General features: G+C 59.5%; 52 protein-coding genes (1 of these 52 running past the window's edge). 27 read left to right on the plus strand and 25 right to left on the minus strand.

Going from position 1 to position 57671, the window contains the following annotated elements:
* Positions 1–360: 360 nt before the first annotated feature.
* Positions 361–1560 carry a tyrosine--tRNA ligase gene (gene tyrS, locus AC3IT9_RS26330; RefSeq protein ID WP_110662979.1) on the minus strand — a complete coding sequence of 400 codons (1200 nt, stop codon included), beginning with the start codon at positions 1558–1560 and terminating at the stop codon, positions 361–363.
* 213 nt (positions 1561–1773) lie between these two features.
* Between tyrS and AC3IT9_RS26335 the strand changes: the two genes are divergently transcribed.
* Positions 1774–3210: a peptidoglycan DD-metalloendopeptidase family protein gene (locus AC3IT9_RS26335; protein WP_150725224.1), complete on the plus strand. Its 1437-nt coding sequence runs from the start codon at positions 1774–1776 to the stop codon at positions 3208–3210.
* A gap of 3 nt (positions 3211–3213) precedes the next feature.
* The gene (locus AC3IT9_RS26340; protein WP_489271344.1) at positions 3214–4305 is read left to right on the plus strand and encodes an anhydro-N-acetylmuramic acid kinase; all 1092 of its coding nucleotides are present in this window, start codon (positions 3214–3216) and stop codon (positions 4303–4305) included.
* Positions 4306–4373: 68 nt separating this feature from the next.
* Here the strand turns inward: AC3IT9_RS26340 and erpA are convergent, their stop codons facing one another.
* Both erpA and argC read right to left on the minus strand, forming a co-directional pair.
* A complete protein-coding gene (erpA, locus tag AC3IT9_RS26345; RefSeq protein ID WP_007906865.1) occupies positions 4374–4724 on the minus strand; it encodes an iron-sulfur cluster insertion protein ErpA in 351 nt (116 codons plus the stop codon).
* A 166-nt stretch (positions 4725–4890) separates the two neighbouring features.
* Positions 4891–5925 carry an N-acetyl-gamma-glutamyl-phosphate reductase gene (gene argC / locus AC3IT9_RS26350; protein WP_007980174.1) on the minus strand — a complete coding sequence of 345 codons (1035 nt, stop codon included), beginning with the start codon at positions 5923–5925 and terminating at the stop codon, positions 4891–4893.
* 294 nt (positions 5926–6219) lie between these two features.
* Here argC and hemJ point away from each other — a divergent pair, with 294 nt between their 5' ends.
* The 6 genes from hemJ to coq7 all read left to right on the plus strand — a co-directional run bounded on the left by hemJ (position 6220) and on the right by coq7 (position 10774).
* A complete protein-coding gene (gene hemJ, locus AC3IT9_RS26355; RefSeq protein WP_046039521.1) occupies positions 6220–6648 on the plus strand; it encodes a protoporphyrinogen oxidase HemJ in 429 nt (142 codons plus the stop codon).
* A 33-nt stretch (positions 6649–6681) separates the two neighbouring features.
* Positions 6682–7650 carry an NAD(P)H-dependent flavin oxidoreductase gene (locus AC3IT9_RS26360; protein WP_150725222.1) on the plus strand — a complete coding sequence of 323 codons (969 nt, stop codon included), beginning with the start codon at positions 6682–6684 and terminating at the stop codon, positions 7648–7650.
* Between the two features lie 93 nt (positions 7651–7743).
* The gene (locus AC3IT9_RS26365; protein ID WP_150725221.1) at positions 7744–8709 is read left to right on the plus strand and encodes a DUF805 domain-containing protein; all 966 of its coding nucleotides are present in this window, start codon (positions 7744–7746) and stop codon (positions 8707–8709) included.
* Between the two features lie 61 nt (positions 8710–8770).
* Positions 8771–9559, plus strand: coding sequence for an SDR family NAD(P)-dependent oxidoreductase (locus tag AC3IT9_RS26370; RefSeq protein WP_056726664.1), 789 nt, complete (start codon positions 8771–8773; stop codon positions 9557–9559).
* An 80-nt stretch (positions 9560–9639) separates the two neighbouring features.
* Entirely contained in the window at positions 9640–9978 is a 339-nt protein-coding gene (locus tag AC3IT9_RS26375) for a histidine triad nucleotide-binding protein (RefSeq protein ID WP_007986008.1), read from the plus strand.
* A gap of 148 nt (positions 9979–10126) precedes the next feature.
* Positions 10127–10774 (plus strand): 2-polyprenyl-3-methyl-6-methoxy-1,4-benzoquinone monooxygenase, encoded by a 648-nt coding sequence (gene coq7, locus AC3IT9_RS26380; RefSeq protein ID WP_150725220.1) that lies wholly within the window; start codon positions 10127–10129, stop codon positions 10772–10774.
* A 129-nt stretch (positions 10775–10903) separates the two neighbouring features.
* Here coq7 and speD read toward each other — a convergent pair whose 3' ends face one another.
* Positions 10904–11695 carry an adenosylmethionine decarboxylase gene (gene speD, locus AC3IT9_RS26385; RefSeq protein WP_007986012.1) on the minus strand — a complete coding sequence of 264 codons (792 nt, stop codon included), beginning with the start codon at positions 11693–11695 and terminating at the stop codon, positions 10904–10906.
* A 239-nt stretch (positions 11696–11934) separates the two neighbouring features.
* The gene (locus AC3IT9_RS26390) at positions 11935–12357 is read right to left on the minus strand and encodes an OsmC family protein (protein WP_150725219.1); all 423 of its coding nucleotides are present in this window, start codon (positions 12355–12357) and stop codon (positions 11935–11937) included.
* Between the two features lie 228 nt (positions 12358–12585).
* Between AC3IT9_RS26390 and crp the strand changes: the two genes are divergently transcribed.
* The gene (gene crp / locus AC3IT9_RS26395; RefSeq protein WP_150725218.1) at positions 12586–13230 is read left to right on the plus strand and encodes a cAMP-activated global transcriptional regulator CRP; all 645 of its coding nucleotides are present in this window, start codon (positions 12586–12588) and stop codon (positions 13228–13230) included.
* 10 nt (positions 13231–13240) lie between these two features.
* Here crp and AC3IT9_RS26400 read toward each other — a convergent pair whose 3' ends face one another.
* The 4 genes from AC3IT9_RS26400 to AC3IT9_RS26415 all read right to left on the minus strand — a co-directional run bounded on the left by AC3IT9_RS26400 (position 13241) and on the right by AC3IT9_RS26415 (position 16527).
* Complete coding sequence (locus tag AC3IT9_RS26400) at positions 13241–13942, minus strand: lipoate--protein ligase family protein (RefSeq protein WP_489271345.1); 702 nt, start codon at positions 13940–13942, stop codon at positions 13241–13243.
* A 99-nt stretch (positions 13943–14041) separates the two neighbouring features.
* Positions 14042–14878, minus strand: coding sequence for an indole-3-glycerol phosphate synthase TrpC (trpC, locus tag AC3IT9_RS26405; RefSeq protein ID WP_489271346.1), 837 nt, complete (start codon positions 14876–14878; stop codon positions 14042–14044).
* Positions 14875–15924, minus strand: a complete 1050-nt coding sequence (trpD, locus tag AC3IT9_RS26410; RefSeq protein WP_150725215.1) for an anthranilate phosphoribosyltransferase — start codon at positions 15922–15924, stop codon at positions 14875–14877. Before trpD ends, trpC begins: the two co-directional genes overlap by 4 nt.
* 9 nt (positions 15925–15933) lie before the next feature.
* Positions 15934–16527: an aminodeoxychorismate/anthranilate synthase component II gene (locus AC3IT9_RS26415; RefSeq protein ID WP_007906885.1), complete on the minus strand. Its 594-nt coding sequence runs from the start codon at positions 16525–16527 to the stop codon at positions 15934–15936.
* Between the two features lie 408 nt (positions 16528–16935).
* Here AC3IT9_RS26415 and estP point away from each other — a divergent pair, with 408 nt between their 5' ends.
* A complete protein-coding gene (gene estP, locus AC3IT9_RS26420; protein WP_489271347.1) occupies positions 16936–18846 on the plus strand; it encodes an esterase EstP in 1911 nt (636 codons plus the stop codon).
* 168 nt (positions 18847–19014) lie between these two features.
* Here the strand turns inward: estP and trpE are convergent, their stop codons facing one another.
* From trpE to AC3IT9_RS26470, 10 genes are all read right to left on the minus strand, one after another.
* Positions 19015–20496, minus strand: a complete 1482-nt coding sequence (gene trpE, locus AC3IT9_RS26425) for an anthranilate synthase component I (RefSeq protein WP_151214072.1) — start codon at positions 20494–20496, stop codon at positions 19015–19017.
* A gap of 70 nt (positions 20497–20566) precedes the next feature.
* A complete protein-coding gene (locus tag AC3IT9_RS26430) occupies positions 20567–21385 on the minus strand; it encodes a phosphoglycolate phosphatase (RefSeq protein ID WP_150725212.1) in 819 nt (272 codons plus the stop codon).
* Positions 21382–22056: a ribulose-phosphate 3-epimerase gene (gene rpe, locus AC3IT9_RS26435; protein WP_150725211.1), complete on the minus strand. Its 675-nt coding sequence runs from the start codon at positions 22054–22056 to the stop codon at positions 21382–21384. The genes AC3IT9_RS26430 and rpe overlap by 4 nt, the downstream gene beginning before the upstream one ends.
* Positions 22057–22171: 115 nt before the next feature.
* Complete coding sequence (locus AC3IT9_RS26440) at positions 22172–23320, minus strand: iron-containing alcohol dehydrogenase (RefSeq protein WP_489271348.1); 1149 nt, start codon at positions 23318–23320, stop codon at positions 22172–22174.
* Positions 23321–23534: 214 nt separating this feature from the next.
* Entirely contained in the window at positions 23535–24359 is an 825-nt protein-coding gene (locus AC3IT9_RS26445) for an ABC transporter permease (RefSeq protein ID WP_007980200.1), read from the minus strand.
* 12 nt (positions 24360–24371) lie between these two features.
* On the minus strand, positions 24372–25619 hold the full coding sequence (locus AC3IT9_RS26450) for an ABC transporter permease (protein WP_489271349.1): 1248 nt from the start codon (positions 25617–25619) through the stop codon (positions 24372–24374).
* Positions 25620–25801: 182 nt separating this feature from the next.
* Positions 25802–26845, minus strand: a complete 1044-nt coding sequence (locus AC3IT9_RS26455; protein ID WP_150725209.1) for an ABC transporter substrate-binding protein — start codon at positions 26843–26845, stop codon at positions 25802–25804.
* A gap of 48 nt (positions 26846–26893) precedes the next feature.
* Positions 26894–28018: an ABC transporter ATP-binding protein gene (locus tag AC3IT9_RS26460; protein ID WP_056726651.1), complete on the minus strand. Its 1125-nt coding sequence runs from the start codon at positions 28016–28018 to the stop codon at positions 26894–26896.
* 254 nt (positions 28019–28272) lie between these two features.
* On the minus strand, positions 28273–28902 hold the full coding sequence (locus AC3IT9_RS26465; protein WP_008051638.1) for a response regulator: 630 nt from the start codon (positions 28900–28902) through the stop codon (positions 28273–28275).
* A 70-nt stretch (positions 28903–28972) separates the two neighbouring features.
* Positions 28973–31369: a PAS domain-containing sensor histidine kinase gene (locus AC3IT9_RS26470; protein WP_489271350.1), complete on the minus strand. Its 2397-nt coding sequence runs from the start codon at positions 31367–31369 to the stop codon at positions 28973–28975.
* Positions 31370–31442: 73 nt separating this feature from the next.
* On the opposite strand from AC3IT9_RS26470, the gene AC3IT9_RS26475 reads away from it, so the two are divergent.
* Positions 31443–32432 carry an alpha/beta hydrolase family protein gene (locus AC3IT9_RS26475; RefSeq protein WP_489271351.1) on the plus strand — a complete coding sequence of 330 codons (990 nt, stop codon included), beginning with the start codon at positions 31443–31445 and terminating at the stop codon, positions 32430–32432.
* 142 nt (positions 32433–32574) lie between these two features.
* On the opposite strand, the gene AC3IT9_RS26480 is transcribed toward AC3IT9_RS26475, so the two are convergent.
* The 3 genes from AC3IT9_RS26480 to AC3IT9_RS26490 are packed head-to-tail and all read right to left on the minus strand — an operon-like array spanning position 32575 to position 35031.
* Positions 32575–33342: a TerB family tellurite resistance protein gene (locus AC3IT9_RS26480; protein WP_150725206.1), complete on the minus strand. Its 768-nt coding sequence runs from the start codon at positions 33340–33342 to the stop codon at positions 32575–32577.
* A gap of 1 nt (position 33343) precedes the next feature.
* Positions 33344–34015, minus strand: coding sequence for an N-acetylmuramate alpha-1-phosphate uridylyltransferase MurU (murU, locus tag AC3IT9_RS26485; RefSeq protein ID WP_489271352.1), 672 nt, complete (start codon positions 34013–34015; stop codon positions 33344–33346).
* Positions 34012–35031 carry an aminoglycoside phosphotransferase family protein gene (locus AC3IT9_RS26490; protein WP_489271353.1) on the minus strand — a complete coding sequence of 340 codons (1020 nt, stop codon included), beginning with the start codon at positions 35029–35031 and terminating at the stop codon, positions 34012–34014. The genes murU and AC3IT9_RS26490 overlap by 4 nt, the downstream gene beginning before the upstream one ends.
* Before the next feature lie 130 nt (positions 35032–35161).
* Here AC3IT9_RS26490 and AC3IT9_RS26495 point away from each other — a divergent pair, with 130 nt between their 5' ends.
* From AC3IT9_RS26495 to AC3IT9_RS26545, 11 genes are all read left to right on the plus strand, one after another.
* The gene (locus AC3IT9_RS26495; protein ID WP_489271354.1) at positions 35162–37972 is read left to right on the plus strand and encodes an LPS-assembly protein LptD; all 2811 of its coding nucleotides are present in this window, start codon (positions 35162–35164) and stop codon (positions 37970–37972) included.
* Positions 37953–39269 (plus strand): peptidylprolyl isomerase SurA, encoded by a 1317-nt coding sequence (surA, locus tag AC3IT9_RS26500; RefSeq protein WP_150725202.1) that lies wholly within the window; start codon positions 37953–37955, stop codon positions 39267–39269. The genes AC3IT9_RS26495 and surA overlap by 20 nt, the downstream gene beginning before the upstream one ends.
* Positions 39266–40255 carry a 4-hydroxythreonine-4-phosphate dehydrogenase PdxA gene (pdxA, locus tag AC3IT9_RS26505; protein WP_489271355.1) on the plus strand — a complete coding sequence of 330 codons (990 nt, stop codon included), beginning with the start codon at positions 39266–39268 and terminating at the stop codon, positions 40253–40255. Before surA ends, pdxA begins: the two co-directional genes overlap by 4 nt.
* Positions 40252–41061, plus strand: a complete 810-nt coding sequence (rsmA, locus tag AC3IT9_RS26510) for a 16S rRNA (adenine(1518)-N(6)/adenine(1519)-N(6))-dimethyltransferase RsmA (RefSeq protein ID WP_046039480.1) — start codon at positions 40252–40254, stop codon at positions 41059–41061. Before pdxA ends, rsmA begins: the two co-directional genes overlap by 4 nt.
* 115 nt (positions 41062–41176) lie before the next feature.
* A complete protein-coding gene (gene apaG / locus AC3IT9_RS26515; RefSeq protein WP_489271356.1) occupies positions 41177–41557 on the plus strand; it encodes a Co2+/Mg2+ efflux protein ApaG in 381 nt (126 codons plus the stop codon).
* Positions 41557–42438 (plus strand): symmetrical bis(5'-nucleosyl)-tetraphosphatase, encoded by an 882-nt coding sequence (locus AC3IT9_RS26520; RefSeq protein WP_150725198.1) that lies wholly within the window; start codon positions 41557–41559, stop codon positions 42436–42438. Before apaG ends, AC3IT9_RS26520 begins: the two co-directional genes overlap by 1 nt.
* A 33-nt stretch (positions 42439–42471) precedes the next feature.
* The gene (gene glpE / locus AC3IT9_RS26525; protein ID WP_008051614.1) at positions 42472–42801 is read left to right on the plus strand and encodes a thiosulfate sulfurtransferase GlpE; all 330 of its coding nucleotides are present in this window, start codon (positions 42472–42474) and stop codon (positions 42799–42801) included.
* Between the two features lie 297 nt (positions 42802–43098).
* On the plus strand, positions 43099–45021 hold the full coding sequence (locus tag AC3IT9_RS26530; protein WP_007982655.1) for a PrkA family serine protein kinase: 1923 nt from the start codon (positions 43099–43101) through the stop codon (positions 45019–45021).
* A 204-nt stretch (positions 45022–45225) separates the two neighbouring features.
* Entirely contained in the window at positions 45226–46497 is a 1272-nt protein-coding gene (locus tag AC3IT9_RS26535) for a YeaH/YhbH family protein (RefSeq protein WP_007993202.1), read from the plus strand.
* Entirely contained in the window at positions 46494–48056 is a 1563-nt protein-coding gene (locus AC3IT9_RS26540) for a SpoVR family protein (protein ID WP_150725197.1), read from the plus strand. Before AC3IT9_RS26535 ends, AC3IT9_RS26540 begins: the two co-directional genes overlap by 4 nt.
* 63 nt (positions 48057–48119) lie before the next feature.
* Complete coding sequence (locus AC3IT9_RS26545) at positions 48120–49349, plus strand: multifunctional CCA addition/repair protein (RefSeq protein ID WP_489271357.1); 1230 nt, start codon at positions 48120–48122, stop codon at positions 49347–49349.
* 38 nt (positions 49350–49387) lie between these two features.
* Here AC3IT9_RS26545 and folK read toward each other — a convergent pair whose 3' ends face one another.
* Positions 49388–49906, minus strand: coding sequence for a 2-amino-4-hydroxy-6-hydroxymethyldihydropteridine diphosphokinase (gene folK, locus AC3IT9_RS26550; RefSeq protein WP_489271358.1), 519 nt, complete (start codon positions 49904–49906; stop codon positions 49388–49390).
* Positions 49897–50253, minus strand: a complete 357-nt coding sequence (gene folB, locus AC3IT9_RS26555) for a dihydroneopterin aldolase (protein ID WP_008017405.1) — start codon at positions 50251–50253, stop codon at positions 49897–49899. The genes folK and folB overlap by 10 nt, the downstream gene beginning before the upstream one ends.
* 74 nt (positions 50254–50327) lie before the next feature.
* Here folB and plsY point away from each other — a divergent pair, with 74 nt between their 5' ends.
* Positions 50328–50897, plus strand: coding sequence for a glycerol-3-phosphate 1-O-acyltransferase PlsY (gene plsY / locus AC3IT9_RS26560; RefSeq protein WP_008051600.1), 570 nt, complete (start codon positions 50328–50330; stop codon positions 50895–50897).
* A gap of 23 nt (positions 50898–50920) precedes the next feature.
* Here plsY and tsaD read toward each other — a convergent pair whose 3' ends face one another.
* Positions 50921–51946 (minus strand): tRNA (adenosine(37)-N6)-threonylcarbamoyltransferase complex transferase subunit TsaD, encoded by a 1026-nt coding sequence (tsaD, locus tag AC3IT9_RS26565; RefSeq protein ID WP_150725194.1) that lies wholly within the window; start codon positions 51944–51946, stop codon positions 50921–50923.
* 199 nt (positions 51947–52145) lie between these two features.
* On the opposite strand from tsaD, the gene rpsU reads away from it, so the two are divergent.
* From rpsU to AC3IT9_RS26585, 4 genes are all read left to right on the plus strand, one after another.
* The gene (gene rpsU, locus AC3IT9_RS26570) at positions 52146–52361 is read left to right on the plus strand and encodes a 30S ribosomal protein S21 (protein ID WP_002551877.1); all 216 of its coding nucleotides are present in this window, start codon (positions 52146–52148) and stop codon (positions 52359–52361) included.
* A gap of 481 nt (positions 52362–52842) precedes the next feature.
* Positions 52843–54810 carry a DNA primase gene (gene dnaG / locus AC3IT9_RS26575; RefSeq protein WP_150725193.1) on the plus strand — a complete coding sequence of 656 codons (1968 nt, stop codon included), beginning with the start codon at positions 52843–52845 and terminating at the stop codon, positions 54808–54810.
* Positions 54811–54877: 67 nt separating this feature from the next.
* On the plus strand, positions 54878–56725 hold the full coding sequence (gene rpoD, locus AC3IT9_RS26580; RefSeq protein ID WP_150725191.1) for an RNA polymerase sigma factor RpoD: 1848 nt from the start codon (positions 54878–54880) through the stop codon (positions 56723–56725).
* Between the two features lie 122 nt (positions 56726–56847).
* Positions 56848–57671: the beginning of a bifunctional diguanylate cyclase/phosphodiesterase gene (locus AC3IT9_RS26585; protein WP_489271359.1), read on the plus strand. The gene runs 2923 nt beyond the window's last position; 824 of the gene's 3747 nt are visible here — the first part of the coding sequence; it begins with the start codon at positions 56848–56850; the stop codon falls past the right edge of the window.

The following is a 57671-nucleotide window of genomic DNA, read 5'->3' on the forward strand; positions in this document are numbered from 1 at the left end:
CAGTTGTTAAAGAGCGGTTGGTTAAGATCTTTCGTCTCAACCGAGGCGCGCATTCTACAGCAGCCTCATTTGCTGTCAAGTGATTATTTTCAGAAGTTTTCAAAGTTTCGCTTGGAAATCCTTAACAACTTCAACCACTTGCGCTTCAGATCTCTCATCAGCGGGAGGCGAATTCTACAGCGTTACACGCTGCTGTCAACACCTCTTTTTCAACTCCCTTTCGGCTTCGATGAACTGAAGCAACCTGCTGCCGAAACCTGCGTAACTCATTGTTTACCAAGGAGTTTTCCGTTTCGACTGCGCCGGAAGTGGGGCGAATTATAGGCTTCTAAAATTCGCCGTCAACCCCTTATTTCAGCTTTATTCGGATTTAAGCGTAATACGCGCAAATGCCTTCTTGCCGGCCTGACAAACATGGGTCGCACCCAGTGCATATATAAAGGTGCGATCGACAACTTCACCATCTATACGCACACCACCGGAACCCAGGAGATCTCGAGCCACCGCCGAGTTCTTGACCAGTCCTGCTTTATTAAGGACAGCAGCGATCGGCATATCCTCGGCAGCAGTCAATTCGATTTCCGGCAGATCATCCGGCAGCTCGCCATCCTTCATACGGTTACCGGCGGCACGGTGAGCATTCGCCGCAGCCTCCTCACCATGGAAGCGCGCAACGATCTCTTCAGCCAGCTTGATCTTGATGTCACGCGGATTGGCACCCGCCTCTACATCAGCACGGAACGCATTGATCTCATCCATTGAACGGAAGCTGAGCAACTCGAAGTAACGCCACATCAGCGCATCCGGAATGGAAACCAGCTTGCTGTACATCACGCCCGGCGCTTCCTGGATACCGACGTAGTTACCCAAGGACTTGGACATCTTCTTCACGCCATCCAGACCTTCAAGCAGCGGCATGGTCAAAATGCACTGGGCTTCCTGACCATAACCGCGCTGCAGCTCACGCCCCATCAGCAAGTTGAACTTCTGATCGGTGCCACCGAGCTCGACGTCTGCGCGCAGAGCTACCGAGTCGTAACCCTGAACCAGCGGATAAAGGAACTCATGAATGGCGATTGGCTGATTGGTTGTATAGCGCTTGTCGAAGTCATCGCGCTCGAGCATGCGAGCCACGGTGTACTGCGAAGTCAGGCGAATGAAGTCGGCCGGCCCCATCTGATCCATCCAGGTGGAGTTGAATGCCACTTCGGTTTTTGCCGGATCGAGAATCTTGAACACCTGAGTCTTGTAGGTCTCGGCATTCTCGAGGACTTGCTCGCGAGTGAGCGGTGGGCGCGTGGCACTCTTGCCGCTCGGATCGCCGATCATCCCGGTGAAGTCACCTATAAGGAAGATCACCTGATGCCCCAGCTCCTGGAACTGGCGCAGCTTATTAATAAGCACGGTGTGACCCAAGTGCAGATCCGGCGCGGTAGGGTCGAAGCCTGCCTTAATACGAAGCGGCTGGCCACGCTTGAGCTTTTCGATCAGCTCGGACTCGACCAACAGTTCTTCCGCACCACGTTTGATCAGCGCTAGCTGCTCTTCAACAGACTTCATAACAGACCCGCAAGGCTCGAATTCAAAGGGGACCAACCATACAAGATCGGGCGTCAAATACAAGGTTTGCCCGGCGCACGGACGCCAATCCGCAGACAGAGCGCCTGCGGACTTGCTTCAGAGATGATTTGGTTATATTTTATACAGTTATTTCATCTTCATCATGTCATTCATCTTTTCCAATTCATCTTTTTCAAAGTCAAAACACTACTTATGACCAAAGAATCGTCTAAAGCGCCTCCGCTTTACCCGAAGACCCACCTGCTCGCAGCGAGTGGCATCGCCGCCCTTCTGAGCCTGGCGCTTCTGGTATTCCCTTCCAGTGATGTTGAAGCCAAAAAGACGACCCTAAGTCTTGAACTGGAAAGCCCCGCTGAACAACTGACACAAGATCAAGACGCCGCCGAAGCCGTCGAAGCCACAAATGAGGCAGCACCTTCTCCCTTTGCGCAGATTGAAAACACCGCAGAAGAGCCACAGGAAACCGCTGAAGCCGCGCCTGCGCCCGCCCCCGCAGTAGCAGTGGTCGCTGAAGAAAAGAAGCCGGATAGCCACAGGGAAGTGACCGTTGCCAAAGGCGACACGCTCTCTACGCTCTTCGAGAAAGTTGGTCTACCTGCCACTTCAGTGACTGACATTCTGGCCAGCGATAAACAAGCCAAACAGTTCACCCAGCTCAAGCGCGGGCAGAAACTTGAGTTCGAACTGGGTCCGGATGGTCAACTGACCAGCCTGCATAGCAAAGTCAGCGACCTGGAAACCATCACCCTGTCCAAGAACGACAAGGGTTACACATTCAACCGCATTACGGCTAAACCGACTGTGCGCTCAGCCTACGTGCATGGTGTGATCAACAGTTCGTTATCTCAGTCCGCCGCTCGCGCCGGCCTGTCCCACAGCCTGACCATGGACATGGCAAGCGTGTTTGGCTACGACGTCGATTTCGCCCAGGATATTCGCCAGGGTGACGAATTTGACGTGATCTACGAGCAGAAAGTGGTGAACGGCAAGGCTGTCGGCAATGGTCCGATCCTGTCCGCACGCTTCACCAACCGCGGCAAGACTTACACTGCCGTGCGTTACACCAACAAACAAGGCAACAGCAGCTACTACACCGCTGACGGCAACAGCATGCGCAAGGCGTTCATCCGCACTCCGGTAGACTTCGCCCGCATCAGCTCCAAGTTTTCCATGGGCCGCAAACACCCGATCCTGAACAAGATCCGCGCTCACAAAGGCGTCGACTACGCAGCACCGCGCGGCACGCCGATCAAGGCAGCCGGTGATGGCAAGGTCTTGCTGGCCGGCCGCCGTGGTGGCTACGGCAATACCGTGGTCCTCCAGCACGGCAATACCTACACCACGCTCTACGGCCACATGCAAGGCTTCGCCAAAGGCGTGAAGACTGGCGGCACGGTGAAACAGGGCCAGGTGATTGGCTATATCGGCACCACCGGCCTCTCCACCGGCCCGCACTTGCACTACGAATTCCAGGTCAATGGCGTGCACGTCGATCCGCTGGGCCAGAAAGTAGCGATGGCCGATCCGATCTCCAAAGGTGAACGCGCACGCTTCCTCGCGCAGAGCCAACCGCTGATGGCGCGTATGGATCAGGAAAAATCTACCCAGCTAGCTTCGGCCAAGCGCTAAGCCATGGCGCTCTATATAGGCGTGATGTCCGGGACCAGCCTTGATGGCCTGGATATCGCGCTGATCGAGCAAGCCCCGGCGATCAAGCTGATCGCCACCCATTACATCCCGATGCCCGATTCACTGCGCGCCGAGCTGCTTGGCTTGTGCGCCAGTGGGCCGGACGAGATTGCCCGCTCCGCCATCGCCCAGCAGAACTGGGTAAAACTGGCCGCGCAGGGCATTAATACCCTCCTGACCCAACAGCAGCTCAAACCTGAGAGCATTCGTGCGATTGGCAGTCATGGCCAGACCATCCGCCACGAACCGGCACGCGGTTTCACAGTGCAGATTGGCAACCCGGCCCTTCTGACGGAGCTGACCGGCATCACCGTGGTCAGCGATTTCCGCAGCCGCGACGTCGCTGCCGGCGGACAAGGCGCACCACTGGTTCCCGCCTTTCACGAAGCCTTGTTTGAAGAGCGGGCCGGTAATCGCGCAGTGCTGAACGTAGGCGGCTTCAGCAATCTCAGCCTTATCGAGCCCGACAAGCCGGTCGCCGGTTTCGACTGTGGCCCGGGCAATGTGTTGCTGGACGCTTGGATTTACCAGCAACGCGGCGACCACTTTGACCGTGACGGCCAATGGGCTGCCTGCGGCAACGTAGAACCGGTGCTGTTGAATGCACTGCTCAGTGATCCGTTCTTTGTGACCAAAGGCCCGAAGAGTACCGGCCGGGAAGTGTTCAACCTGCCATGGCTGACACGGCATCTGGCACAACTGCCAGCCTTCGCCGCCGAAGATGTTCAGGCGACGCTGCTTGAACTGACCGCGCTCACCATCATCGAATCACTGCAAAGCGCCCAGGCAGACACGCAGGAGCTGCTGGTCTGCGGCGGCGGCGCCCACAACACTGCCTTGATGAATCGCCTGGCCAGCCTGCTGCCAAACGCCAGCGTCAGCAGCACCGCTGCCTACGGTGTAGACCCCGACTGGGTCGAAGCCATGGCCTTCGCGTGGCTGGCTCATTGCTGCCTCGAAGGCATCGCAGCCAACCGTCCGAGCGTTACCGGTGCCCGTGGCTTGCGCGTACTGGGCGCCATCTACCCCGCATAAATCCTCCACACAGCAAAACGCCGCAAGGCCCTGAGGCATTGCGGCGTTCTGTGAAACCGGTGCGCTGATCAGATCGAGAACGAAGAACCGCAGCCACAAGTGGTGGTCGCATTCGGGTTCTTGATGACAAAACGCGAACCTTCCAGACCTTCCTGGTAGTCCACCTCGGCACCTGCCAGGTACTGGAAGCTCATCGGATCGACAACCAGACTCACACCTTCGCGCTCGACGATGGTGTCGTCATCGGCCACTTCCTCATCGAAGGTGAAGCCGTACTGAAAACCTGAACAACCGCCGCCCGTAACGAATACGCGCAGCTTCAAGCGATCATTCCCCTCTTCATCGACCAGGCTCTTCACCTTGTGCGCGGCACCGTGGGTGAATTGCAAAGCCGTGGGGGTGAAGGATTCGACGCTCATGCTGACTATCTCCCGGCGTTACGCCGTCATATTGCGTGATGACGCGCATTATCCGCTTCTCCTAGAAAAGCGGTCAACTATTGTTATGGTATATCAACCAATCCAGTCGCCGGCCCGGAATGCAAAAAGGCCCGTCAGACGGGCCTTTTGCTGTACGCGATAACGCTTACGGCAGCATGCCGGCGTGGGACAGGCCCAGACGCTCATCCAGCCCGAACAGAATGTTCATGTTCTGCACGGCCTGACCCGAAGCGCCTTTGACCAGGTTGTCGATCACCGACAGCACAACCACCAGATCGCCATCCTGAGGGCGATGCACAGCGATACGGCAGACGTTGGCACCCCGTACGCTACGAGTCTCCGGATGGCTGCCGGCCGGCATCACATCGACGAACGGTTCGTTGGCGTAACGCTTTTCAAACAATGCCTGCAGGTCCACCGAGCGATCAACAACGGTTGCGTAGAGCGTGGAGTGAATGCCACGAATCATCGGTGTCAGGTGCGGAACGAAGGTCAGGCCGACGTCCTTGCCTGCTGCGCGACGCAGCCCCTGGCGAATCTCCGGCAGGTGACGGTGACCTTTGACCGCATAAGCCTTCATGCTTTCCGACGTCTCGGAGTACAACGAGCCTACGGAAGCACCACGACCGGCACCGCTGACGCCGGACTTGCAGTCAGCGATCAGATGCGCGGCATCGGCCAGGCCGGCTTCGAGCAATGGCAGGAAGCCCAATTGCGTTGCAGTTGGGTAGCAGCCCGGCACGGCAATCAGACGTGCTTTCTTGATCTGTTCGCGATTGACTTCCGGCAAGCCATAGACCGCCTCGTCCAGCAACTCCGGTGCACCGTGCGGCTGGCCGTACCACTTGGCCCATTCATCCGCGTCTTGCAGACGGAAGTCGGCCGACAGGTCGATGACCTTGGTCCCGGCCGCCAGCAGTTCGCCCGCCAAGGCATGGGCAACACCGTGCGGTGTGGCGAAGAACACCACATCGCAGGCACCCAGGGTCTTGATGTCCGGAACGCTGAACGCCAGGCCGTCGTAATGGCCTCGCAGGTTCGGGTACATGTCGGCCACGGCAAGGCCAGCCTCGGATCGGGAAGTGATGACAACCACCTCAGCTTGCGGATGTTGCGCCAACAGACGCAGCAGTTCGACACCGGTGTAACCCGTGCCGCCGACGATACCGACCTTGACCATAAACCTGCCCTCAACGAACCCACTGGAAAGCCGTCGATAATAGGGGCCGCGCGCCCCTGCGACAACCGTCAAGGTGACGTGCGGACGCTCACGAGTCCCGTCTCGGGCATACGTTCAAGTTTTGGTGAGTGGATTTTGTTGCCAGACAAGGCGCCGCGACGAGTCATAGCCCGCTATGGCGAGGAGCGGCAACGCAGTATGGCGACAAAAGACACCGTCAAAATTGAACAGTTATGTCCGAGACGGGACTCTTTCTCTACTATTCAGGCTACCGTGAACCTGGAATAACTAAAAATGCTCTATCTGTGGCTCAAAGCGTTTCATATCGTCAGCGTCGTGTGCTGGTTTGCCGGCCTGTTCTACCTGCCACGACTGTTCGTTTATCACGCACAAAGTGAAGACACGATCAGCAAGGAACGCTTCAGCGTCATGGAGCGCAAGCTGTACCGCGGCATCATGGGCCCGGCGATGATCGCCACGCTGATCTTCGGCGGCTGGCTCATCTACCTCAATCCAGGCATCTTCAGCCAGGGCGGCTGGATACACGCCAAACTGACCCTGGTCGTGTTGCTGATCGGCTACCACCACATGTGCGGCGCCCAGGTAAAACGTTTTGCCCGTGGCGAGAACACCCGCAGCCATGTCTTTTATCGCTGGTTCAATGAAGTGCCGGTTCTGATATTGCTGGCTATCGTAATTCTGGTCGTCGTTCGGCCGTTCTAAATCCACCAGGCACAACTTACCGGGGTACTTCCAATGTCGCTGCCCGCTCTGCTCGAAGAACGTTTGCGTCTGCCCGTGGTGGCGGCGCCGATGTTCCTGATTTCCAATCCGCAATTGGTACTCGCTTGCTGTCGCCAGGGCGTGGTCGGCAGCTTCCCGGCGCTGAACCAGCGCGAAAGCAGCGGCTTCAAGGCCTGGCTGGAAGAAATCGAAGCCGGGCTGGCGACAATGGAAAACCCCGCGCCTTATGCCGTGAACCTGATCGTCCATAACAGCAATCCTCGTTTACAGGCGGATCTTGAGATCTGCGTCGAACACAAAGTGCCGATCGTGATCACCAGCCTCGGTGCCGTGAAAGAACTGGTCGACGCGGTGCACAGCTACGGCGGCCTGGTGTTCCATGATGTGACAACTCGTCGTCATGCCGAGAAAGCGGCCGAAGCAGGCGTGGATGGCTTGATCGCCGTGGCTGCCGGTGCTGGTGGACACGCCGGAACCTGGAGCCCGTTCTCGCTGATTGCCGAAATCCGCCAGTTCTTCGACAAGACCCTGTTGCTGGCCGGCTGCTTGAACCACGGCCACGAAATTCTTGCCGCTCAATTGCTCGGCGCGGATTTGGCCTACTTTGGTACACGATTTATCGGCACGGCCGAAAGTCACGCGCCTGACGCCTACAAAGAAATGCTGCTGACATCCAAAGCGGCAGACATCATCCATACTCCAGCCGTGTCAGGTGTCCCCGCGAGCTTCATGCGCCAGAGCCTGGAGGCCGCCGGTTTCGACATGGCCGCCTTGCAAGGCAAGGGCGAGATCAACTTCGGTTCCAAGCTCAAACCCGTGAGCGATGAGGCCAAAGCCTGGAAAACCGTTTGGTCTGCCGGCCAGGGCGTGGGAGAAATCGAGGACTTGCCGAGTGTCGAGCAGTTGATTGCACGTCTCGACGCGGAGTACCGCAAGGCCCTGGAGCAGGCTGCCCAGTTGACCAAACGCTGGCCGAGCTGACAGCAAACCTTGGCTAGTCTTGCCCGGCTGGCCTTACACCCGCTTGGGCACAACATTCTTCTTTCAACCTCTCGCGACAAGGATGCTTCGCACATGGGCGAAAATCATTTCAAAATCGTATTCGAGGGCGCCTTGCTGCCCGGTGTCGACATCACCACGGCAAAGCTCAATCTCGCCGATTTGTTCAAAAGCGATGTCACGGCCATCGAGCGCTTGTTCACCGGGCGTCCGGTAGCGCTCAAACGCAACCTGTCGCAAGCCGATGCCCAGACCTATCTCCAGGCGCTGAGCAAAACCGGTATCGACGCCCGCATCGAAGCCGAAACGCCGATTGAACTGAACCTCGCCGACGTTCATGACCATGCGCCGGCCAGCAGCCAGGAGCCTTTGGCAGATCCGCAGTCCCCTTACGCGCCGCCTCGCGCACCGGTCGGCGAAGCCGTGGCGGAATTCGCAACGCTCAAGCCATTCAGTTTCGATGGCCGTATCGGCCGCTTGCGTTACCTCGCCTGGACGCTGGTGCTGTCAACTGTACTCCTGGCCGTTTGCGGGGTGTTTGCCTTGGTCGCCCTGGCTCTGATCGGCGCGGATTCGTCCGCCGGCCTGATATTGGGCAGCTTGCTGGCCTTGATCCTGTTCGTCGTGTTTGTATTCGTCAGCATCCAGATCACTGTTCAACGCTTGCACGATGTCGGCTGGTCCGGCTGGCTGTGGCTGCTGAACCTGGTGCCGTTCGTTGGCAGTTTCTTTCCGTTCGTGATCATGGTCGTACCGGGCAACGACACCACCAACCGCTACGGTCCACCACCTCCGCCGAACAGTACCGCGGTCAAGGTACTGTCTTCGCTGTGGCTGATCGTTATCGCGCTGGTTCTGTTCGGCTCGCTGGCCGGTGGTCTCACGGCGATACGGGAAGGATACGAAAACGCCGCCCAGAGCAGCTACGAAAGCAGTTCGGTCACCACCGATGAAATCGAAGTCGAGGTCGAACCGGTGCCAAATTCCGCCGACGATGCAGCCGAAGTGGCCCAGCCCCCTGTAGACTCTGCGAAAGAATGAACAGCGCTCCTGGCCCGTGACACCTGCGTCGCGGCGCGGAGCTGTTGCGATGGAGAAGTGCATGACCCGTTACGCTCTGATCACTGGTGCCTCCAGCGGCATCGGCCTGGCAATGGCCGAAGCCCTGGCACGGCGCGGCCGCAGCCTGATTCTGGTGGCCCGACAACGTGATCAGCTGGAAAGTATTGCGATTGAACTGACCCAACGGTTCGGCGTGGAGGTGTTGTTCCGTGCCTGTGACCTGGGTGAACCGCTGCGCCTGTCCGGATTCCTGCTGGAGCTGGAAGAAGGCGACCGGCAGATCGATTTGCTGGTCAACTGCGCCGGTATCGGTACATGCGGCCCGTTTCTGGCCCAGGACTGGATGACCGAGCAAGACCTGATCGAAGTGAACATCCTCGCCCTCACCCGCCTGTGCCATGCCATCGGCAACAGCATGGCCCTGCAAGGCGGCGGGCAGATTCTGAATGTGGCCTCGGTGGCGGCGTTTCAACCCGGGCCGTGGATGAGCACCTATTACGCCAGCAAGGCGTATGTGCTGCACTTTTCCGAAGGATTGCGCGTCGAACTGAAAAAATGTGCGATCAAGGTTTCGGTGCTCTGCCCCGGGCCGACCCGCACAGCGTTTTTCCGTACCGCACAACTCGACAGCGAAAAACTGACTAACAGCAAACTGCTGATGAGTCCCGAGGAAGTGGCGCTCTACACCGTGCGCGCACTGGAAAAGAATAAGGCGATCATCATTCCCGGGCGGCGCAACCGCTGGTTCGCCTTCCTGCCGCGGCTCGGCTCGCGCTGGCTGACTCGCACAATCGCCGGCATGATCAACAAGGCTTACTGCCCGCGCTGATCCAATTCAAGGTAAAAAGCTGGGCGCTGGCATACGCCATGAGTACACTCAGGCCAGCCCAAATAACGGAGAAAACAGCTGTGGATACTCTGTTCACCAAGATCATCAACCGGGAAATCCCGGCGAAGATCATTTACGAGGACGACCAGGTACTGGCCTTCCACGACATTGCCCCACAGGCACCGGTACATTTCCTGGTGGTCCCGAAGAAACCGGTTCGCACCTTGAACGACCTGACCGAGGACGACAAGGCATTGGCCGGGCACATCCTGTTCACCGCCCAGCGCCTGGCACTGGAACTGGGCTGCGAAAAAGGTTTCCGCGTCGTCATGAACTGCAATGAAGAAGGCGGACAAACCGTCTACCACATTCATATGCACGTGCTGGGTCAGCGCCAGATGCACTGGCCGCCGGGCTGATTGCGCCAAACCCTGTGGAAGCGGCGCACTGCCGCTTCCACAAACGGCATCACAACACTGTCACAGCCTCTGCATCACAATGACCCAGCGCAAACCTTCCCCGGCCGATTGGGTTAAACTGGCCGCCGAAATTCCCCCGGAGGTCAGCATGACTACCCAACGTCACTACTCGCCGATTGACCGCCTTCTGCTGCAAGCCGATGCCGCGATGCGTACCCTGCTGCCCTCCAGCGGCCAGCCGTACCGTCCGTCGCCCGCCATCGTGCAGCCGGATGCGAAAATGAGCGACGAAGACACACGCCACGTTGCCGGCCTGATGCGCATCAACCATACCGGCGAAGTCTGCGCCCAGGCGCTGTATCAGGGGCAGGCGCTGACCGCCAAGCTGCCGCAAGTGCGGGCTGCGATGGAACATGCCGCCGAAGAAGAAATCGATCACCTGGTCTGGTGCGAACAACGCATCCATCAACTGGGTAGCCACACCAGCATCCTCAATCCGCTGTTCTATGGCATGTCGTTCGGGATTGGCGCAGTGGCCGGCCTGATCAGCGACAAAGTCAGCCTGGGGTTCGTGGCGGCGACGGAAGACCAGGTGTGCAAACACCTGAACGAACATCTGGAGCAATTGCCGGCCGAGGATGAAAAGTCCCGGGCGATTCTTGAGCAGATGCGCATCGATGAAGAACAGCATGCCGAAAGTGCGCTGGATGCTGGCGGGTTCCGCTTTCCGGCACCAGTGAAGTTCGGGATGAGTCTGATGGCCAAGGTGATGACCAAGAGTACTTATCGGATCTGATCTGTGATTGGACGACAGGACGCCATCGTCGGATCGCAGCCCGGAGCCGGCTCGCTCCCACAAGGGCCGCCGGTAACAATAAAAAAGGCGACTGCCGCAAGGGAGTCGCCTTTTTTGTATTCGATAACCTTACGCCATATTGCGCGCGTAGAAGATTTCGAGCATTTCGTGTTTCACCCGCTCGGTCACCTGGGCGCGCTGCTCAGAGGACAGGTTGCTGGTGGCGTCGCCGAACAGGTAGTTATCCAGTTCGAAGTTCTTCAGCAGCATCTTGGTGTGGAACAGGTTTTCCTGGTACACGTTCACGTCGGTCATCTGGTACGCGTCGTAAGTGTCGTCGGACAGGTAGTTCTGGATCGAATTGATCTCGTGGTCGATGAAGTGCTTTTTGCCTTCAACGTCACGGGTAAAGCCGCGCACACGGTAATCCACGGTCACGATGTCCGAATCGAACTGGTGAATCAGGAAGTTGAGCGCTTTAAGCGGTGAAATGACCCCGCAAGTCGACACGTCGATGTCCACACGGAAGGTTGCAATACCGCTGACCGGATGGATTTCCGGGTAGGTGTGCACCGTGATGTGGCTCTTGTCGAGGTGGGCCAGAATGATTTCGGGCAACGGGCCCGGGGACTCTTCGATCTGACTGTCGGTCGGGGTTACCGGTTCTTCCGAGATCAGGATCGTGACGCTGGCGCCCTGCGGCTCATAGTCCTGACTGGCAATGTTCAGGATGTTGGCACCAATGATATCGACAACTTCCGTGAGGATCTGCGTCAGGCGTTTCGCGTTGTACTCTTTATTGATGTACTCGACGTAAGCCTGCTGGTCTTGCGGGGTTTCCGCGTAGCAGATGTCATAGATGTTGAAGCTCAAGGTCTTTGTCAGGTTATTGAACCCGTGGAGCTTGAGTTTGCTTTTCACCGTTAAAAACTCTCTATGTGTTTGCGGCCCGGCCGCGTGATCAAGCATGCCCGTCAAATGCGAACAACGCACCTGCGTAGGACGGTTAACACCTCTTCGCGATGGCGATTTTGGTTGTCTGTTCGGGTGCGAGGCCTGTCGGCTGACCGGCCACTACCCTGAAAAAAGTGGCGCATTATGCAGACGTCCGCTTGTGTTCGCCAGAGTCTGCACTGCTTTTATGATAGTTGAATGTCGATTCAACCGAGCTCGATGATCTTGTAGTCGTGGGTAATGGCCACGCCGGCCGCGCCGAGCATGATCGAGGCCGAGCAATACTTCTCGGCAGACAGCTCGATGGCGCGTTTGACCTGGGCTTCTTTCAGCCCGCGGCCCTTGACCACAAAATGCATGTGGATCTTGGTGAACACCTTTGGATCTTCGGTCGCACGCTCGGCTTCAAGGAACGCTTCACAGCTTTCGACCGCCTGGCGGGACTTCTTGAGGATGCTGACCACATCGAAATTGCTGCAACCGCCGACACCCAGCAGCAGCATTTCCATCGGCCGGACACCCAGGTTACGTCCGCCGGCATCGGGCGGACCGTCCATGACCACGACATGACCACTACCGGATTCGCCGAGGAACATGGCTTCGCCAGCCCATTGGATGCGTGCCTTCATCGCCAAGACTCCACTGTATAAAAAAGGGTCGCCAGCTTAGCACAGGCCCCGTGATTGACGGCGCCCGGCGTCCTAGGACATATCCCGCCGCCTTGTAGGTAAATGCTCGAATATTTCAGGAAGTGTCTGTTAAGCTGACGCCAAATCAATGGCGCATGGCCAGCTTTTCCCCAGCGTTCGCTATTCATAAAAACCAAACACACCGTGCAGTCTTTTCGGGATACAACCATGGTTGCGATTGCCCCCAACCCCAAGATCAAGAACCTCGACAAGCTGTTGATGCATTGCCAGCGCCGCCGCTATCAGGCCAAGAGCAACATCATTTGTGCCGGCGACCGCTCGGAAACGCTGTTCTTCATCATCAAAGGCTCAGTCACCATCCTGATCGAAGATGACGACGGCCGGGAAATGATCATTTCCTACCTGAACACCGGGGATTTTTTCGGCGAGCTGGGCCTGTTTGAGCAAGCTGGCCAGGAGCAGGAGCGCAGCGCCTGGGTGCGGGCCAAGGTTGAATGCGAAGTCGCGGAAATCAGCTACGCAAAATTCCGCGAGTTGTCCCAGCAGGATCCGGACATTCTTTACGTGCTCAGCGGACAAATCGCACAGCGCCTGCGCAACACCACGCGCAAGGTCGGTGACCTGGCATTTTTTGACGTGACCGGCCGCGTTGCCCGCTGCCTGCTGGAACTGTGTAAACAGCCAGACGCCATGACTCACCCCGATGGCATGCAAATCAAGGTGACCCGTCAGGAAATCGGGCGGATTGTCGGTTGTTCCCGGGAGATGGTCGGTCGCGTGCTCAAGGATCTGGAAGAACGCAACCTGGTGGGCGTCAAAGGCAAGACCATGGTGGTCTTTGGTACGCGTTAAGCTCGAAAACCTAGCCGCTGAACATCTGCACCAGCACCAACCGGTAGAGATAGTCGAGGCGCGCCAGGGCATCGTGCGCCGCGAACTTCTCATGCAGCGCGATGTGGCTTTCGGCGCGCACGCGTTGCTCCAGTCCGCAGGCCTCGTTGAAACGATTGACCGCGGCGACCATCGACGCTCGCTCGTTATCGATCAGCATCGCCCCGTGCACCAGCCCCACCGGACGCTGCCCACCCTGGCTCTGACGCCAGCGCTGGGCGGTGCCGACCATCTTGCGTCCATCGAGGTTGACGTTGAAGCGACCGTCACAGAAGGCGCCTTCGATTTCACCCAGCGACGATGTGCCACCCAGCTCATCGAGCAACTGACAGATCGGATCGCACAAGCGCCGGTAACCGGTCTCGATACGGTTCAGATCCCCTTCGCTACGCGGCGGCGCGTAAACCAGTGCGATGTTGATCGTTGAGGCCGATTGCGGCACCGGTTCGCCACCGGTTTCACGCAACAGTACTGGCCAACCTGCCGCTGCCGATACCTCACATGCAGCTTCGAAGCCTGGCAAGCGATTCAAACGGCGCGGCATGACCAGCGCCCGATCACTCGGCTGCCAGAACAGCAGGCCGAACTCCGCGTCGCCGGCGCAGACCGAGGCCAACAAATCCTGCTCGGCTTGCAGGCCGGCTTCGATGGTGAGAGAGATTGGCAGCGACATAGACGACTCCGGCAGACATGAGGTCTTTAGGGAATTTGAGGGCCTCATCGCGGGCAAGCCCGCTCCCACAGGGAGTCGGGTTGCCTGCAATGGTGGGGGTCAGTCGAGGGTCGAACCGCTGACAGGCACGCCGCGCTCAGGGAAGAACAGACGCTGCAACTCGCTGCCTGGGCTTTCGGCGCGCATGAACGCCTCGCCGACCAGGAACGCGTAGACGTCGCTGATTTCCATCAATTCGACATCGGCGCGGTTGAGAATGCCGCTCTCGGTGATGACCAGACGATCACGCGGGATACGCGGCAACAGGTCGAGGGTGGTTTCCAGGCTGACATCGAAGGTGTGCAGATTGCGGTTGTTCACGCCAACCAGTGGAGTGTCGAGGGTTTTCAAGGCTCGCTCCAGTTCGTCGCCGTCGTGGACTTCCACCAACACATCGAGGTTGACGCTTTTGGCCACGGCTGCCAGTTCGGCCATTTTCACGTCATCCAGCGCGGAAACGATCAACAGCACGCAGTCGGCGCCCAAGGCACGGGCTTCGACGATCTGGTATGGATCGATCATGAAGTCCTTGCGGATCACCGGCAGTTTGCACGCCGCACGGGCCTGCTGCAGATAGGCATCGGCGCCCTGGAAGTAATCGATATCGGTGAGTACCGACAGGCAGGTCGCGCCACCCTTCTCGTAGCTTTTGGCGATATCGGCGGGAACGAAGTTCTCGCGGATCACGCCTTTGCTCGGCGAGGCTTTCTTGATTTCGGCAATGACTGCCGGCTGCTTCAGCTTGGCCTGAGCCAGCAAGGCCTTGGCAAAACCACGGGGTGCATCGGCCACCTTGGCCAGGCTTTCCAGCTCGGCGAGGCTGACGCGAGCGCTGCGCTCGGCCACTTCCTCGACTTTGCGCGCCAGAATCTTTTCCAGAACCGTCGGTACACTCATCCCTCATTCTCCACTCTGAATACCGCGGTAAACGCACCCAGCTCCTCGAGCTTTTCTCGGGCGAGGCCGGTGTGCAGCGCATCGTGCGCAAGTGCAACTCCCTCTTTTAAACTGCTGGCATGATCGGCGGCGTACAGCGCGGCACCGGCATTGAGCATGATCATCTCGGCCGCTTTCTGACCGTTTTCGGTCTTGCGCTTGCCCAGGGCATCGCGAATCAGCTCAAGAGATGCCGCCGGGCTTTCTACTGCCAGCCCATGCAGGCTCTGGCTCTTCATGCCCAGGTCTTCCGGCTCGACCCAATACTCGGTGATCTGGTCGTTTTTCAGCTCTGCCACGAAGGTCGGTGCTGCCAGGCTGAACTCATCCAGGCCATCCTTCGAATGCACCACCAGCACATGCTTGCTGCCCAGACGCTGCAGCACTTCCGCCAGCGGCCGGCACAAGGCCTGGGTGAACACGCCCACCACCTGATGTTTCACACCGGCCGGATTCGTAAGCGGGCCGAGCATGTTGAACAAGGTCCGCAGACCCAGTTCGCGGCGCGGGCTTGCAGCGTATTTCATCGCAGAGTGATGGGTCTGGGCAAACATGAAACCAATACCAACGTTGTCAATGCAGCGCGCCACTTGCACCGGTGTCAGGTTCAGGTAGATACCGGCCGCCTCCAGCAGATCGGCACTGCCGCTCTTGCCCGAGACTGCGCGGTTGCCGTGCTTGGCCACGGTGCAGCCCGCAGCGGCAACCACGAACGAAGCAGCGGTCGACACGTTGAAGATATTGGCGCCGTCGCCGCCGGTGCCGACCACATCGACTACGCCGTCGAGGGTCTTGAGTTCGACCTTGTCCGCAAGTTCGCGCATCACCGACACTGCACCAACGATTTCGTCGATGCTTTCGCTCTTCATGCGCATGGCCATCATGAACGCGCCAATCTGTGCATCCGAGCATTGCCCGGTCATGATTTCGCGCATGACATCGCGCATTTCATCGGTGCTGAGGTCGAGGTGATCGACGATTCGGCTCAGGGCTGTCTTGATATTCATGAAAAGTCCTTAGCGCGTGCCGCCGGTTTGTTTGAGGAAGTTGGCGAACAGTTCGTGACCCTGTTCGGTGAGGATCGACTCAGGGTGGAACTGCACGCCTTCGATGTTAAGAGTCTTGTGACGCAGGCCCATGATCTCGTCGACCGAGCCGTCTTCGAGCTGGGTCCAGGCCGTCAGCTCCAGGCAATCGGGCAGGGTTTCGCGCTTGACGATCAATGAATGATAGCGGGTCACCGTCAGCGGACGATTCAGGCCTTCGAATACACCCTTGTCCTCGTGAAATACCGGGCTAGTCTTACCGTGCATCACTTGACGGGCGCGCACCACATCACCGCCAAAGGCCTGACCGATGGACTGGTGGCCGAGGCAGACGCCAAGAATCGGCAGTTTGCCGGCGAAATGCTTGATCGCTTCAATCGAGATGCCGGCTTCGGTCGGCGTGCAAGGACCGGGGGACACTACGATGCGCTCAGGGTTGAGGGCTTCGATTTCAGCGATGGTCAGTTCATCGTTGCGCACGACCTTGACCTGGGAGCCGAGCTCGCCCAGGTACTGCACAACGTTGTAGGTAAAGGAGTCGTAGTTATCGATCATCAGCAACATGGCGTTTAGAACCTCTTGAATTCACTGACTTTGAAGATGGCCTTCGAATGATTGACCCGCAGAGCGCTGCGCTTTGTCAGATGCTGGAGCAGCGCCAGCAAAGCGGCATTTCAAACAGGTAAAGAAGGCGAAGCGATACAGGTCCGGCGAGGCCGGCAAAAGAATTCAGGCGCGCCAACGCCAGCGGGCGTGTGCCTTGATGACTTGATCCAGGAGTTTACTGATGATCAACACGGGGAAGGTCTCGTTCGTACGTCCCGGCACAGTAACTTAGCTGGGCAGAGCGCGCAATATCGCCGGGGGTGCCGCCCGCGAAACTATCAAAGGCTTCGCGACAGATGGCAAAAGGCCGGAAGTTTTTGGTACTGTCGTTTCGTTCACTAAAACAATAAATAAACGGACTTGCTCATGATCAAACAGTCGTTGTTTGTACCGCTCGCAGGATGCTTGCTCGCGATCGCATGCGCCCAGGCGAACGCCGCACCTAATCCTTATACCAACTTCGTTGTCTTCGGGGACAGCCTCAACGACGCAGGGACCTTTGCCGACACGGACGGGCCTGCCGGGGCGACGCAGCGCTTCACCAACCGGACGGGGCCGGTGTACCTGGATGGTAGCGGCGAAGTCCGCTCGCTCAACTCCACACAGATTCTGGGTGGGAAACTGGGGTTTTCAGCGGATCAGACGGCATCCTCCTCTTCAGCAGTTCGCGCCAACGAAGGCCTGCCTGATGGTAACAACTGGGCTGTAGGCGGATACCGTACCGACCAGATTCTTGATTCGATTACCAGCACCTCCGCCACCGGCGAACGCACCCGGGCCGGCTATCTTCCATCCAATAACTTACGTGCCGACCCGAACGCACTGTATTACCTGTCGGGTGGCGGTAACGACTTCCTGCAAGGTCGCGTCACCAGCCTGCCCCAGGCCAGTGCCGCCGCCGACCGCCTGGCCGACAGCGTACAGACGCTGCAAACCGCCGGCGCCAAATACGTCATGGTCTGGTTGCTGCCCGATATCGGCTTTACCCCGGCGTTCAACGGCACCCCGCTGCAAGCGTTCACGTCCCAACTCAGCGCCCAGTTCAACACTGAACTGGTAAGCCGACTGCAAAACATCAATGCCGAAGTCATTCCGCTCAACATTCCGGTACTGCTCAAAGAGACGTTCGCCAACCCGGCACAGTTTGGCCTGGCCACCGACCAGAACCTCATCGCCACCTGCTTCAGCGGCAGTGGTTGCACCGAGAACGCCCGCTACGGCATCAACAGCGCCACGCCGGACCCGACCAAGCTGATCTACAACGATTCGGTGCACCCCACCGAAGCCGGGCAGCGCCTGATTGCCGATTACGCCTATTCCCTGCTGGCAGCGCCGTGGGAGCTGACCCTGTTGCCGGAAATGGCCCAGGGCACCGTGCGCGCACATCAGGATGAATTGCGCAATCAGTGGCTGGCCGATTGGGAAAACTGGCAAGGCGTCGGCCAATGGCGAGCCATTGTTTCCGGCGGCGGACAGCATCAGGACTTTGACGGTCAGGACAGCGTGGCAAGCGCCGACGGCAACGGAGCCAACGTGAACATCGGTGGCAGCTATCGTCTCGACGATGCCTGGCGTGTTGGTCTGGTGGCGGGTTTCTATAACCAGAAACTCGAAGCGGGCAACAACGACTCCGACTACAAGCTCAACACTTACCTCGGCACGGCATTCGCCCAGTATCAGCAAAACCGGGTGTGGGCCGACGCGGCGTTGACGGCCGGGCATCTGGATTACGACAGCCTCAAACGTAAATTCCAGTTGGGCGTCAACGAACGCGGCGAAAAAGGCGATACCAGCGGCTACGTCGAAGCCTTCAGCGCACGCGTGGGTTACGACATTGCGCAACAAGCCAGCAGCCCTTGGCACCTGTCGCCGTTTGTCAGCGCCGACTTCTCCAAGGTACAAGTCGATGGTTACTCGGAGGACGGCAACAATTCCACGGCGCTGACCTTCGCCGATCAGGAGCGTATTTCCCGGCGTCTAGGCGCTGGCCTGCAGGGCAAATACCAGATCACCCCGCAAACCCAGGTGTTCGGCGAAGCGGCAATCGAGCGCGAGTACAACGACGATACCCAGGACGTGGACATCAACCTCAACAGCCTGCCGAACAACCAGTTCACTCTGGAGGGCTACACCCCGCAAAGTCATTTGCAACGTGTGAACCTTGGGGTGAGCCACAACCTCACCAAGGACCTGGCACTGCGCGCCAGCTACAACATCCGCAAGGACGACGACTTCACCCAACAGGGCATCAACGTAGGTGTTGCGCTGGACTTCTGATGTGCAGCCAATAAAAAACGCGGCGCCCTCACAGGCGCCGCGTTTTTTTTGGCGATGAAATCATTGTGGGAGCGAGCTTGCTCGCGATAGCGGTGGGTCAGACAACATCAATGTGGCAGTGATGGCCCCATCGCGAGCAAGCTCGCTCCCACAGGATTTTTCGCAAACTCAGGCGTTCGGGGTTTGTTCAGCCAGGGCAACGGCGCGGAACATCGCGCGGCGCTTGTTCAGGGTTTCTTCCCATTCCAGCGCCGGCACCGAGTCGGCGACGATGCCGCCACCGGCCTGCACGTGCAGTTCGCCGTTCTTGATCACCGCCGTGCGGATCGCAATGGCGGTGTCCATGTTGCCGTTCCAGGCGAAGTAACCGACCGCACCGCCGTAGACGCCACGCTTGACCGGCTCCAGTTCGTCGATGATTTCCATTGCGCGAATCTTCGGTGCACCGGACAAGGTGCCCGCCGGCAGAATCGCCCGCAGTGCGTCCATGGCCGTCAGCCCGGCTTTCAGTTGCCCGGTGACGTTGGACACAATGTGCATCACGTTGGAGTAACGCTCGATGACCATCTTCTCGGTGAGCTTCACCGAGCCGACTTCCGATACGCGACCGGTGTCGTTGCGACCGAGGTCGATCAGCATCAAGTGTTCGGCGATTTCCTTGTCGTCCGACAGCAAGTCTTTTTCCAGCGCCAGGTCAGCCTCTTCGTTGGCTCCCCGTGGACGGGTACCTGCAATCGGGCGCACGGTGATCAGGTTGTCCTCGACCCGCACCAGCACTTCCGGCGAACTGCCGACGACGTGGAAGTCGCCGAAGTTGAAGAAGTACATGTAAGGCGTCGGGTTGAAGCAGCGCAGCGCACGATACAGATCGATGGGGGCTGCCTTGAAGTCGATCGACATGCGCTGGGACGGTACGACCTGCATGCAGTCACCGGCCAGGATGTATTCCTTGATGGTGTCGACGGCTTTTTCGTAATCGTCCTGGGTGAAACTGGAGCGGAATATCGGATCGGCCGATTGTTGCTTGCTGAAGTCCAGGCCACGGCGTGGGGTGATCGGCTGACGGAGTTTTTCCAGCAACTCCTCCAGGCGCGCGCGACCTTGTTCGAAGGCGTCTTCCTGCGCCGGGTCGGCCAGGACGATGGCGTGCATCTTGCCCGCCAGGTTGTCGAACACCACCACGGCGTCGGACACCATCAGCAGAATGTCCGGCACGCCCAGTGGGTCCGGGTTCGGGCATTTGCCCAGGCGCTTCTCGACATAACGCACGCAGTCATAGCCGAAGTAACCCACCAGGCCGCCGTTGAAGCGCGGCAGGCCGGCAATGGTCGGCACGTTGTAGCGAGCCTTGAAGGCTTCGACGAAGGCCAGCGGGTCTTCCACATCGTGGCTTTCAGTTTCGACGCCATCGACGGTCACGCTGACGTGATGATCGTGAACCCGCAGCACGGTGCGGCACGGCAAGCCGATGATCGAGTAACGGCCCCATTTCTCGCCGCCCTGTACGGACTCCAGCAAGTAGGAGTTGGGCTCGTCGGCCAGCTTCAGGTAGATCGACAGCGGCGTGTCGAAGTCGGCCAGGGTTTCGCAGGCAAGCGGGATGCGGTTGTAGCCGGCAGCGGCCAAACGCAGGAATTCTTCGCGGATCATGAGGTGCCTCGTGGCTTGAGGGTCGAACAGTCAGGTATGCAAACGCGCCGGATAACCGGCCAGAATCAAGTCAGGCGCGCCAACGCCAGCGGGCCAGGGCCTTGATGACTTTCATCCAGAGTTTGCGAGTGACCACCACGATGGCGTTTCCAGAAGGGGGTTTGACAGCGTCGGCCAACGTTATCTCAGCGGCCGGATCCAGGCAACCGGGAATTAGTTTGCGCAGGTCGTCAATCACCATTGCCGGCGATTCTTCGGCAATTGGGCGACCGTGGTTATAGCCGTAGCTCAGGGCCACGCACTTGACCCCCGCCGCTTTCGCCGCCAGCACGTCGCTGCGCGAATCGCCGACGAACAACGACTGCGAAGCCGGAATGTTGGCCATTTTCATCACGAAAAACAGCGCGGCCGGATCGGGTTTTTTCTGTGGCAGGGTGTCACCGCCGATGATCCAGCGGAAATAACGGCCGATTTTCATCTGATCCAGCAGCGGCGCGACGAAACGCTCCGGCTTGTTGGTGATCAGCGCCATCTCGACGCCCTGCTTTTGCAGCCATTTGAGGAAGTCGCGCACCCCGGGATACACCACCGTCAACTCATGGCTCTCGCCATAAGCCTGCATGAAATACTCCAGCGCCCGTTCGGCCTCGTGGTTATCGACCGCTGAATGATCGATAGCACCAGCCAGCGCACGACGCACCAGCACCGGCGCGCCGTTGCCGACCCATTCGCGTACCGAGTCCAGACCGGCGGGCTTGCGACCGAGTTTGAGCAGCATCTTGTCCACAGCCACTGCCAGGTCCGGGACCGAGTCGATCAAGGTACCGTCCAGATCGAACATCACCAGCCGCGGCAGTTGCCCCGGGAACAACTGCTCAAATCCACTCATGGGCGAGCCAGTGCCAGTTCGGAACGCATCTTGTCGATGACTTCCTGATAGTTCGGCGCATTGAAAATGGCCGAGCCGGCGACGAAGGTGTCAGCGCCTGCCGCTGCGATTTCGCGAATGTTGTTCACGTTCACGCCACCGTCGATTTCCAGGCGGATGTCACGGCCCGACGCATCGATCAGCGCCCGCACTTCACGCAGCTTGTCGAGGGTGCCGGGGATGAACTTCTGCCCGCCGAAGCCCGGGTTGACGCTCATCAACAGGATCATGTCGACCTTGTCCATGACGTGCTTGAGCACATCCAGCGGGGTCGCCGGGTTGAACACTAGGCCCGACTTGCAGCCGCCTTCGCGGATCAATTGCAGGGAGCGGTCGATGTGCTGGGTGGCTTCCGGGTGGAAGGTGATGTAGGTCGCGCCAGCTTCGATGAAGTCGCCGACGATGCGGTCCACCGGGCTGACCATCAGGTGCGCATCGATCGGCGCGGTCACGCCGTACTTGCGCAGCGCCGCGCAGACCATCGGGCCGATGGTCAGGTTGGGCACGTAGTGATTGTCCATGACATCGAAGTGCACGAAGTCGGCGCCGGCGGCCAGGACGTTGTCCACTTCTTCACCCAGGCGGGCGAAGTCGGCGGAGAGAATCGACGGAGCAATTACGAAGGGCTGCATGACGCACCTTTTCTGAGCAGAATCACGATGGCGCGCATTGTATACCTCATGCTTTGACGCGCGCACCGTGAGCGCGATGATTGGACCTTGCCATCATCCATCGACGGCAGGGGCCCTAGTACGCCGCGCGATAGATCTTTTCGATATCGACGGCACTCAACTTACGCGGATTGTTGCGCATCAAGCGCTCGATCCCCGCCGCTTCCACGGCCATGGACGGGATGGCGTCCTCGGGCACACCGAAGCTGCGCAGGCCCTGGGGAATTTCCACGGCGGCACACAGTTCGGACATGGCTTGCACGGCTTTGTCGGCCGCTTCGTTGATGCTCAAATGAGCGGTCTTCAAACCCATGGCCTCGGCGATATCCTGCATGCGTTCGATGCAGGCCATCTTGTTCCAGGTCATGACATGGGGCAGTAGCAAGGCATTACTGACGCCATGGGCAATGTTGAAACGCCCGCCCAGCGGATACGCCAGCGCATGCACCGCGCCAACCCCGGCATTTCCGAACGCCATGCCAGCCATCAGGCTGGCAGTGGCCATGTCTTCCCGGGCTTGCAGGTTCGACGGGTTGGCGTAGGCCTTGGGCAAAGCCTTGGCGATCAACTTGATGGCAACGATGGCCAGGGCATCGGTAATCGGCGAGGCGTTGACCGACAGATAGGACTCTATGGCATGCACCAGCGCATCGACGCCGCTGGCCGCCGTGACGCTGCGCGGACAGGTCAGGGTCATTTGCGGACTGACCAACGCCACATCCGGTAACAGGTAGTCGCTGACAATGCCCTTCTTCAGTTGCGCGAGCTTGTCGGAAAGGATGGCGACATTGGTCACTTCCGAGCCGGTGCCGGCGGTGGTCGGGATGGCGATCAGCGGCGGGCCTTTGCGTGGGACCTGATCAATACCGAACAGATCCTCCAGCGCACCGTGGTACCCGGCGTAGGCCGCCACACTCTTGGCAATGTCGATGGCACTGCCGCCGCCCAGACCGATCAAGCCGTCATGCCCGCCGTCGCGATAGACCTGCATGCAATCTTCGACGATGGCGATTTCCGGGTCCGGCAGTACCCGGTCGAAAATCTCGTAACTGCGTTCGCCCAGCTGCGCCAGTGCCAGTTCTACCGTGCCGGACTTGACCAGAGCGGCATCGGTGACGATCAGCGGGTTGTCGATGTCCAGGCGTGTCAGCTCGGCAGACAGCTGCTCGATGGCACCTGCGCCGGTGATCAGTTTGTGAGCGATTTTGAAAGAGGAAAGACTCATGTGCGCAGCCTCTTATAGGTAGGGGAGCTGGGCACAATAGTAGCTGGGGATTGGGGTTTGTCTGCCATTCAGGCGGTGAATGACCGGACAGCCACTGGAGATCAAAAGTGGGAGCGAGCCTGCTCGCGAAGACGGTTGAGCATTCGACAAATTAGTCGACTGACACTCCGCATTCGCGAGCAGGCTCGCTCCCACAGTTGATCGGGGTGATTAGTCAGACCTGCGCAGTACGCAGTTTCTCGCTACGACCACGCAGCCATTCCAGGGTCAGCAGCAGGATCACCGAGAAGGCAATCAGCAGCGTCGCGGCGGCGGCGATGGTCGGGCTGAGGTTTTCGCGGATGCCGCTGAACATTTGCCGTGGCAACGTCGCTTGTTCAGGGCCGGCGAGGAACAGCGTCACCACCACTTCATCGAACGAAGTCGCAAAGGCAAACAGCGCCCCGGAGATCACGCCCGGCGCAATCAGCGGCAAGGTCACCCGGCGGAACGTGGTCAGCGGCGAAGCGCCCAGGCTCGCAGCGGCCCGCACCAGGTTGTGGTTGAACCCCTGCAAGGTCGCCGACACGGTAATGATCACGAACGGCACACCCAATACCGCATGCACCACGATCAGCGAGAAGAAGCTGTTACCCAATCCCAGCGGAGCAAAGAACAGATAACTGGCCACACCGATGATCACTACCGGCACCACCATCGGTGAAATCACCAGCGCCATCACCAGCGCCTTGCCGGGGAAGTCGCCCCGGGTCAGGCCGATGGCCGCCAGCGTACCGAAGACCATGGCCAGCACCGTGGCCGCCGGGGCGACGATGATGCTGTTCTTCAGGGCGCGCATCCATTCCGCCGAGGCGAAGAAGTCGTGATACCACTGCAGTGAGAAGCCTTGCAGCGGGTACACCAGGAAACTGCCGGAGTTGAACGACAGCGGAATGATCACCAGCACCGGCAGGATCAGGAACAACAGAATCAAGCCGCAGAGAATCCGCAAGCTGTAGAACCACACCCGTTCGATGGGCGACATATAAGGACTCAGCATTTCGTTCTCCCCTTAGCTCAGGCGCAGGCGGCTTGCGCCCACCAGCCAGCTGTAAATCAGATAAAGCACGACCGTCGCGAGCAACAGCAGCCCACCGAGTGCGGTCGCCATGCCCCAGTTGATGCTGGTGTTGGTGTAGAAGGCGACAAAGTAGCTGACCATCTGATCGTTCGGGCTGCCCAGCAATGCCGGGGTGATGTAGTAGCCGATGGCGAGGATGAACACCAACAGGCAACCGGCGCCGACACCGGCATAGGTCTGCGGGAAGTACACCCGCCAGAAGCTGGCGAACGGATGGCAGCCGAGGGAAATCGCGGCACGCATGTAGGTCGGCGAGATGCCTTTCATCACGCTGTAGATCGGCAGGATCATGAACGGCAGCAGGATGTGCACCATCGAGATGTAGACACCGACGCGATTGAACACCAACTCGATCGGCTTATCGATGATACCCATGGCCATCAGGCCGCTGTTGATCAGGCCACCCGATTGCAGCAATACGATCCACGCCGCGACCCGTACCAGGATCGAGGTCCAGAACGGCAACAGCACCAGGATCATCAGCAGGTTGCTCTGGCGCGACGGCAGGTTCGCCAGCAGGTAAGCCAGGGGGTATGCCAGCACCAGGCAGATCACGGTGATGATCAGGCCCATCCAGAAGGTGCGGGCGAAGATGTCGAGGTAGATCGCCTGATCCGGGGTGGCCGGAGCGATTTCGCCAAGGTCGTCGATGCGGTGATCGACAGCCGCCAGCAAGTAATACGGGGTGATGCTGCTGGTGTTGCGGCGCACCGCTTGCCAGTAGGCCGGGTCGCCCCAGCGCTCATCGAGACCTTCCAGCGCTTCTTTATAAGAAGACGGTTCAGTGGCGAGCGGCAAGGCGCGGGCGGTTTTGGTCAGCAGGCTGCGGTAGCCGGCCAGTTCCATGTTCAGGCGCTTGGACAGATCGCCCAGGGTCTGATTCTTGCGAGCCTCGGCGAGGTCTTCGGCCGCTGCTTTATAAACCGGTTCAGCGGGCAGGCCGCGGCCGTCCCAACTGGCGATGGCAGTCACGGTGCGCGGCATGCCGCCGACCACTTCCGGGTTGCCAACGCTTTTGTAGAGCAGCGCCACGATCGGCACCAGGAACACCAGCAACAGAAACAGCACCAGCGGCGCGATCAACGCCTGGGCCTTCCAGCGGTTGACCCGCTCGGCGTGCTTGAGCCGCTGCTTCAAGGTGGGGCTGGTGCCCTCGTTCAGGGGAACGGCGATAGCCATGACGTACTCCGGGAATCTTTGATCGTTACAGAGGCGGAGAACCACCTCTGTTGTGTTGAAACACCGCAATCTGTGGGAGCGAGCTTGCTCGCAATGAGGCCATCACATTCAACATCTATGTTGATTGACCCACCGCTTTCGCGAGCAAGCTCGCTCCTACAGCGTAAGCCCGCGGTGCGGTCTTACTTGGCAGCCCAGGAATTGAAGCGCTGTTCCAGTTGCTCGCCGTTGTCAGCCCAGAAGCTGACGTCGATCTGCACCTGGTTGGCGATGTTTTCCGGGGTGGTCGGCATGTCTTTCAGGACTTCCTTGGCCAGCAAGGGTACGGCTTGGGTGTTGGCCGGGCCGTAGGCGATGTTTTCCGAGTAGGTCTTCTGCTGCTGTGGCATCACCGAGTAGGCGATGAACTTCTTCGCTGCTTCAGCGCGTTTGGCATCCAGACCTTTTGGAATGGCCCATGCGTCGAAGTCGTAGATACCGCCGTTCCACACGACCTTCAGGTTGCTTTCTTTCTGCACGGCAGCGATACGACCGTTGTAGGCCGAACTCATGACCACGTCACCGGAAGCGAGGTATTGCGGCGGTTGTGCGCCGGCTTCCCACCACTGGATGTTCGGCTTGAGCTCATCGAGTTTCTTGAACGCGCGGTCCTGACCGTCCTTGCCGGCCAGCACTTTGTAGACGTCTTTCGGCGCAACGCCGTCGGCCATCAGTGCGAATTCCAGGGTGTACTTGGCGCCCTTACGCAGGCCACGCTTGCCCGGGAACTGCTTGGTGTCCCAGAAATCCACCCAACTGGTCGGTGCGGTTTTCAGTTTGTCGGCGTTGTAGGCCAGCACGGTCGACCACACGAAGAAACCCACGCCGCAAGGCTGGATGGCGCCCTTGACGTAGTCTTCGGTCTTGCCGAACAACTTCGGATCAAGCTGCTCGAACATGTCTTCGTCGCAACCACGGGACAGTTCCGGCGATTCAACCTCTACCAGATCCCAGGACACGCTCTTGGTGTCGACCATGGCCTTGACCTTGGCCATTTCGCCGTTGTACTCACCGGCCACGATCTTGCCGTTACCTGCCGCTTCCCACGGTGCGTAGAAGGCTTTGACCTGAGCCGCCTTGTTCGCGCCGCCAAAGGACACCACGGTCAGGTCCGGGCCGGCCGCCATTGCGTGTGCCGCGCCCATCATGCCCAGTGCCAAAGCGGTGAATTTCAGGGATCTCAACATTTATTGTTCTCTCCACGTGCAGGGTTGGTGTTGGTGTTGCCGGGGCGATCAATGCGCCTCTAGAAGTGGGTCGAGCGCGCGAACGTGTTCGACCTGCCAGCCAAGCGGTACCACGTCGCCGACGGCGAGCGAGGGATCAAGCTCGGCAATCGGCTGTTTCACGAAGAAGTCGGTCTTGCCGCAGACTTCCATGCGAACCCGGACGTGGTCGCCCAGATAGATGAATTCCTCGACTCGCCCGGAGAAGCGGTTGACGCATTGGTCGCTGGAGCCATTGAGGCTCACTCGCTCCGGACGAATGGACAGGGTCACAGGCTCGCCGGTCTGGCCAACGTTGACCGCCAGGGCTTCCACCTTCTCACCGCGCCCGAGTTCCACAATGCAACGGTCGCCGGTTTGGCTGTGCAGTCGGCCATTGAGGCGGTTGTTCTCGCCGATGAAGTTTGCGACGAAGGTGTTCTTCGGTTCTTCGTAGAGGGTGCGCGGCGGAGCGATCTGCTGGATTTCGCCCTGATGGAACACCGCCACACGGTCGGACATGGTCAAGGCTTCGCCCTGATCGTGGGTCACGTAGACCACGGTGACGCCCAGGCGCTGGTGCAGGTGCTTGATCTCCATCTGCATGTGTTCACGCAGCTGTTTGTCGAGTGCACCGAGAGGTTCGTCCATCAGCACCAGTTGCGGCTCGAACACCAGCGCACGGGCCAATGCCACACGCTGTTGCTGACCACCGGAGAGCTGCGCCGGGTAGCGCTGGGCGAAGGCATCGAGCTGGACCATGCTCAGCACGCGCTTGACCCGGGCACTCACGTCGCTCTTGTTCATGCCGCGCACGGTCAGCGGGAACGCCAGGTTCTCGGCCACCGTCATGTGCGGGAACAATGCGTAGTTCTGGAACACCATGCCGATGTCGCGCTTGTGCGGCGGCACGTTGTTGATGGCGCGCCCGCCCAACAGGATTTCGCCCGCGGTCGGCGTTTCGAAGCCGGCGAGCATCATCAGGCTGGTGGTCTTGCCGGAGCCGGACGGCCCGAGCAACGTGAGGAATTCGCCTTTGCGAATGTCCAGGTTGAGGTCCTTGACGATCAGGTTCTCGCCGTCGTAGCTCTTCTGCACTCCACGAAAGCTGACCAGAACATCATTGGCCCCTGCGCTTGAATCGACCTGGCTCATACCCACACCTTTGTTATTGATGACTGCTGTGGGATTAAGCCTAGTGGACGCTGGGGACCGCGCAAATCGGGGGGCAAGAGAGATTCGCCTCAGCCGGATGGAAGGTTGTGGGTAGGGATTGCCCTACAAGGATGGCGCGTTTTGGCAAATGCAGTGGCAAGGGGTCAGCTATAAGCCACAAGAACCAGCCCATGCGGTATCTGGAGCTGTCGTAAATGGATATGCCACCACAGGACCTGTGGGAGCGGTGTGCTTTAGAGGAGCTTGTGTTCCATCGCGTACTTCACCAGTTCCGCCAGCGAGGTGATGTTGAGTTTCTGCATCAGCCGCGCCTTGTGGGTGCTGATGGTCTTGCTGCTCAGCGCCAGTTGCTGGGCGATGTCATTGACGTTGGCGCCCTGGGCCAGGCGTTCGAACACGGAGAATTCGCGTTCGGAGAGCAACGAGTGCAATGGACGCGAGTCGGTAAGACCGACCTCGAAAACCATGCGGTCGGCCAGTTCCGGATCGATATAACGCCCGCCTGACGCCACTTTGCGAATGGCCGTCAGCAACAGTGCCGGGTCGCTGTCCTTGGTCGCATAACCGGCAGCCCCGACCTTCAACGCCCTGGCGGCCATTTGCGCTTCGTCGTGCATCGACAACACCAGGATCGCCGGTGGATTGTTCAGGGCGCGAATCCGCGGAATCGCTTCCAGGCCGTTGACGCCCGGCATGGAGATGTCCAGCAACACCACTTCGCAGGGCACATGACGCAAGGTGTCGAGCAACTGCTCGCCATTGCTCGCCTCCCCCACTACCAGCAAGTCCTTGGCCAGGCCGATCAACTGCTTGATGCCTTCGCGGACAATGGTGTGGTCTTCGGCTACCAGTACACGGATCACGTTCTTCTCCAGATTCAAGATCTATCGCGAGCCTGCTCGCGAAAGCGTCAGCACAGACACCACAAATTCTTCAGGCTTCGTCCAGAGGCACTCGCACTTCTAACGTCGTGCCCTCACCCGGCTCACTCTCAAGCAACAACTCACCACCCATAATCAACACCCGCTCACGCATGCCGACGATCCCAAAGGACGTTGGCCTGCCAGGCGCGGCAACAAATCCTACGCCATCATCGCTGACCGTCAGGCACAACTCGTCGCCTTCAAGGGTCAGTGTCAGTTCAACAGTATGCGCCTGGGCGTGCCGCATGACATTGGTCAGCGCCTCCTGAAGGATTCGAAACAGGCCGATTGCCTTCGCATCGCTTAGCACTGGCAAATTGTCCGGCACCTGCACCAGACACGGGATCTGCGTGCGCGCCTCGAATCGACGGGCCTGCCACTCTATGGCCGAGGCGATACCAGCGTCGAGAATCGGCGGGCGCAATGCCGTGGCCACATCACGGACCAACTGAAACAACTGAGCGATCAAGCGCTTCATGCTGTTCAAGCGCTCGTTCAGACCGGGGTCGAGCTGGGCGTAGGCCAGTTCGCACATGGACGTTTCCAGCTTCAACACGGTGAGCATCTGACCCAACTCGTCGTGAACTTCCCGTGCGATGCGCGCCTTTTCTTCTTCGCGCACGCTTTCCAGGTGCGCGGACAACTCACGCAGCTGCTCCCGGGAGCTGGCCAGTTCAAGTTCGATGCGCTTGCTCTCACTGATGTCCCAGACGATCCCGTCCCAGACATAGGCGCCGTCTTCCAGCCGGCGGGTGATGGCCTTGATTTCCGCCCAGCGCTGCTCGCCCTGACGCGTGAGGATTCGCCCCTGCCACGACCAGTCGCTGTCGGTATCCAGCGCATGATCCTGGGTCTGGTGATAGCTGGCCTTGTCATCCGGATGCACAAGGCTGCGCAGGCCTTTATCGCGATGCGCCAGCGTGGCCGGCGAGTAACCCACCAGGCTTTCGCTGCCTTCGCTGATGTAGGCAAAGTCGATCTGACCGGTCACCGGCGCCCGCTCCAGCCGGAAAACCAGTCCCGGAACGTTGGCGGCGATACCTTGCAGCCGCGCCTCGCTTTCCTGCAAGGCCGCCAGGGCGCGACGCCGCTCGGTGACATCGTTGAGGTAAACCACCAGGTATTCGCCATCGCGAAAGCGCAAAAAGCTCAACGAAACATCGGCCGGCAGGATGCTGCCATCGGCCCGCACGCAATTGGATTCGAAACTTTGCGGGCCTTCTTCACTGGCCCGGGCGCGCTTCCACAGGTTCAGCCAACGGTCCATGTGCAGGCCAGGCTCGAAGTCGATCAGGGGTCGATCGATGATCCCTCCCGCCGGATAGCCCAGCATGCTTTCCGCCGCACGGTTGGCGTAGCGCACATGGCTGTCCCAGTTGACCCAGAGGATGCCGACGGTGCTCTGGTCGATGGAAAACTGCGTGAGCCGCAAGGCCTCTTCGCTGGCGGCGCGCAAGGCGATGTCTTCCTGCGCAGCCAGCAGGCGCTGTTCCAGGTTGTGCTGCTGGCGACGCTGCCAGACCACGATGGCCATGCAACTCAACGCCAGCACGGCCAGCAACAGGCAGAGGTTTTGCCAAAACCCCGGCGACTCGGTGAGGCGCGGATACTTGGGTTGCAGCCATTGATTATGCAGTTGCTCCAGATCCTTGGCCGGGATCGCCCGCAATGCACCTTCGACGATGCCCGCCAGTTCCGGCTTGTCGCGGAGCGTGGCCACCCGCAGCAACTGCGGCAGGCCGACATCCCCCACCACCACCAACCCGGCGAACTCCGTCTCGACCGACAAGCGTCCCAGCTGCGCCTCATCGATCACCGCATAAGTTGCCTGCTGGCCAACCAATAATTGCAATGCCTGGCGCTCCATCGGTACGCCTTGCAGATTCAGGTGCGGGTAGTTGCCGCGCAGGTAATCGGCGATGGCACTGGGCATGCGCACAGCGACACGGGTCTGGCTGTCGAGTTTTTCCAGCTCGACCGCGCCGGCGCTTTTCTGATCGCTGACCACCAATTGCGGCACCCGCATGTAGGGGTCGGAAAACTGCCAGAGGCGCAGCCCGCCAGGGGTCTGGGTCAGCCCCGGGGCGATGTCGATTTCGCCTTCGCGGGCTGCGGCTTCCAATTGTTCAAGATCGGGGAAATTGCGCCAGCTCAGTTCGACATTGAGGTTTTTTGCGAGCCACTTCATCAACTCGACGTTCACCCCGGACAGGCGCTGCAAGCGACGATCGTATTGCGCATAGGGCGCCTGCAGCACCAGGCCGACCCGCAACTCGCCCTGCTGCGCCAGCCAGTGCTGCTGTTCCGGGGACAGTTGGGCAACGGGCGCCGGAGGCGCGGCGGCCGCCCAACCCATCAAGGGAAACCACAAACAGCCGATAACCCACAGGCAGCGAAAACGCATCATTGAACTCTCACACACTGACAAATACTGACCAACCCATTAGGCTGCCGGAACCAATTCTGGCCTGGAATATCCAATGCCCCTTGTCTACCGCCTGGCACTGCCAGCATTGTGCCTGTCGCTGATCCTGCCTTGCGCTTTTTCCGTCAAGGCGGCCGACCCGGCGCCCGTCGCGGAGGAACAAAACGCCGAAGAAAAGCCACTCGAACGTCAGCCGCTGCCTGAGCGTAGTCAGGAAGAAGCAACGGCACTTGAGCGAAAGATCCCGGCTCAGGAACAGCAACAACTGCAAGCAGGCACCGACACCTTTCTGGCCTTGTGGAAACCGGCCAATAGCGCCGAACCCAAGGGCGCAGTGATTATCATCCCGGGCGCCGGCGAAACCGTTGACTGGCCGCAAGCGATCGGTCCTTTACGGCGCAAATTGCCAGATGCCGAGTGGAGCAGCCTGAGTATCACCTTGCCGGACCTGCAAAGCGATGCCATTGCGCCACGAATCGTCGAAGCAGCGCCGGCACCCAAGGCCGCCGAAACCGGCAATAAAGACTCGACCACCGCGGCCCCTATCGAACAGGTGGCCGGTGGCGAGGCCGATGTGGCTGACAAGGCCGTCGCCGAAACCACCGAAGAACTGTCCAAGGCAGATGCCGAGCGCATTTTCGCCCGGATCGACGCCGCAATCGCGTTCGCCGAACAGCAAAGCGCCCGCAGTATCGTGGTGTTGGGGCATGGTTCCGGCGCCTATTGGACCGCGCGTTACCTGAGCGAGAAGCAGCCATCGCAGGTCGAAAAGCTGGTGATGGTTGCTGCCCAGGCACCTGTGGCGGTCACGCCCGGGCTGGCAGAGCTGACCCCGACCCTGAAACTGCCGACTGCGGATATTTTCTACAAGGACAAAGCGCGGGATCGCAACGCAGCACTGGAACGCCTGCAGGCCAGCAAACGCCAGAAATCATCGGCATTCAGTCAGGTCGCACTCAAGGCGTTGCCGGATACCAATGCCGAACAGGAGCAACTGTTCCGTCGGGTGCGGGGCTGGTTGAATCCGCAGAACCCGGCGGGCTGACCGACCGCGTCGCCCTCTTCGCGAGCAAGCCCGCTCCCACATTTGTCCTTGGACGTTCACAAATTTTGTGTTCACTCTGGATCCAATGTGGGAGCGGGCTTGCTCGCGAAGGGGACATCACAGACGACATAAAGCAGTTCGCTTAGCGAAAATCCCGTCGCTCCCGAATCAGCGTATAGGCGTTATGCAGTTCACGCGTTCGCTCGGTGGCCTCACGAACCTGCGTCGCCGTCGCGCCACTGCCGGCAATCTTGTCCGGGTGATGACGACTGAGCAGGCGCCGATAAGCACGCTTGATCTGCGCCGGCTCAGTGGTGGCCGACACCCCCAAAAGCCTTAACGCGTCCTGATAACTTGGCACGCTGCTGCCCAATGGCCGCTTCTGCGGCTCATAGTCGTGGGCCAGCGCCTGCACCTGATGGGGCGTCCAGCCCAGCCACTTGCCCCATTGGCCAATCAATTGACGTTCACTGCTGCCAGCACGACCATCGGCCCAGACCATTCGCCAGCAGGCGCGCAACACCCCTTCCGCCGCATGGGGCTGGGCACTCAGGCGACGCAGATAACCGTGTAACCGGTCGCGGCCCGACTTGCCGCGATTGAACGCGGCAATCGCACGACACCGGGCCGATTCGGACATGTCCAGCGAGCGCATTTCCGCTCGGGCCTGTTCGATGTGCCCGGCCATCACCTGGCCGTCGCACTTGGCCAGGCGCCCCAACAGAACAAATAGCAATTCATCGTTACGCAGCACCGGGCGACCGCCCAGTTTTTCCCGCAAGTGCCCCCAGCTCTGCAGGTGCAAGCGCCGGTCCAGCGCCTGCCCCAACAACGCGCCGAGCATGGCCCCCGGAATGCTGGCTATGGCAAAGCCAGCTCCGGCTCCGATCAGAGTCCCTGGCCACAGCATGTCAGCGGCTCGCTTCTATCAATGTTTCAACTTCGGCCAGACGCTCGTGAGTGCCGACATCGACCCAGTGCCCCCTCAATTGCTCGCCGGTCACCTGACCATCAGCCATGGCTTTGCGCAACAGCGGCGCGAGCTTGAAGGCCCCCGCAGTGCAACCGTCGAACAGCTGCGGATGCAACACGGCGATGCCGCTGTAGGTCAGAGTGGCGGCCTCCGGCTGACCGTCGTGCACCTGAGTTCCGACCAGGCTGAAGTCCCCGGCCGGATGATGGGGCGGGTTGCCGGCCAGCACCAGGTGCGCCAGGCCGTTGATGGGCTGATGCAGCACGCTGAAGTCGTAATCGGTCCAGATGTCGCCGTTGACCACGACAAACGCTTCATCCCCCAACAACGGCAACGCGTGGAAAATCCCGCCGCCGGTTTCCAGGGGCTCACCTTCCGCCGAGTACTGAATGCTCACGCCATAGCGCGAACCATCGCCCAGATAGTCTTCGATCTGCTGACCGAGCCAGGCGTGATTGATCACGATCTCGGTGAACCCGGCAGCAGCCAGTGCTCGCAAGTGATACTCGATCAGCGGCACGCCGCCAGCACGCACCAGCGGTTTTGGCGTGGTCAGGGTCAACGGGCGCATGCGCTCGCCTTTGCCTGCGGCCAGAATCATTGCCTTCATGCTTTCACTCCGGCACGCAAACTGGCCAGCAACACATCCAGCCCGGCCAGTTCAGGGCGACGAGCGATCACCGCTTCTATGTACGCAAAGAAACGCGGCACATCACCCAGATAACGCGGCTTGCCGTCGCGATGGCAGATGCGCGCGAAAATGCCGATGACTTTCAGGTGACGTTGCACGCCCATCAAGTCGCTGGCACGCAGGAAGTCCTCGAAGTCGGGCTGAACCGGAATTGCGAGGGCACCCGCTTGCTGCCAGTAGCTTTCGAGCCAGCCGTGCACACGCTCCTCGGGCCAGCTGAGGAACGCGTCCTTGAACAGGCAGGTCACGTCGTAGGTCACCGGGCCATACACCGCATCCTGGAAATCCAGCACACCGGGATTGGGCTCGCTGAGCATCAGGTTGCGCGGCATGTAGTCGCGATGCACCAGGACTTTTGGCTGTGCCAGGGCGCTGTCGATCAACAGTTCGCTGGCCTGCTGCCAGAGCACTTGCTGCGCCGCGTCGAATTCGATGCCCAATTCGCGCTTCACGTACCACTCGGGGAACAGTTCCAGCTCGCGACGCAACAAGGCCACGTCATAGCTCGGCAAAGGCGCAACCATCGGCAACTGCTGGAAAGCCAGCAACGCTTGCAGGGCATCCTTGAACAAATCGTCAGCGTTTTCGCTGTCGATGACGTCCAGATAGGTCTTGTTGCCCAGGTCATTGAGCAAAAGAAAACCGCGCTCGAGGTCTTCGGCATAAATTTTCGGCACATTTATTCCGGATTTCGCCAGCAAAAAGGCGATATCCACGAAGGGTTTGCAGTTTTCCTGGGGCGGCGGCGCATCCATCACGATGAAACTTTTGCCATCCCCTTCCCAACGGAAATACCGCCGAAAACTCGCGTCGCTGCTAGCCGCAGTCAACGTGGCCGGGGGTACGACGCCCCAGCCCTGCTCGGCAAAAAGGGTCGCCAATTGTTCATCGAGCCAAACTTTCAGGTGTTGCAAGCGTACATCTTGATCAGGCATTGCAAGGGTCTCCGACGGCGCTAGCCGTCAAGCGGGTCATGCTTTATTATCCAGCATCTTTTTCAGACCATCGAGAGGCGTGCGGCCCACACCGCGGGCAGATGGCACGCAGGAAGCCCGGACTAATAAGATGGCATTGAAATCCCCCGCGTTTCGTAAAAAATTTCCGTTGTTGGTTACCGGCAGTTTGCTGGCGCTGCAACCCCTTGCCACTTCCTACGTGGTCGCCGCGGAACAGTTTGACTGCTCAGTCTCTGCTTCGGGTTCCTGGGACTGTGCACCAAAGTCGCCGGCGGCTGCATTGCCACCGCGTCCCGTTCATGATGGCAGCGCAGTTTCCGCCACCGGCGAAGCCCCGGCCCAGAACGGCTCCAGCGAAGATACCGGCGCCAAGCCGGTGCTGGTCACCGAATCCAAAGGCCGTGGCCTGAAGTCGCGTAGCGCAGACTACAGCCACCTCGACTGGGTTCCCCGCGAGCAGCTTACCGCCGCACAATTGGCCGAAACCGGTCCTTATTGCTCCGGTTCCTATATCGAACCGATTCGTCCTGGCATGGATGACAAGACGAATCAAAGTGACGCTCCAACCTTTATCGGCGCAAAAGCCTCCCGCTATAAGCAGGATGAGCAAGTTGCGACCCTGGCAGGCGACGTTGTCATGCGTCAGGGCAGCATGCAGGTCGAAGCCGACGAAGCCAACCTGTACCAGGCCGAGAGCCGTGGCGAGCTGAACGGTAACGTGCGCATTCGCGACAACGGCGCACTGATCGTCGGCGACCATGCCGACGTGCAGCTCGACACCGGTGAAGCCAAGGTCGACAACGCCGAATACGTGATGCACAAATCGCGCATCCGCGGTAATGCGCTGTACGCCAAACGTGCCGAGAACGCGATCATCCGCCTCAAGGATGGTACGTACACCACGTGCGAACCGAACAGCAACGCCTGGCAGCTCAAAGGCAACAACATCACCCTGAACCCGGCCACCGGTTTCGGTACGGCGACCAACGTAACGCTGCGGGTCAAGGACATTCCGGTCCTGTACACGCCGTACATCTATTTCCCGATCGACGACCGTCGCCAGTCCGGCTTCCTGCCGCCGACCATCGGCACCGGCAGCGATACCGGCTTCATGCTGGTCACCCCGTACTACTTCAACCTGGCGCCGAACTACGATGCCACGTTGTACCCGCGCTACATGGAAAAGCACGGCTTGTTGATGGAAGGCGAATTCCGCTACCTGACCAAGTCCAGCGAAGGCCAGTTCGGCGCAGCGTACCTCAACGACGAAAGCGACGAACGCGACAAGCAGACCGACGCCGAAACAACCCGCTACATGTACAACTGGCAGCACAAGGGTGGTCTCGACTCGCGAACGCTCACGCAAGTCGACTACACCAAGATCAGCGATCCGTATTACTTCCAGGATCTGCAGACCGACCAGATTGGCGTGAAAAGCAGCGACTATGTGAACCAGCAGGGCTCTGTCACCTATCGCGGCGACAGCTATACCGCTCGCGTGAACGCCCAGGCATACCAACTGGCGACCGTGTCGAACATTACGCCGTACGACCGTCTGCCGCAGCTCACCCTCGACGGTATGCTGCCTTATCATCCGGAAGGCCTGGACTTCACGTACAACACCGAACTCGTACGGTTTGACCGGGATCTGCAGAGCGGGACATACTTTGACGAGGACGGCGTCGGCTCTCCCCGTATTGATAACAACATTCAAGGCCTGGCTCGCGCCAATGGCGACCGCTTGAATCTCGCGCCCGCCATCAGCCTGCCAATGAACACGACGTACGGCTTCCTGACACCGAAGCTCAAGTACCAATACACCCAGTACCAACTGGATCTGGACAGTACTGGTAAAAGTCAAATTGTGCAGCAGAATCAAAACGCAGCTGCAACCGGGACTGAAAATTTCAATGGTCAGTTCGACAGCAACCAAAATCGCGGAGTGCCGATCGCCAGCATCGACAGCGGCCTCTACTTCGATCGCAATACCCAATGGTTCGGCAAGAACTATCGCCAGACCCTCGAACCACGCCTGTTCTACCTGTACGTGCCTGAGGTCGACCAGGTAGACATCCCGGTATTCGACACCAGCGAATACACGTTCAACTACGCGTCGCTGTTCCGTGACAACCGTTTCTCCGGCTCCGACCGTGTCGGCGACGAGAACAAACTGTCGCTGGGCGTCACTAACCGCTGGATCGAAGATAACGGTTTCGAACGTCAACGCCTCAGCGTAGGCCAGGCCCTGTACTTCAAGGACCGCGAAGTCCAGTTGCCGGGTGTCAATCCAAAACTCCGCGCCGATGCCCAAGCCAGCGTTTCGCCGTACGCACTGGAATACGAATACCGCTGGAACCGCGACTGGCGTACCACGGCCGACTACAACTGGGACCCGGACAGCCACAGCCCTCGTTCGGGCAGCGCGATGTTCCACTACCAGCCTGAAGACAACCCGAACAAGGTTATCAACGCCGGATATCGCTATCGTAACGACCAGGTGATCTACAACCAGAACACCGGTCAATGGCAGTTCGGTGGTGACTACGGCACCCCTGGCACTCCTGGCTATGTGAAGGATTACTACAAGATCGAACAGCACGACTTCTCGGTGATCTGGCCGATCGTGCCGCAATGGAGCGCTATCAGCCGTTGGCAGTATGACTACAACCGCAACCGTACCCTGGAAGCCTTCGGTGGTTTCGAGTACGACAGCTGCTGCTGGAAACTGCGCCTGATCAACCGTTACTGGGTCTCCTATGACGAGTTCAGTCAGGAAGCACCGCAAAACGAAAAAGGCGACCATGGCGTCTTCCTCCAAATTGTTCTGAAGGGACTCGGCGGCCTCACCGGCTCCAAGGCAGAGAGCTTCCTCGACAAAGGCATTCAAGGTTATCGTGAACGTGAAGACCAAGCTTTCTGATTGTTTGCGCCCGCTGATGCTGGGCGCGCTGTTCCTGAGTACGGCGGCCAGTGCCGCCGTACAGTCCATCGATAAAGTGGTGGCCATCGTCGACAACGACGTGGTCATGCAGAGCCAACTGGACCAACGCGTTCATGAAGTTCAGCAAACCATTGCCAAGCGCGGCTCTGCCGTGCCGCCGGCCAGCGTGCTGGAGCAGCAGGTACTTGAGCGCCTGATCGTCGAAAACCTGCAATTGCAGATCGGCGAGCGTTCCGGCATCCGCATTACCGATGAAGAGTTGAACCAGGCTGTCGGCACCATTGCCCAGCGCAACAACATGTCGGTCGAGCAGTTCCGCGCCGCCCTGACTCGCGACGGCCTGTCCTACGACGACGCGCGTGAGCAGATTCGTCGCGAAATGGTCATCAGCCGTGTGCGCCAGCGTCGGGTCGCAGAACGCATTCAGGTCTCCGAGCAGGAAGTGAAGAACTTCCTGGCGTCCGACCTGGGCAAAATGCAGCTGTCCGAAGAGTTCCACCTGGCCAACATCCTGATTCCTACGCCGGAAAGCGCCAACTCCGACGCGATTCAGAATGCAGCCAAACAGGCCGATGCAATTTACCAGCAGCTCAAGCAAGGCGCTGACTTCGGTCAGTTGGCAATCGCCAAGTCCGCCAGCGAAACCGCACTGGAAGGTGGTGACATGGGCTGGCGTAAAGCCGCTCAATTGCCTCCGCCGTTCGATCGGCTGCTGAGCACCATGCCGGTGGGTGATGTCACCCAGCCAATGCGCACACCGGGCGGCTTCATCATCCTGAAGGTCCTCGAAAAGCGTGGCGGCCAGACCCAGATGCGCGACGAAGTGCATGTGCGCCACATCCTGGTCAAACCGAGCCCGATCCGCGACGAAGCGAAAACCAAGGCCCTGGCTGAGTCGCTCTACAGCCGTATCGAGGCTGGCGAAGATTTCGGCGAGCTGGCGAAAAGCTACTCGGAAGACCCGGGTTCTGCCCTCAACGGCGGCGACCTGAACTGGATCGACCCGAACGCACTGGTGCCCGAGTTCCGCGAAGTGATGGCCACGACCCCGCAAGGTCAGCTGTCCAAGCCGTTCCAGACTCAATACGGCTGGCATGTCCTGGAAGTCCTTGGCCGTCGCGCCACCGACAGCACCTCACAGGCTCGCGAGCAGCAAGCAATGACCGTTTTGCGTAACCGCAAATACGACGAAGAGCTGCAAACCTGGCTGCGTCAGATCCGTGACGAAGCGTACGTGGAAATCAAACTCCCTGGCGCCGACCAGGCTGCGCAGTGAAACCCCAACGTTTCGCGCTGACACCCGGTGAACCGGCCGGCATAGGTCCCGACCTGTGCCTGCTGCTCGCCTCGCAAGCCCAGCCCCATCCCCTGATTGCCATTACCAGCCGCGACCTGCTCATAGAGCGGGCCGCGCAACTGGGCGTGGCTGTCGACTTGCTGCCGGTCACACCGGACAACTGGCCGGATGCACCCGCGCCAGCCAACAGCCTGTATGTCTGGGATACACCGCTCAATGCCAAGGTCGTCGCCGGACAACTGGACAAGGCCAACGCTGCCTTCGTTCTGGAAACCCTGACCCGCGCCGGTCAAGGCTGCCTGAGCGGAGATTTTGCCGGCATGATTACCGCGCCGGTGCACAAAGGTGTGATCAACGAATCCGGGATCGCCTTTTCCGGGCACACGGAATTTCTCGCCGACCTGACCCACACCGCGCAAGTGGTGATGATGCTGGCCACACGCGGTTTGCGCGTGGCCCTGGTGACCACTCACCTGCCCCTTCGCGAGATTGCCGATGCAATCACGCCGGAGCGCCTGGAACGCGTCACGCGAATCCTGCACGCCGACCTGCAAAACAAGTTCGGCATCGCCCAGCCACGCATCCTGGTCTGCGGGCTCAACCCCCACGCCGGCGAGGGCGGACACCTGGGCCATGAAGAAATCGATATCATCGAACCCACATTAGAGCGCCTGCGCGGCGAGGGCATGGACCTTCGTGGCCCCCTGCCCGCCGACACTCTGTTTACCCCCAAATATCTGAAGCACTGCGATGCGGTGCTGGCGATGTACCACGACCAGGGCCTGCCGGTGCTGAAGTACAAAGGCTTCGGCGCGGCAGTCAACGTGACCCTTGGCTTGCCGATTATCCGCACCTCGGTCGACCACGGCACCGCCCTGGACCTGGCCGGCAGCGGCAAGATCGACACCGGCAGCCTGCAAGTCGCCCTGGAAACCGCCTACCAGATGGCCGAGACCCGTTTATGACCGAGCACTACCAACACAAGGCGCGCAAACGCTTTGGCCAGAACTTCCTGCACGACGCCGGCGTTATCGACCGCATCCTGCGTTCCATTCATGCCAAGGCAGAAGACCGCCTGCTGGAAATCGGCCCGGGCCAGGGTGCACTGACCCAAGGCCTGCTCAGCAGCGGCGCGCAACTCGACGTGGTGGAACTGGATAAAGACCTGATCCCGATCCTCAACCAGCAGTTTGCCGGCAAGAGCAACTTCAACCTGCATCAGGGCGATGCACTGAAGTTCGACTTCAACAGCCTGAATGCCGCACCAGGCAGCCTGCGAGTGGTCGGCAACCTGCCGTACAACATCTCCACGCCGCTGATTTTTCACCTGCTGCACAACTCGCACCTGATCCGCGACATGCACTTCATGCTGCAAAAGGAAGTGGTCGAGCGCCTGGCGGCCGGCCCTGGTGGTGGTGACTGGGGTCGCTTGTCGATCATGGTTCAGTACCATTGCCGGGTCGAGCACCTGTTCAACGTCGGCCCGGGCGCGTTCAACCCGCCGCCGAAAGTCGATTCGGCCATCGTGCGCCTGGTACCCCACGCGGTACTGCCGCACCCGGCCAAGGATCACCGCTTGCTGGAGCGCGTCGTGCGCGAAGCCTTCAACCAGCGCCGCAAAACACTGCGCAATACCCTCAAGCTGCTGCTGAGCAACGCCGAAATCGAAGCCGCCGGCGTCGATGGCAGCCTGCGTCCCGAGCAACTCGACCTGGCTGCCTTCGTGCGCCTGGCTGACAAGCTCAGCGAACAAAAGCCTGCCGCTGACTGACAGGCGATGAGCGCTATCGGGTAGGACGCCACTCTGGTCTACTACCCGATACTTGGCCTAGACTGAACTCCATCAGCTACGCCCCGCGTCCCGCTTCGTTTTTAAGGCCCCTTGCATGTCCGATCCTCGTTATCAGATCGACGTCAGCGTCGTCACCCGCTATCTGGCAGAACAATCGCAACCCGAGCACGACCGCTTTGCCTTCGCCTACACCATCACCGTGCAAAACAATGGCGAAATGCCCGCCAAACTGCTTTCACGGCACTGGGTCATCACCGATGGTGACGGGCATGTCGAAGAAGTGCGCGGCGCAGGTGTAGTCGGCCAACAACCGTTGATCGAGCCCGGCAAGAGCCACACCTACAGCAGCGGCACGGTCATGACCACCAAGGTCGGCACCATGCAAGGCACCTATCAAATGCTGTCCGACGACGGCAAACATTTCGATGCCATCATCGCGCCCTTCCGCCTGGCGGTGCCCGGAGCCCTGCACTGATGGCAACGTACGCTGTCGGTGACCTGCAAGGCTGCCTTCAAGCCCTGCAATGCCTGCTCAAGCAAGTGGCGTTCGACCCACAACGGGATCGTCTGTGGCTGGTGGGCGACCTGGTCAACCGTGGGCCGCAGTCTCTGGAAACCTTGCGCTTTCTCTACAGCATCCGCGAATCGCTGGTGTGCGTGCTCGGCAACCACGACCTGCACCTGCTGGCGGCCGGACGCAACATCGAACGCCTGAAGAAGGCCGATACCCTGCGCGAGATCATTGAAGCGCCGGATTGCGCCGAACTGCTCGAATGGGTGCGCCAGCAAAAGCTCATGCACTATGACGAACAGCGCAACGTTGCACTGGTCCATGCCGGCATTCCACCCCAATGGTCGCTGCGCAAAGCCTTGAAATATGCTGCCGAAGTCGAGACTGCCTTGCGCGACGACAACCTGTTGCCGCCCTACCTCGATGGCATGTACGGCAACGATCCGGCGAAATGGGACAGCGACCTCAAAGGCGTGACGCGCCTGCGGGTGATCACCAACTATTTCACGCGCATGCGCTTTTGCACAGCCGAAGGCAAACTCGACCTCAAGAGCAAGGAAGGCCTCGATACCGCACCACCTGGCTACAAACCCTGGTTCCAGCACAAGGAACGCAAGACCAAGGATCTGAAAATCATCTTCGGTCACTGGGCAGCACTGGAAGGCAACGTCGAAGAGCCGGGTATTTCGGCGCTCGATACAGGCTGTGTCTGGGGCGGCGCCCTGACCCTGATGAACGTCGACAGCTTTGAGCGCCTGTCCTGCAAATGCGACGAACACGGCCATGCCGTGCCGCCAGTCGCCTCATCCATTCTCCAAACATCGCCAGTCAGCGCCCCGCGCTAGACTGCCCATTCAGCCGAGCCACAGGAGCCCGCCATGAGCGAATTCAAACGTATCCCCCCGGAACAGGCCCAGGCCCTGCGCGAACAAGGCGCAGTGGTGGTCGACGTCCGCGACCCGGCCACATTTGCCGCCCTGCACATCGCAGGCTCGAAGCATCTGGACAACCATTCCCTGCACGCCTTCATCCAGGGCGCCGACCTCGATGCACCGACCGTGGTGGTCTGCTATCACGGCAATTCCAGCCAGGGCGCGGCCGCTTACCTGATCAGCCAGGGCTTCTCCGACGTCTACAGCATGGATGGCGGATTCGAGTTGTGGCGTACGACGTATCCTGCGGAAACGGCGCAAGGCACCACTGAATAATTTTTTTGTAACGTTGCAGGCCCCGGCTCCCGCGGGCTGGCGCGGTGGCAGACGAACGGTCTGCCACAACTAATTACGTATCTCGCCTTTACCTCCCGAATTCCCAACTATCCTTAAGCCCAGGCCATCCAAAACAGGGGAGAGCCGGTACACCGGCGCACGGGTCATCGGGAGTAGCTTTCGGAGTAGTCAGCTCCGGGAGAGTTCTGGGGGGTAAACAGCAATCGCCTGTTCGGTTGCTGCCAGCATCGACTGAGTGATCCGGCGTCGGCTCCACGTATCGAGCGAGGTGACGTCATGAGTATCTTTAGCCACTTCCAACAACGCTTCGAGTCCACACGCCAGGAAGAACTCTCTCTGCAAGAGTATCTGGAACTGTGCAAAAAAGACCGCAGCGCCTACGCTTCCGCCGCCGAGCGTCTGCTACTGGCCATCGGTGAACCGGAACTGCTCGACACCTCGACCAACTCGAGACTGTCGCGCATCTTCTCCAACAAGGTCATCCGCCGCTATCCGGCCTTTGAAGACTTCCACGGGATGGAAGAATGCATCGACCAGATCGTGTCGTATTTCCGCCATGCCGCTCAGGGCCTGGAAGAGAAGAAACAGATCCTTTACCTGCTCGGCCCTGTCGGTGGTGGTAAATCGTCCCTGGCCGAGAAGCTCAAGCAACTGATGGAAAAAGTGCCCTTCTATGCCATCAAGGGCTCGCCGGTTTTCGAGTCGCCCCTGGGTCTGTTCAACTCCACTGAAGATGGAGCGATCCTCGAGGAAGACTTCGGCATTCCACGGCGCTACCTCAACACCATCATGTCGCCATGGGCGACCAAGCGCCTGGCCGAATTCGGTGGCGACATCAGTCAGTTCCGCGTGGTGAAACTCTATCCGTCGATCCTCAACCAGATCGCCGTGGCCAAGACCGAACCAGGCGATGAAAACAACCAGGACATCTCGGCACTGGTGGGTAAGGTCGATATCCGCAAACTGGAAGAATTCCCACAGAACGACGCTGATGCATACAGCTACTCGGGCGCACTGTGCCGGTCCAACCAGGGCCTGATGGAATTCGTCGAAATGTTCAAGGCACCGATCAAGGTGCTGCACCCACTGCTGACCGCCACCCAGGAAGGCAACTACAACAGTACCGAAGGCCTCGGCGCGATTCCGTTCACCGGGATCCTGCTGGCGCACTCCAACGAATCGGAGTGGCACACCTTCCGCAACAACAAGAACAACGAAGCCTTCATCGACCGGATCTACATCGTCAAAGTGCCGTACTGCCTGCGGGTCAGTGACGAAGTGAAGATCTACGACAAGCTGCTGTTCAACAGTTCGCTGGCCAAGGCGCATTGCGCGCCGGATACCCTGAAGATGCTGGCCCAGTTCACCGTGCTCTCGCGCCTCAAGGAACCGGAAAACTCCAACATCTACTCGAAGATGCGCGTGTACGACGGCGAGAACCTCAAGGACACCGATCCGAAAGCCAAGTCGATCCAGGAATACCGCGACAATGCGGGCGTCGACGAAGGCATGAACGGACTCTCGACCCGCTTCGCGTTCAAGATCCTGTCGAAGGTGTTCAACTTCGATCCGCATGAAATTGCCGCCAACCCGGTGCACTTGCTCTACGTGCTGGAACAACAGATCGAGCAGGAACAGTTCCAGGCCGAGACCCGCGAACGCTATCTGCGCTTCCTCAAGGAGTACCTGGCACCGCGCTACATCGAATTCATCGGCAAGGAGATCCAGACTGCCTACCTCGAGTCCTACAGCGAGTACGGCCAGAACATTTTCGATCGTTATGTGCTGTACGCCGACTTCTGGATCCAGGACCAGGAATATCGCGACCCGGAGACCGGCGAGATCCTCAACCGCGTAGCGTTGAACGAAGAACTGGAGAAAATCGAAAAACCGGCCGGCATCAGCAATCCGAAGGACTTCCGCAACGAAATCGTCAACTTCGTCCTGCGCGCCCGGGCCAACAACAACGGCAAGAACCCGACCTGGCTCAGCTACGAAAAACTGCGGGTGGTCATCGAGAAGAAAATGTTCTCCAACACCGAGGACCTGCTGCCAGTCATCAGCTTCAATGCCAAGGCCAGCAAAGAGGACCAGCAGAAACACAACGACTTCGTCACACGAATGGTCGAGCGGGGCTACACCGACAAACAGGTACGACTGCTGTCCGAGTGGTACCTGCGGGTCAGAAAATCACAATAACCCGCTGCCGGTCAGACCGGTTGTCGTCAGCCAGAGGCCTGTGTATGCATTTTCTGTTACACAAGCCTCTGGAAGGTGTTCGAAAGTCGGTAGCGAGTTCAAGCAGCATCCACAGCGCTTGGGGGAGCGTCGTACATCCCTTGGCTCTCAGTCCTTTGCTGCATCACCGCTCGCCCCTTTCAGGACAGCTTCTAAGGAGCAGTCATGAGCTATGTGATCGACCGACGTCTCAATGGCAAGAACAAGAGCACGGTGAACCGCCAGCGGTTTCTGCGGCGCTACCGTGATCACATCAAAAAGGCTGTCGAAGAGGCGGTCAGCCGGCGCTCCATTACCGATATGGAACACGGCGAACAAATCAGCATTCCCGGTCGCGACATCGACGAGCCGGTGCTTCACCACGGTCGCGGTGGCAAGCAGACGGTCGTGCACCCGGGCAACAAGGAATTCACCAGCGGCGAACATATCGCCCGTCCACCGGGAGGCGGTGGTGGTCGAGGCCCCGGCAAGGCTGGCAATTCCGGCGAAGGGATGGACGAATTCGTCTTCCAGATCACCCAGGAAGAATTTCTCGAATTCATGTTCGAGGACCTCGAACTGCCCAACCTGGTCAAGCGCAACCTGACCGGCACCGACACCTTCAAGACCGTGCGCGCCGGGATCAGCAACGAGGGCAACCCGTCGCGGATCAACATCATCCGCACCCTGCGTTCAGCCCACGCCCGGCGAATCGCCCTGTCCGGCAGCAGCCGGGCAAAACTGCGCGAAGCCAAAGAGGAACTTCTGCGACTCAAGCAGGAAGAACCGGACAACTTCGGCGATATTCAGGAAATCGAAGCAGAAATCGAAAAACTCAGCGCGCGCATTCACCGCATACCGTTTCTCGACACATTCGACCTCAAGTACAACCTGCTCATCAAACAACCCAACCCCAGTTCCAAGGCCGTGATGTTCTGCCTGATGGATGTGTCCGGCTCGATGACCCAGGCGACCAAGGACATCGCCAAGCGCTTCTTTATCCTGCTGTACCTGTTTCTCAAGCGTAACTACGAAAAGATCGACGTCGTGTTCATCCGCCATCACACCAGCGCCCGCGAAGTGGATGAAGAAGAGTTTTTCTACTCCCGGGAAACCGGCGGCACCATCGTCTCCAGCGCCCTGAAACTGATGCAGGAGATCATGGCCGAGCGTTATCCGAGCAACGAGTGGAACATCTATGCCGCCCAAGCCTCCGACGGTGACAACTGGAACGACGACTCTCCGATCTGCCGCGACATCCTGATCAACCAGATCATGCCATTCGTGCAGTACTACACTTACGTTGAGATCACCCCGCGCGAACACCAGGCCCTGTGGTTCGAGTACGAGCGCATCGCCGAAGCCTTTTCCGACACTTTTGCCCAGCAACAACTGGTCTCGGCCGGGGATATCTATCCGGTCTTCCGTGAACTCTTCCAGCGCAGGTTAGTGACATGACCGCCAAAGAGCAGAAACGCCAACCCATTTCCACCGGCTCCGAATGGACGTTCGAGCTGATCCAGGCCTACGACCGCGAAATCAGTCGTATTGCGGCTGGCTACGCACTCGATACGTACCCCAACCAGATCGAAGTGATCACCGCCGAGCAAATGATGGACGCCTACGCCTCGGTCGGTATGCCGCTGGGTTATCACCACTGGTCCTACGGCAAGCACTTCCTCAGCACCGAAAAGTCCTACACCCGCGGCCAGATGGGGCTGGCGTACGAGATCGTGATCAACTCCGACCCATGCATCGCCTACCTGATGGAAGAAAACACCATCTGCATGCAGGCGCTGGTGGTGGCCCATGCCTGCTACGGGCACAACAGCTTTTTCAAAGGCAACTACCTGTTCCGCACCTGGACTGACGCCAGTTCGATCATCGATTACCTGGTGTTTGCCAAGCAGTACATCATGCAATGCGAAGAACGCCACGGTATCGATGCGGTAGAGGACCTGCTCGACTCCTGCCATGCGCTGATGAACTATGGCGTCGACCGTTACAAACGCCCCTATCCGATCTCCGCGGAAGAAGAACGTCGCCGGCAAAAGGACCGGGAAGAACATCTACAGAAACAGATCAACGATCTGTGGCGCACCATTCCCAAGGGCGCGGACAAGTACAGCGACAAGGACAACGCACGCTTCCCCGCCGAACCTCAGGAAAATATCCTGTATTTCATTGAAAAACACGCGCCGCTGCTGGAGCCATGGCAGCGGGAAATCGTGCGCATCGTGCGCAAGATCGCCCAGTATTTTTATCCACAGCGCCAGACCCAGGTGATGAACGAGGGCTGGGCCACGTTCTGGCACTACACCCTGATGAACGACCTGTACGACGAGGGCCTGGTCACCGACGGCTTCATGATGGAGTTCCTGACATCCCACACCAGCGTGGTCTTTCAGCCGGGCTTCGACAGCCCTTACTACAGCGGAATCAACCCCTACACTCTCGGGTTTGCCATGTACCGGGACATCCGGCGCATGTGCGAAGAACCCACCGAGGAAGATCGCCGCTGGTTCCCGGATATTGCCGGCACCGACTGGCTGGCAGCCATCAAGTTCGCCATGAGCAGCTTCAAGGATGAGAGCTTCATCCTGCAGTACCTGTCGCCCAAGGTGATCCGCGACCTGAAGCTGTTCAGCATTCTCGATGACGACCAGAAGGACGACCTGCTGGTGCCCGCCATTCACGACGAAGGAGGCTACCGCATCATCCGTGAAACCCTCGCGGCACAGTACAACCTGGGAAATCGCGAGCCCAACGTGCAGATATACAGCATCGACCGGCGTGGTGACCGCTCCCTGACCCTGCGCCACCAACAGCACGACCGCAAACCGCTGGGAGAGTCCACCGAGGAAGTGCTCAAGCACTTGCACCGCCTCTGGGGTTTCGACATTCACCTGGAAACCCTGCAGGGCGATCAGGTCATGAAAACCCATCATGTGCCGCCCAGAAGCGAGCACAGCGAAGGCGATTACGGCCGCCTGGACCTGGCCGTCATCCATCTTTGATCCGGTTTGTGCCTCCGAAAGCTCGATGCAACGGTTATCCTGTCGAGCTAACGGAGGTTTTTTATGCGGATTTATAAAGTCGGTGGTGCGGTACGTGATCGCCTGCTGGGCAAACCGGTTACCGATATCGACTGGGTCGTGGTCGGCGCGACGACCGAAGAGATGCTCGCCAAGGGCTTTCGCCCGGTGGGCGCGGATTTCCCGGTGTTCCTTCATCCCAAAAGCGGTGAGGAATACGCCCTCGCCCGCACCGAGCGCAAAAGCGGGCGCGGTTACGGCGGGTTCACTTTTCACGCCAGCCCTGAAGTCACCCTCGAAGAAGACCTGATCCGTCGCGACCTGACCATCAATGCCATGGCCGAAGACGATCAGCAGAACCTGACCGACCCGTACCACGGCCAGCGCGACCTCGAAGCACGCCTGCTTCGCCACGTTTCCCCGGCATTTGCCGAAGATCCGCTCCGGGTCCTGCGTGTTGCCCGCTTCGCGGCGCGCTACGCGACGCTGGGTTTTACCGTCGCCCCGGAAACCCTGGCGCTGATGCGCCAACTCAGCGAGTCAGGCGAGCTTGAAGCACTGACCCCGGAGCGCAGCTGGAAGGAAATTTCCCGCGCCCTGATGGAAGATCAGCCACAGGTATTTGTGGAGGTTTTGCGTGCATGCGGCGCACTCAAGGTGCTGATGCCGGAGGTCGATGCGCTATTTGGCGTACCGCAACCACCTGCCCACCACCCGGAAATCGATACAGGCGCACATACCCTGAGCGTGCTGCAGCAAACAGCACAACACAAACAGCCGCTGACCGTGCGCTGGGCGTGTCTGCTGCATGACCTGGGCAAAGGCCTGACGCCAGAGGAAGAATGGCCGCGACACATTGCCCACGAGTTCAAAGGTCTGAAGCTGATCAAAACGGTCAATGAACGCTTCAAGGTACCGAGGGACTGCCAGGAACTGGCGCTACTGGTGGGCGAGTATCACACCCACGGGCATCGCGCCTTTGAGCTGAAGCCATCGACACTGCTGGAATTGCTGCAAAGCTTCGACATTTACCGTCGCCCACAGCGGTTCGAGGAGTTCATCGCGGCCTGCGAGATGGATGCGCGTGGGCGCAAAGGGCTGGAAGAAAGAAGTTATCCACAGGCAGATTATTTGCGCGGCGCGGCAACTGCAGCTCGTAGCGTGGCGGTTCAGCCGTTACTGGAGAAAGGCTTCAAGGGCCCGGAACTGGGGGAGGAGATCAAGCGCGAGCGGCTAAAAGCCTTGAAAGCCTACAAAGAGACCGCGTCGATCTGAAAAGCTTCGCGAGCAGGCTCGCGAAGACGTCAGTAAGGTCACAACAAATCTGAAGGTGTCAGCTGCTCACCGCGCCATTCGAAAGCCACCGGCGCCAGCACCTGATCAATCTGCGCTTCACCCCACAGAGTCGCAAAGCTCTTGCCTACACCCGGATGCACACGCTCCGGCGCAATCAACGACAACGGCCACAAAACGAACGCATTTTTCAGAATTTCTGCCCGCGGCAAGATCAAGCCATCGAAGTTGCCCACCAGATCACCGAACAACAACACGTCGATATCCAGCGGCAAACCTCGGCGATCCGGTGCGTAACGACCGTTATCCGCCTCGATGAACTTCAGTCGACGATCAAGCTCCATCAGCGGCAGATCGGTATACGCCGCCACCACGAAATTGAAGAACGGCCCGCTCTTGATGCCCACCGGCTGGCTTTCGAACACCGCCGAACAGCGGATATCGACAAGGAACGCCGCCAATGCATCGAGCCCCGCCCGCAAATGGGCTTCACGCTCGATATTGCTACCGAGCCCAAGGTACACCTGAGTCAGCGACATCCGCGCTCGATCTCCACGCCCACACCGCCGGTGGCAGCCGGGATAGCACCGGGTTTGGTCAGCTTCAGGCGCATCCAGGTGATCTTGAATTCGCTCATCAGCACTTCAACCAGGCGCTCGGCAAAGGTTTCCACCAGCTGGAATTGCGCCTGCTCGGCAAACGCCTGGATGCGTGAGGAAACACTGGCGTAGTCGAGCGCCAGGGTCAGGTCATCACCGGCTGCGGCCGGGCGATTATCCCAGGCGAAGCTCAGATCAAGACGCAAACACTGTCGGATGCCCCGCTCCCAATCGTAGGCACCAATCACCGTGTCGACTTCCAGGCCCTCGATAAACACTCTGTCCAAGCACTTCTCTCCGCTACACGACAAGGGCGCAATGCGCCGTTAGAATCAGGGCTTCCTCGCCCGGAATAGTTAGCATGTTTTGGTTATTGGCGATCCTCGCCTACCTGCTCGGCTCTCTGTCCTTTGCCATTTTGCTCAGCCGCCTGACCGGTAACCCCGATCCGCGAATGAGCGGCTCGGGCAATGCCGGCGCCACCAACATGTTGCGCCTGGCCGGCAAGAAACTCGCCATCCTGACCCTGCTCGGCGACCTTTGCAAAGGCCTGCTGCCGGTACTGATTGCGCGCCTTGCGGGCCTTTCGCAGCAGGAACAGGCCTGGATCGGCGTCTATGCCGTCATCGGCCATCTGTTTCCGTTGTACTTCCGCTTTCGCGGCGGCAAGGGTGTCGCCACCGCTGCCGGCATGTTGCTGGGACTGTACCCGCCCGCAGCCCTTCTGGCGGTCTGCGCCTGGCTCTTGACGTTCTACCTGACCCGCACCAGCTCCCTGGCCGCCCTCATCGCCACACCGCTGACCCTGCCTTTGCTGGCCTGGCAAGAACCGGCCGCCCTGCTGCCCATGAGCGCACTCACCGGGCTGATCGTCTGGCGTCATCGAGGCAATCTACGCGACCTGTTTGCCGGGCGCGAACGGCATTTCTAGCAGTCGGACATGAGCACCGCTCATCAAAGCGCCGACAACTGCTCCATCGGCCAGCGCGCCTGTACGCTGATCGCCAGGCTTTCCTGCTGACCGGCCTGCAATCGCTGGCAGCCGGCAAAGGCGATCATTGCGCCATTATCGGTGCAGAACTCAGGGCGCGCATAAAACACGTCGCCCTTCATGTCGCCGAGCATCTTCTCCAAAGAAGAGCGCAACGCCTTGTTGGCGCTGACACCTCCAGCGATCACCAGGCGCTTCATTCCTGCCTGCTTGAGGGAGCGCTTGCACTTGATGGTCAAAGTCTCCACCACGGCCTGCTGGAACGCCAGCGAGATGTCGCAACGGGCTTGTTCGCTGTCGTCCCCGGCGCTGACGCACTGCTGCCAAGTGTTCAACGCAAAGGTTTTCAGGCCACTGAAGCTGAAATCCAGACCCGGACGGTCGCACATCGGACGCGGGAAGACGAAACGCCCTGCAACGCCCTGTTCTGCAAGGCGAGCGATCTCCGGTCCGCCCGGATAATTGAGGCCCATCATCTTGGCCGTCTTGTCGAAGGCTTCGCCGGCAGCGTCATCCAGGGTCTCGCCCAGGAGCGTGTACTGACCGATTCCGTCGACCTGAACCAGTTGCGTGTGACCACCCGACACCAACAAAGCGACGAACGGAAATTCCGGCGGTTGCGACTCCAGCATCGGCGCCAGCAAGTGGCCTTCCATGTGATGCACGCCGAGGGCCGGAATGCCCCAGGCAAAGGCCAGCGCCTGAGCGCAGGAAGCCCCTACCAGCAAGGCACCGACCAGGCCAGGACCCGCGGTGTAGGCGATCGCATCGATCTCGGTCGGCACGCAGTCGGCCTCGGCCAACACCTGACGAATCAAGGGCAGCATGCGTTTGACGTGATCGCGCGAAGCCAGCTCCGGCACCACGCCACCATAGGCGCGGTGCAGGTCGATCTGACTGAACAATGCGTCGGCCAGCAGGCCGCGTTCACTGTCATATAATGCGACACCGGTTTCGTCGCAGGAGGTTTCTAATCCCAGTACTAGCATGGGTTTGCGCCTTGTTTAGGCTGAATTCGAAGGCGCGCATAATAGTCGTCGCGTGATGCCCCGACCAGCGGTTTTCGATCAGAGGCTTTGCATTCCGAGCGTTGAGGGGTTAACATCCGCAACCCTTAAAAACCGACGTCTTCAAGTGCTCTTTTGCCGCGAGGATGTTGACCCCGGTAATGAATGAAGGTAGCTCTGGATGCCAGCCGTCAAAGTAAAAGAGAACGAACCCTTCGACGTAGCTCTGCGTCGTTTCAAGCGCTCCTGCGAAAAAGCCGGTGTACTGGCTGAAGTTCGTAGCCGCGAATTTTACGAGAAGCCAACTTCTGAGCGTAAGCGCAAAGCAGCAGCCGCTGTTAAGCGTCACGCCAAGAAAGTTCAGCGCGAACAGCGCCGCGCCGTTCGTCTGTACTAATACACAGACGATCGTAGCAAGCTTCTGCCAAGCCCGGCCCTCAGCCGGGCTTATGGCATTTGCGTAAAAACGCTTGATGCTTCACCGTCAAAGCCGCAGACGCGACCGAGACAAATCTGCTTCACCGCGTCAGACCTGGCTCTTTTGCCAGCGGTGCACGTCTTTTCTGACGAGCCTTTCAAGGCTACTGACGAGCACACCCACTGATTCCTCTCACGACGATCAGCCCAAGGCACCTGCTTGCGTGCCAGATGATGAGCTATCCGGGGCCTATGATTGGCCATAGCGGATTCAGCGCAACACATTCAAACAGTCGAATACTGATTGGCATTAACGTCAGTGGATTTTCGGCAGATACACTTCCCGACAGCGATTACGCAGACGACACTGGTCGAGCCGCACACTTTGCGCGCCTCAAACAATGACCGCGTTCGATCGCCGTACGTTACGGGATCCTTTCAGCGCAGATGACGAGAACGCCATGGCCGGGCTAATTCCCCAGAGCTTCATTGACGACCTTCTGAACCGCACCGACATCGTCGATGTGGTCAGCTCGCGCCTGCAATTGAAAAAGGCCGGCAAGAACCACACCGCCTGCTGCCCGTTCCACAAGGAAAAGACTCCGTCGTTCAGCGTCAGCCCCGACAAGCAGTTCTATTACTGCTTCGGCTGCGGCGCTGGCGGCAACGCCCTCGGCTTCATCATGGACCACGACAACCTGGATTTCGTCCAGGCTGTCGAAGAACTGGCCAAAGCCGCGGGCATGGAAATCCCCCGCGAAGAAAGCGGCCGCCCGCACAAACCGCGACAGCCAACCGATTCGCCGCTGTATCCGCTACTCAGCGCCGCTGCCGACTTTTATCGCCAGGCCCTGAAAAGCCACCCATCGCGCAAGGCCGCCGTGGAATACCTGAAAGGTCGCGGGCTGACCGGCGAAATCGCCCGGGACTTCGGCCTGGGTTTCGCTCCGCCTGGCTGGGACAACCTGTTCAAGCACTTGAGCAGCGATACCCTGCAACAAAAAGCCATGATCGATGCCGGCCTGCTGATCGAAAACGCCGAAAGCGGTAAACGCTACGACCGCTTCCGCGACCGCGTGATGTTTCCGATCCGCGACAGTCGCGGGCGCGTCATCGCCTTCGGCGGCCGGGTATTGGGCGACGACAAGCCGAAATACCTGAACTCCCCGGAAACTCCGGTTTTCCATAAAGGCCAGGAACTCTACGGCCTGTACGAAGCGCGCAAAACCAACCGCAACCTCGACGAGATCATCGTCGTCGAGGGTTACATGGACGTCATTGCCCTGGCCCAGCAAGGCCTGCGCAACGCCGTCGCGACCCTGGGCACCGCTACCAGCGAGGAACACCTCAAGCGGCTGTTTCGCGTCGTGCCCAGCGTGCTGTTCTGCTTCGACGGCGACCAGGCTGGCCGCAATGCGGCATGGCGAGCACTGGAGGCGACACTCTCGAGCCTGCAGGACGGTCGTCGCGCACGCTTTCTGTTCCTGCCCGAAGGCGAGGACCCGGACACTCTGGTCCGCTCCGAAGGCACCGACGCCTTTCGTGCCCGAATCAACCAGCACGCGCAGCCATTGGCGGATTATTTCTTCCAGCAGCTGACCGAAGAAGCCGATCCGCGCTCGCTCGAAGGCAAGGCCCACATGGCTACCCTCGCCGCACCGCTGATCGATAAAGTCCCCGGGGCCAACCTGCGCATCCTGATGCGTCAGCGCCTGAGCGAAATCACCGGCCTGAGCGGCGAAGCCGTGAGTCAGCTGGTCCAAAGCGCCCCACAGGAAGCCCCACCGGCCTACGATCCGGGCATCGATTACGACGCGATGCCTGATTACAGCGACTATCATCAGCCGCAGGCGCAGGAAATGTATGTGCCGCAGCAGGAATGGACGCCGAAGAAGCCCGGTGCAGGAGGCAAGAAATGGGACAAGAAACCTTGGGACAAAAATGGCAAACGTGGCGGTGATCGCGATCAACCTCGCGCCCCGCGGGTGCCTGCCGCTGTAGAGCCGCCAACCCTCGCCGCTTTGCGCACGCTGCTGCATCACCCGCAGCTGGCCGAAAAAGTCGAGGATGCCGGGCACTTTGCCGCCGAGGATCACACCAACACGCAATTGCTGGTGGCGCTGCTCGAAGCCGTGCAAAAGAATCCCAAGCTAAACTCAATTCAGTTGATCGCGCGCTGGCATGGCACGGAGCAAGGTCGCTTGCTCAAGGCCCTGGCGGAAAAGGAATGGCTGATAGAGGGAGACAACCTTGAACAACAGTTTTTCGACACCATAACTAGCTTGTCAGCGCGCCAACGCGAGCGAAACCTGGAACAACTTCTCAGGAAAGCACGTCAAAGCGAACTGAGCAGTGACGAGAAAAATCAACTGCGCGACCTATTAAGTCGCAATGTTTCCGCATCAAACCCGACCTCAACTGGCGCGTGAGGTCATAGCTCAGGTATAATCCTCGGCTTGTTTTTTGCCCGCCAAGACCTTCAGTGGATAGGGTGTTATGTCCGGAAAAGCGCAACAGCAGTCTCGTATCAAAGAGTTGATCACACTTGGTCGTGAGCAGGGCTACCTGACTTACGCGGAGGTCAACGACCACCTGCCGGAGGATATTTCAGATCCGGAACAGGTGGAAGACATCATCCGCATGATTAACGACATGGGGATCAACGTATTCGAGGTTGCGCCAGATAAGGATTCCCTTATGCTGGCCGACGCCGATACCGACGAAGCCGCGGCCGAAGAGGCAGCTGCTGCGTTGGCAGCGGTCGAGACCGACATTGGTCGCACTACCGACCCGGTGCGCATGTACATGCGCGAAATGGGAACCGTAGAGCTCCTCACACGTGAAGGCGAAATTGAAATCGCCAAGCGTATTGAAGAGGGCATCCGTGAAGTGATGAGCGCAATCGCGCACTTCCCTGGCACGGTTGATCATATTCTCTCCGAGTACACCCGCGTCACCACCGAAGGTGGTCGCCTGTCTGACGTCCTGAGCGGTTATATCGACCCGGACGACGGCATCGCGCCGCCTGCGGCAGAAGTGCCGCCGCCGATCGACGCGAAAGCCGCTAAAGCGGATGACGACTCCGAGGACGATGACGCCGAAGCCTCCGATGACGAGGAAGAAGCCGAAAGCGGTCCGGATCCGATCATCGCCGCCCAGCGTTTCGGCGCTGTCGCCGATCAGATGGAAATCACCCGCAAGGCGCTGAAAAAGCACGGCCGCAACAACAAGGCAACAATTGCCGAGCTGTTGGCCCTGGCCGAGCTGTTCATGCCGATCAAACTGGTGCCGAAGCAATTCGAAGGCCTGGTCGAGCGTGTTCGCAGTGCCCTGGATCGCCTGCGTCAGCAAGAGCGCGCAATCATGCAGCTCTGCGTTCGTGATGCACGCATGCCGCGTGCCGACTTCCTGCGCCAGTTCCCGGGCAACGAAGTCGACGAGAGCTGGAGTGACGCCCTGGCCAAAGGCAAAGGCAAATACGCTGAAGCCATTGGTCGTCTGCAGCCGGACATCATCCGTTGCCAGCAGAAGCTGACCGCGCTGGAAACCGAAACCGGCTTGACCATCGCTGAAATCAAGGACATCAACCGTCGCATGTCGATCGGTGAGGCCAAGGCCCGCCGCGCGAAGAAAGAGATGGTTGAAGCCAACTTGCGTCTGGTGATCTCGATCGCCAAGAAGTACACCAACCGTGGCCTGCAATTCCTCGATCTGATCCAGGAAGGCAACATCGGCTTGATGAAAGCGGTAGACAAGTTCGAATACCGTCGCGGCTACAAGTTCTCGACTTATGCCACCTGGTGGATCCGTCAGGCGATCACTCGCTCGATCGCCGACCAGGCCCGCACCATCCGTATTCCGGTGCACATGATCGAGACGATCAACAAGCTCAACCGCATATCCCGCCAGATGCTGCAGGAAATGGGTCGCGAACCGACCCCGGAAGAGCTGGGCGAACGCATGGAAATGCCTGAGGACAAGATCCGCAAGGTATTGAAGATCGCTAAAGAACCGATCTCCATGGAAACCCCGATCGGTGATGACGAAGACTCCCACCTGGGTGACTTCATCGAAGACTCGACCATGCAGTCGCCAATCGATGTTGCAACCGTTGAGAGCCTTAAAGAAGCGACTCGCGAAGTACTGTCCGGCCTCACTGCCCGTGAAGCCAAGGTACTGCGCATGCGCTTCGGTATCGACATGAATACCGACCACACCCTCGAAGAGGTTGGTAAGCAGTTCGACGTGACCCGTGAGCGGATTCGTCAGATTGAAGCCAAGGCGCTGCGCAAGCTGCGCCACCCGACGAGAAGCGAGCACCTGCGCTCCTTCCTCGACGAGTGATCACAGAACCCCCGGCCCAGGCCGGGGGTTTTGCTTTGTACAGATTAAATCCCCCCGTTTCCCCCCTCCGCCCAGTAGCCGTCTACACTCGAAACATTCCCCCGAGCCATAACGAGACCGTTATGCCCAGACTGCCGACCGTGCTTTTTTTGCTGTCGCTGATGACCTGGACCGCAACGGCTGGCGCTCTGACTCTCACTGACGATGAACGTAGCTGGCTGGCGGCTCACCCGGAATTGCGCCTGGGTGTCGATGCTTCGTGGCCGCCCTTCGAGTTTCGTGACGATGAGGGCCGCTACCAGGGCCTTGCCGCGGATTACATCGAGATCATTCGCAAAAGGCTGGCAACCCGGCTCACGCCCATCGAGCCGGTGAGCTGGACCGCCGTCCTGGAACAAGCCAAAAAGGGCAAGCTGGACCTGCTGCCGGGCATCATGTCGACCCCTGAACGCCAGAAATACCTGTCGTTCACTCGCCCCTATCTGGATTTTCCGATTGTCATCCTGGCCCATGTCGGGGGCCCCCAGCCACATAACCTGAAAGACCTGTACGGCCTGAAAATCGCCGTGGTGGAAAACTACGCCCCCCACGAACTGCTGCGCACCCACCATCCCGACTTGAACCTGGTGGCAATGCCCAACGTCAGTTCGGCGCTGCAGGCGCTGGCCACCGACGAAGTAGACGCCGTGGTAGGCGATCTGGCTTCCAGCGTCTGGAGCCTGCGCCAACTCAAGCTCGATGGGTTGTATGTCAGCGGTGAAACCCCCTATCGCTATCAACTGGCCATGGGTGTACCCCGCGGCAACAAGATGCTGGTCGGCATTCTCGACAAAGTCCTGGCGGACATGAGCCCCGCTGAAATCAGCGCCATTCAGGAGCATTGGGTCGGCAACGTCCTCGATCATCGAACTTTCTGGAATGACCTGTTGGTGTATGGCCTGCCCGG

It is taken from the genome of Pseudomonas sp. KH_046_1 (genome assembly GCF_057839025.1).

Excerpts from the sequence above, each read along its gene's own strand:
- AC3IT9_RS26335 (WP_150725224.1), top strand. The coding sequence starts at position 1,774 with ATGACCAAAGAATCGTCTAAAGCGCCTCCGCTTTACCCGAAGACCCAC.
- AC3IT9_RS26475 (WP_489271351.1), top strand. The coding sequence starts at position 31,443 with ATGCCCCTTGTCTACCGCCTGGCACTGCCAGCATTGTGCCTGTCGCTG.
- trpD (WP_150725215.1), bottom strand. The coding sequence starts at position 15,924 with ATGAATATCAAGACAGCCCTGAGCCGAATCGTCGATCACCTCGACCTC.
- estP (WP_489271347.1), top strand. The coding sequence starts at position 16,936 with ATGATCAAACAGTCGTTGTTTGTACCGCTCGCAGGATGCTTGCTCGCG.
- AC3IT9_RS26340 (WP_489271344.1), top strand. The coding sequence starts at position 3,214 with ATGGCGCTCTATATAGGCGTGATGTCCGGGACCAGCCTTGATGGCCTG.
- trpC (WP_489271346.1), bottom strand. The coding sequence starts at position 14,878 with ATGAGTGTACCGACGGTTCTGGAAAAGATTCTGGCGCGCAAAGTCGAG.
- rpsU (WP_002551877.1), top strand. The coding sequence starts at position 52,146 with ATGCCAGCCGTCAAAGTAAAAGAGAACGAACCCTTCGACGTAGCTCTG.
- trpE (WP_151214072.1), bottom strand. The coding sequence starts at position 20,496 with ATGATCCGCGAAGAATTCCTGCGTTTGGCCGCTGCCGGCTACAACCGC.
- AC3IT9_RS26400 (WP_489271345.1), bottom strand. The coding sequence starts at position 13,942 with ATGTCGCTGCCAATCTCTCTCACCATCGAAGCCGGCCTGCAAGCCGAG.
- AC3IT9_RS26490 (WP_489271353.1), bottom strand. The coding sequence starts at position 35,031 with ATGCCTGATCAAGATGTACGCTTGCAACACCTGAAAGTTTGGCTCGAT.
- rpe (WP_150725211.1), bottom strand. The coding sequence starts at position 22,056 with ATGCAGCCCTTCGTAATTGCTCCGTCGATTCTCTCCGCCGACTTCGCC.
- AC3IT9_RS26415 (WP_007906885.1), bottom strand. The coding sequence starts at position 16,527 with ATGTTGCTGATGATCGATAACTACGACTCCTTTACCTACAACGTTGTG.
- rsmA (WP_046039480.1), top strand. The coding sequence starts at position 40,252 with ATGACCGAGCACTACCAACACAAGGCGCGCAAACGCTTTGGCCAGAAC.
- AC3IT9_RS26360 (WP_150725222.1), top strand. The coding sequence starts at position 6,682 with ATGTCGCTGCCCGCTCTGCTCGAAGAACGTTTGCGTCTGCCCGTGGTG.
- apaG (WP_489271356.1), top strand. The coding sequence starts at position 41,177 with ATGTCCGATCCTCGTTATCAGATCGACGTCAGCGTCGTCACCCGCTAT.
- argC (WP_007980174.1), bottom strand. The coding sequence starts at position 5,925 with ATGGTCAAGGTCGGTATCGTCGGCGGCACGGGTTACACCGGTGTCGAA.
- coq7 (WP_150725220.1), top strand. The coding sequence starts at position 10,127 with ATGACTACCCAACGTCACTACTCGCCGATTGACCGCCTTCTGCTGCAA.
- AC3IT9_RS26430 (WP_150725212.1), bottom strand. The coding sequence starts at position 21,385 with ATGAGTGGATTTGAGCAGTTGTTCCCGGGGCAACTGCCGCGGCTGGTG.
- AC3IT9_RS26535 (WP_007993202.1), top strand. The coding sequence starts at position 45,226 with ATGAGCTATGTGATCGACCGACGTCTCAATGGCAAGAACAAGAGCACG.
- AC3IT9_RS26450 (WP_489271349.1), bottom strand. The coding sequence starts at position 25,619 with ATGGCTATCGCCGTTCCCCTGAACGAGGGCACCAGCCCCACCTTGAAG.
- AC3IT9_RS26440 (WP_489271348.1), bottom strand. The coding sequence starts at position 23,320 with ATGAGTCTTTCCTCTTTCAAAATCGCTCACAAACTGATCACCGGCGCA.
- AC3IT9_RS26460 (WP_056726651.1), bottom strand. The coding sequence starts at position 28,018 with ATGAGCCAGGTCGATTCAAGCGCAGGGGCCAATGATGTTCTGGTCAGC.
- AC3IT9_RS26520 (WP_150725198.1), top strand. The coding sequence starts at position 41,557 with ATGGCAACGTACGCTGTCGGTGACCTGCAAGGCTGCCTTCAAGCCCTG.
- tyrS (WP_110662979.1), bottom strand. The coding sequence starts at position 1,560 with ATGAAGTCTGTTGAAGAGCAGCTAGCGCTGATCAAACGTGGTGCGGAA.
- tsaD (WP_150725194.1), bottom strand. The coding sequence starts at position 51,946 with ATGCTAGTACTGGGATTAGAAACCTCCTGCGACGAAACCGGTGTCGCA.
- AC3IT9_RS26480 (WP_150725206.1), bottom strand. The coding sequence starts at position 33,342 with ATGCTGTGGCCAGGGACTCTGATCGGAGCCGGAGCTGGCTTTGCCATA.
- AC3IT9_RS26445 (WP_007980200.1), bottom strand. The coding sequence starts at position 24,359 with ATGCTGAGTCCTTATATGTCGCCCATCGAACGGGTGTGGTTCTACAGC.
- AC3IT9_RS26365 (WP_150725221.1), top strand. The coding sequence starts at position 7,744 with ATGGGCGAAAATCATTTCAAAATCGTATTCGAGGGCGCCTTGCTGCCC.
- AC3IT9_RS26540 (WP_150725197.1), top strand. The coding sequence starts at position 46,494 with ATGACCGCCAAAGAGCAGAAACGCCAACCCATTTCCACCGGCTCCGAA.
- crp (WP_150725218.1), top strand. The coding sequence starts at position 12,586 with ATGGTTGCGATTGCCCCCAACCCCAAGATCAAGAACCTCGACAAGCTG.
- murU (WP_489271352.1), bottom strand. The coding sequence starts at position 34,015 with ATGAAGGCAATGATTCTGGCCGCAGGCAAAGGCGAGCGCATGCGCCCG.
- AC3IT9_RS26455 (WP_150725209.1), bottom strand. The coding sequence starts at position 26,845 with ATGTTGAGATCCCTGAAATTCACCGCTTTGGCACTGGGCATGATGGGC.
- dnaG (WP_150725193.1), top strand. The coding sequence starts at position 52,843 with ATGGCCGGGCTAATTCCCCAGAGCTTCATTGACGACCTTCTGAACCGC.
- glpE (WP_008051614.1), top strand. The coding sequence starts at position 42,472 with ATGAGCGAATTCAAACGTATCCCCCCGGAACAGGCCCAGGCCCTGCGC.
- AC3IT9_RS26530 (WP_007982655.1), top strand. The coding sequence starts at position 43,099 with ATGAGTATCTTTAGCCACTTCCAACAACGCTTCGAGTCCACACGCCAG.
- AC3IT9_RS26495 (WP_489271354.1), top strand. The coding sequence starts at position 35,162 with ATGGCATTGAAATCCCCCGCGTTTCGTAAAAAATTTCCGTTGTTGGTT.
- AC3IT9_RS26390 (WP_150725219.1), bottom strand. The coding sequence starts at position 12,357 with ATGAAGGCACGCATCCAATGGGCTGGCGAAGCCATGTTCCTCGGCGAA.
- AC3IT9_RS26545 (WP_489271357.1), top strand. The coding sequence starts at position 48,120 with ATGCGGATTTATAAAGTCGGTGGTGCGGTACGTGATCGCCTGCTGGGC.
- hemJ (WP_046039521.1), top strand. The coding sequence starts at position 6,220 with ATGCTCTATCTGTGGCTCAAAGCGTTTCATATCGTCAGCGTCGTGTGC.
- folK (WP_489271358.1), bottom strand. The coding sequence starts at position 49,906 with ATGTCGCTGACTCAGGTGTACCTTGGGCTCGGTAGCAATATCGAGCGT.
- AC3IT9_RS26470 (WP_489271350.1), bottom strand. The coding sequence starts at position 31,369 with ATGATGCGTTTTCGCTGCCTGTGGGTTATCGGCTGTTTGTGGTTTCCC.
- plsY (WP_008051600.1), top strand. The coding sequence starts at position 50,328 with ATGTTTTGGTTATTGGCGATCCTCGCCTACCTGCTCGGCTCTCTGTCC.
- AC3IT9_RS26370 (WP_056726664.1), top strand. The coding sequence starts at position 8,771 with ATGACCCGTTACGCTCTGATCACTGGTGCCTCCAGCGGCATCGGCCTG.
- rpoD (WP_150725191.1), top strand. The coding sequence starts at position 54,878 with ATGTCCGGAAAAGCGCAACAGCAGTCTCGTATCAAAGAGTTGATCACA.
- erpA (WP_007906865.1), bottom strand. The coding sequence starts at position 4,724 with ATGAGCGTCGAATCCTTCACCCCCACGGCTTTGCAATTCACCCACGGT.